This window comes from Mesorhizobium sp. YC-39, assembly GCF_025753795.1.
Lineage (GTDB): Bacteria > Pseudomonadota > Alphaproteobacteria > Rhizobiales > Rhizobiaceae > Mesorhizobium.
The window spans coordinates 788,046-844,199 of record NZ_JAOWPS010000004.1 but is presented as its reverse complement, the minus strand read 5'-3'; the positions used below and the strand labels follow the sequence as shown (position 1 = coordinate 844,199).

Here is a 56,154-nt window from a genome sequence, read left to right as displayed (position 1 = left end):
GAAAGCAGGACAAACGATGCCAGCGCCAATGCGATCGGGCCGGGGCAGATCTGGCGCAGCACCTGGCCGCCATCGAACTTCCACACCGGCACCAGATTGGCGACGTTGAACAGCGCAGCGCAGCCTGCAAGCGTCGCCAGCAGTGCCGCGGCGAGCCGGTGTCCCTCCCCGCTGGCAAGCGCGCTGGCAGCGATCAGCAGCGGCACCAGGAAAGCCGAGAAGCCGGCGCCCATCAGCGCCACGAAAGCCACTTCGAAACGGCTGTCATAGGGCCGCCCACCTATGGCGATGCCGCCGAGCAGCGGGATGAAGATCATCCGCACCTTGCGATGGCCCATCAGCCGGAACGCCACCATATGCCCGAGCTCATGCAAGGCAACCACCGATGTCAGGATTGCGGCCAGCGCTAGGCCGCCAAGGTTCAACCCGAAGAGCGGCCACAGGATGAATGCCGAAAGCACGGCGAAGCCGATCTGGCTGAGCGGATGCTCGAACCAGCCGCCCTTGCGATAGCGTCCGGTCCTCGCCCAGATATCCAGCTTGCCGAGTTCACGGCGCATGGCGAAATAGCGGAAGATCAGGAACGCGACGCCGCGGTAACGGTCGGTCCGGCTCAGCGTCACGCGCGTTGCGCCGCCCTCAGCAACGAGTTCCGTGGTTTCGCGATAATCGGTCCAGAACGATGCATCGAGCGATGTGTCGTCGAGGACGCGCATGGAAAAGCGACTGCCTTCCACGACGTCATTCAGCAGAACCTTGCGCTCGATCGGCTGGCCGTCGCGTCCTTCCCAGGACAGGATGATCCGGGTTTGTCCCCGATCATCGAGCGTCTCTGCGTAAAGTATCTCGCCCGACCAGCCGGCATTGCCGCCAAGCGGCCACAATGCCTGCCAGAGGAGGCGTCGGTCCGCCGCCACCAGCCGGCTGAGCCTGACCGTGCGCAAACCGAGCGGCGCGGTCAGCAGCAGGAAAATCAGCCCGAGATTGCAGGCCACGAGAATGGCCGTCACGACCGGCGACACTTGGCGTTACCCTCTCTTTCCCTCGGGGCACCCTAGCGTCATGGCGGCAAGAAAAGCTTAACGACACAACACCTCCTTGCCCGCCGGAAAACAGATGCGGCAAGCCCGCAGGCTTCACATCGCTCCGATCCAGATCGCCATGGAAATGAGAAATGTGCTCATGCAAACCAGCGAAACGACATCCTGAACAAGATCGGCCATAACTCTCTCCTGTTGTTGGTATGTTCGTATTTTGTTCTAATTTTGTTCGAATGTCAACGACCGCTATCGGGCACACCGCGAAATTCCGGGCGATCAATTCGGCAGGGTTAAGGAAAGGTTGACGCGGCGAATGCCGGTTATCAAGCGTCGGCCAGGGCTCGTCGAGACTCAGGTCAGGCCGAGTCGAGAATGGTGGATTCCGAGAACCAGAGCGGAGCGTACGTTTGGGTACGCGTGAGCACCGGCCTACGCCGACCGTAGCCTTAACTGCTGCGACCGCTCATGAGTGCTACGGCCGGCGAAGGCCGGAAGCGCAGGAAGCCGCCTTTCGCAGGCCGGCCTCACCTTAGTATCGCCGTGCCCTACTAAAGGGGGACGACCTTGCCGTCAGCCAGCGTCACGCGGCGGTCCATCCGCGAGGCCAGCTCATGATTGTGGGTGGCGATCAGCGCCGCCAGGCCCGATTGCTTGACCAGCGCCTGCAACGCTTCGAACACATAGGAAGCGGTGACCGGGTCGAGGTTGCCGGTCGGCTCGTCGGCAAGCAGCACCAGGGGTGCGTTGGCGACGGCGCGCGCAATGGCGACGCGCTGCTGTTCGCCGCCGGAGAGTTCCGACGGCCGATGCTGCGCCCGCTTGCCGATCTGCATATAGTCGAGCAGTTGCGCCGCCCGCTCGGCAGCCTCCTTGGGCGCCAGCCCTTTGATGAGCTGCGGCATCATAATGTTTTCCAGTGCCGAGAATTCCGGCAGCAGATGATGGAACTGATAGACGAAGCCGACATCGTTGCGGCGGATCGCCGTGCGCTCGTCATCGGAGAGCCGCCCGCAGGCGCGGCCGGCCAGGATCACGTCGCCGGCGTCCGGCCGCTCCAGCAGTCCGGCCGTGTGCAGCAGCGTCGATTTACCGGTGCCAGAAGGCGCCACCAGCGCCACGATCTCGCCGCGCCTGAGCGAAAAATCGGCGCCGTTGAGAATGGTCAGCTTGCGCGGCCCCTGGACATAGTGTCGCTCGACGCTCTTCAGCTCAATAATGGCCTCGGCCATCATTCGTACCTCAGCGCTTCGACCGGATCGAGCCTGGCCGCGCGCCATGCCGGAAACAGCGTCGCCAGGAACGACAGCACCAGCGCCATCAGCACCACCGAGATCGTCTCGCTGGCGTCCATGCGGGCTGGCAACTGGCTGAGGAAATAGAGCTCGGGGTTGAACAGCCGCTCATTGGCCAGCCAGGAAAAGAACTGGCGGATACGCTCCACGTTGAGGCAGATGACGACGCCGAGCAGCACGCCGGCTATGGTGCCGACCACGCCGATCGCCGCACCCGTCATCAGGAAGATGCGCAGGATGGCGCCACGCGTGGCGCCCATGGTGCGCAGGATGGCGATGTCGTGGCCCTTGTCCTTCACCAGCATGATCAGGCCCGAGATGATGTTGAGCGCCGCCACCAGCACGATCAGCGTCAGGATCATGAACATGACGTTGCGCTCGACCTGCAGCGCGTCGAAGAAGGTCTTGTTGCGCTCCCGCCAGTCGACGAGATTGACCGGGCGCTGGGCGGCCTCCTCGACCTTTGGTTTCAGCGCGTCGACATTGTCGGGATTGTCGACATAGACCTCGATTGTCTGAGCACGGCCGTCCATGTTGAAATAGAGCTGCGCTTCCGAAAACGGCATGTAGACGATGGAGCTATCATACTCCGACATGCCAACCTCGAAGATCGCCGTGATCGGATAGCCCTTCATCCGCGGCGTCGTGCCGAGTGGCGTGACATCGCCGTCAGGCGAGATCAGCGTGATGGTATCGCCGAGCACGAGGCCGAGATTCTCGGCCATGCGGCTGCCGATGGCGACGCCCTCACCCGTGTCGAAGCCGACGATCGAACCCTGCTTGATGTTGTTGGCGACGATCGAGATCTTGCCCAGATCCTCGCCGCGTATGCCGCGCACCAGCGCGCCAGTGCCGCCGCCAATATTGCCTTGCGCCAGCACCTGCCCGTCGATCAGCGGAATCGCGTATTTGACGCCGGACACGCCGTTGATGCGGCTGGCGACCTGCGCATAGTCCTCCAGCGGCATATCCAGCGGCTGCACGATCAGATGGCCGTTGACACCGAGGATCCGCGTCAGCAACTCGGCGCGGAACCCGTTCATGACGGCCATGACGACGATCAGCGTGGCGACACCCAGCATAATGCCGAGAAAGGAAATCGAGGCGATGACAGAGATCACCGTTTCCTTGCGGCGCGAGCGCAGATAGCGCCACGCCACCATGCGCTCGAAGACGGAGAAGGGTCCGGCGGCCGTAGGTGCCGCTGCTGCCGCCTCAGTCACGCGGCGATACCGAAACGCTTTTTCAAATCCGCGAGCGGCAGCGTCTCGCGCTCGCCGGTCTTGCGGTTCTTGACCTCGACCTCGCCGGCGGCCACGCCGCGCGGCCCGACGATCACCTGCCACGGCAGGCCGATCAGGTCGGCGGTGGCGAACTTGCCGCCTGGCCGCTGGTCGGTGTCGTCGTAGAGCACGTCCTTGCCTGCGGCGGTCAGTGCCGCATAAAGCTCGCCGCTGACGCGGTCGCAGTCGGCATCACCGGCCTTCATGTTGATCAGGCCGACATCGAACGGCGCCACCGCTTCCGGCCAGATGATGCCGTTGTCGTCATGGCTGGCTTCGATGATGGCCGCGACCAGCCGCGAGGGTCCGATGCCGTAGGAGCCTCCGGAGACGAAATGGTCCTTGCCGTCGGGTCCGGTTACCTTGGCGCCCATCGGCTTGGAGTATTTGTCGCCGAAATGGAAGATATGCCCGACCTCGATGCCACGCGCCGAGACGCGGTCGCTTGTCGAGACCTTCTCCCAGGCCGCCTCGTCATGCATTTCGTCGGTGGCGGCGTAGGGCGTCGTCCATGTCTTCACGATACCGCCGATCTCTCCATCGTTGGAAAAATCGGTGTTTTCGTCAGGCACAGCCAGCGAAAGATAGTCGCGATGGCAGAACACCTGGCTCTCGCCGGTGTCAGCCAGGATGATGAATTCGTGGCTGAGATCGCCGCCGATTGGCCCGGTGTCGGCGCGCATCGGAATGGCCTGCAGGCCCATGCGCGTGAAGGTCCTGAGATAGGACACGAACATCCTGTTATAGGCGGCCTTGGCGCCCTCATAGTCGAGATCGAAGGAATAGGCGTCCTTCATCAGGAACTCGCGTGAGCGCATGACGCCGAAGCGCGGCCGCACCTCGTCGCGGAATTTCCATTGGATATGATAGAGGTTGATCGGCAGATCCTTGTAGGATCTGACATAGGAGCGGAAGATCTCGGTGACCACTTCCTCATTGGTCGGACCGTAGAGCATATCGCGATCCTGCCGGTCCTTGATGCGCAGCATCTCCTTGCCATAGTCCTCGTAGCGGCCGCTTTCACGCCACAGCTCGGCCGACTGGATGGTCGGCATCAGGATTTCGAGTGCGCCGGCGCGGTCCTGCTCCTCGCGAATGATCCGGCAGACCTTGTCCAGCACGCGCTTGCCGAGCGGCAGCCAGGAAAAGCTGCCCTGCCCCTGTTGATGGATCATACCGGCGCGCAGCATCAGCCGATGCGAGACGATTTCGGCCTCGCGCGGATTTTCTTTGAGTATAGGCAGGAAATAGCGCGACAAACGCATGGACTGATCCGTGAGAGAGGATTGCCGCACCGGAATCGGCGCGGTGCTGGCTTGCTTGCCCCGGCTTCATAGCCATTTCATGGCGGAATGGAAACCCGGCCCATGGCGTCGAAATGGCGCTGCAACGGGTGCACCAGTGCCGCACAAGGCCTTGCTGGTCGTTTCGCAAGCAACGCCTGCCACACTATTGTGCAGTGCAGCACGAGATTGCCTGTTTCGAGGCAAAATTCTGCGTGACAATTTCATCCGGCTTAGGCTAGTGTGCCCCGATAACCGAGAGGGCGGAGAATAATCTGCTCTCCTACGCGGTCAAAGTCTTGGGAGGATGCGATCTAGGCGCGGTTACTCGCTGCCGCCGGATACCGGAAACAGATCGGACGCGTTTAAATTGCAAGGCCTCGTGCCTTGCATTTTTTTTGTGCAATCATCTGCTTAGCACAGCGTATTGCCAAATTGCTTTATCCCACGCCTGTCGCTCAAAGCCTGCCCATGGGCCTGAGGCGAGATTACCCGCTAACGCGCATAAAACAAGAAATTTACGCGCGTAAGATGAATCCTTGGGGCGTGGCGCGCGCTCACGGCAGCACGATAAATCCGGAAGCCGGCTTTGTTTTTCGGCGCCGATCGGCGCCTGCGTTCAGGACGAGGAAAAGAGCCTTTCGGCGACGCTAATGCTTGGGCATCTGGTTGAAGTCCGGCACGATGTGCGGGATGTCGTCGATGCCGAGTCCGAGCCCCCTGGTGATGCCGTAGAAGATGCCCATGAGGACCAGCGTGGCGACCGTCGTCCTGAGCACGGCGCGCAGCATATGCGGTCCGCGCGGCGCGCTCGGAACCGTGCCCAGCGTCACGTCCTCGTCTTCATCCTGCGTCCGCATGCTGAACGGCAGCACGGCGAACAGCACGACCCACCAGGTGGCGAAGAACAGGGCGATGAACGAAACCCAGCTCATGCTTGCTCCAGTTCGACCAGCGTGCCGAAGAAATCCTTGGGGTGCAGGAACAGCACCGGCTTGCCGTGCGCGCCGGTCTTGGGGCTGCCGTCGCCCAAAACACGCGCGCCGGCTGCCTTGAGTTGGTCCCGCGCGGCCAGGATATCGTCCACTTCATAGCAGACATGATGCATGCCGCCCGAGGGGTTCTTCTCAAGGAACGCCTGGATGGGCGACCCCGCGCCGAGCGGCTCAAGCAACTCGATCTTGGTGTTGCCGACATCGACGAACACCACGGTCACGCCGTGTTCCGGCAGCGCCTGCGGCGCGGTCACCCGAGCGCCGAGCGTATCGCGATAGGCCGCGGTCGCCGCGGCCAGATCCGGCACGGCAAGCGCGACATGGTTCAGGCGTCCGAGCATTGGCAGTATCCTCAGGGGATTAGGCAGTAGGCAGTAGAGAAAAAGTTTGGCCGCCTTCTGCTATTGCCTACTGCCTAATCCCTATTCCCTCACCTTGTGACGAACACCGTCACCAGCGGCTTCTTGCCCCAGGCTTCGTTGGCAGCACCGCGCACGGCACGGCGCACCGCCTCCTGCACGAGGTCCAGGTCTTTTCGGCGCTGACGGGGGATGGAGTCCACGGCGCCGATTGCCGCATCGAGCATCAGGTCTTCCAGGGTCTCGCCGCTGGCATCAGCCTCGGCGACACCGATGGCGACCAGATCGGGATCGCCGGCGAGCTCATATTTGTCATCGAGCACGACATTGACGGCGACATGGCCGGCGAAGGACAGTTTGCGCCGATCGCGAATGCCCATCGCCTGGTCGGTGCCGATCAGGCGACCGTCCTTGTAGATGCGGCCGAACGGCACCTGGTCGATGATCGTGGCGGCACCTGGATAGAGCCTCAGCATATCGCCGTCGCGCACCTGCGCCACCTGGCCGATGCCGGACATCGACATCAGTGACCCCTGGGCCACCAGATGCGCCGCCTCACCATGCACGGGAACGCCGATCAGCGGGCGCACCCACTCATACATCTTGCGCAATTCATTGCGGCGGGGATGGCCGGAAACGTGCACCAGCGCATCGCCGTCCTCGATGATCTTCATGCCGAGATCGATCAGGCGGTTCTTGATCTCCAGAATCGCCTTCTCGTTGCCGGGTATGGTACGCGAGGAAAACACCACCGTGTCGCCTGCCGTCAGCGACACCGATTTCATCTCGTCGCGCGACAGCTTGGCGAGCGCGGCGAGCGGCTCGCCCTGGCTGCCGGTGCAGATGATGACGAGGTTTTCGCGCGGGATGAAACCGTAATCTTCTTCGGCGATAAATTCGGGCAGCCCGTCCATATAGCCGAGTTCGCCCGCCACATCGATGACGCGCTTCAGCGAACGGCCGAGCACCAGGCACTGGCGGCCAGCGTCCCGCGCCGCCTTGGCAATGGAAACGATGCGCCCGACATTGGAGGAGAAAGTGGTGACGGCGACGCGGCCCGCGGCACTCTGGATGACGCCCTTGAGGCCCTCGCCCACCGCCACTTCCGACGGCGACTCCCCTTCCCGCAGCGCGTTGGTGGAATCGCAGATCAGCGCCAGCACGCCCTTGTCGCCATAGGCGCGGAAACGCGCCTCGTCGGTTTTGGGGCCGATGGTCGGCTCCGGATCGATCTTCCAGTCGCCGGTATGGATGATGGTGCCGGCCGGCGTCGTGATCGCCAACGACATCGGTTCCGGAATGGAGTGCGCCACTGGAATGGCCTCGATCTCGAACGGGCCGATGGTGAACTTTTCGCCGGCCCGGTAGATCGTCGTCGGGATCTTCGGCGCGCCCTGCTCGCCCTGCCGCTTGGCCTCCAGCAGGCCGGCGGTGAACGGCGTCATCCACACCGGCGCCTTGAGCTTCGGCCAGATGTCGTGCAGCGCGCCGTAATGGTCCTCATGCGCATGGGTGATGACGATGCCGCGCAGATTGGCGAGGTTCTCCTCGATGAAGCGCGTGTCGGGCAGGATCAGGTCGACGCCCGGATGCGCGGCGTCGGGAAAGGTAACGCCGACATCGACGACGATCCATTCACGCGCATTGGCCGGCCCATAGCCATAGAGGGCGAAGTTCATGCCGATCTCGCCGACGCCGCCGAGCGGCACGAAGACGAGTTCGGCGTTTTCCGCTGTCGCCATGATCTTTCCTTTCCTGGCCGGTCAAAGCCCGCCGATCAAACCCGGGCTGACGCAACCGCGCCGAAATGTACGTCGCCGGCGGCGATCGTCAGAACCGAACCCTCATCGTCGCGGATCACGAAACGGCAGTGCTCGTCAATGGTCTCGAAGGTGCCGCGAACCACATTACCGTCAATTCTGACAGCAACCTGCCCGCCAAGCCCCGCCGCACGCTCCAGCCAGCGCCGTCTGACGGCTGACAGCCCGCGTCCTTCGTTCCACAGCCGCGCATTCTCGCTCCAGGCATCCGACAGCGCCAGAAACAATGTCTCGGCATCGCAGACGGCGCCCAGCGCGTAAAGCGATGTAGCCGGATAAGGTAAATCCTTGGGGTATGCCACCACATTGACGCCGATGCCGACCGCCACCGCGAAGCGGCCGCCTTCTAATATCGCCGATTCCAGCAGGATGCCGGCAAGCTTGGCGCCGGAGGCGAGCACGTCGTTCGGCCATTTCAGCTCGAAACGGTTCTTGCCTTCGCTGGCGCCATCGAGGCCGATCGAGATCCTGCCCTTCGGCACGACGGCGTCGAGCGCATCGGCCAGCGCCAGTCCCGCGACGAAGCCGAGCGTCGCGGCAAGCCGAAGCTCGGCAGTGGTGACGACCAGCAACGTCGCCGCCAGATTGCCCTCGGGCGTCGCCCAGACCCGGCCGCGCCGGCCACGTCCGCTTTCCTGCTTCTTTGAAACGACCCAGAGCTTGCCGGGATCACCCGCGCGCGCATGGTCGAGCGCCAGCGCGTTGGTGGAACCGACTGTCTCATGCGCTTCGAGCCGGAAGCCGTCCGACGCTGCGGTTGGAGCCAGCCGAAATGCCATCCCGTCTAAAAGAAGGTCTTTGCGGCGGCTTCGGCATAGGTGCCGATCGGCCCGCCGATCAGCACGTAAAACAGCACGAAGGCGCCACTGACGCCGAGCACGACACGCAATTCGGTCGCCATCGGCACGAAGCCGCCGACCGGCTCATCGAACCACATGATCTTGATGATGCGCAGATAATAGTAGGCGCCTACCACCGAGGCCAGAACGCCAATGATCGCCAGCGCATAGAGATTGGCGTTGATGGCGGCCAGGAACACGTACCACTTCCCCCAGAAGCCGGCGAGCGGCGGGATGCCGGCCAGCGAGAACATCAGTATGGTCAGGATCGTCGCCATGATCGGATTGGTCGAGGACAGGCCGGCAAGATCGCTAATTTGTTCGACATTGCCTTCCTTGCGCCGCATGGCGAGGATGAAGGCGAAGGTGCCGAGCGTCATCACCAGATAGATCAGCATGTAGATGGCGACGCCGCGCACGCCGGCCTGGCTGTTGGCGGCAAGGCCGACCAGCGCGTAGCCCATATGGCCGATCGAGGAGTAGGCCATCAGCCGCTTGATGTTGGTCTGGCCGATGGCCGCGAAGGCGCCGAGCGCCATCGAGGCGATCGAGATGAAGACGATGATCTGCTGCCAGTCGGAGGCGATCGGCTTGAACGCGCCCATGGTGACGCGCACGATCAGCGCCATTGCCGCCATCTTGGGTGCTGCCGCCAGGAAGGCCGTCACCGGCGTCGGCGCGCCTTCATAGACGTCAGGCGTCCACATATGGAACGGCACCGCCGATATCTTGAAGGCGAGGCCGGCCAGCACGAAGACCAGGCCGAAGACGAGGCCAAGCTGGCGCTCGCCACTGCCGAGCGCCGTGGCGATCTCCTGGAAGCCGGTATTGCCGGTGTAGCCGTAGACGAGGCTGATGCCGTAGAGCAGCATGCCCGACGACAGCGCGCCAAGCACGAAATACTTCAGGCCCGCCTCGGTCGAGCGCAGATTGTCGCGATTGATCGCCGCCAGCACGTAGATCGCCAGCGATTGCAGTTCGAGGCCGAGATAGAGCCCGATCATGCCATTGGCCGAGATCATCAGCATCATGCCGAGCGTGCAGAGCAGGATCAGCACCGGATATTCGAACTTGTCGAAATGCTCCGCCTTGGCGAAGCGCATCGACATCACCAGCGTCACCGCCGAGCCGATCAGCGCCAGCACCTTCATGAAGCGAGAGAAGGGATCCTGGACGAAGGCTTCGCCGTAAGCATTGCCCTGCCCGGTGGAAAAGATCAGCCAGATGCCGGCGAGTACCAGGACGGCGACGGCAAGACCGGTCACCGTGCTGGTGGTGTTGGAGCGCGAATAGGCGCCCACCATCAGCAGCGCCAGGGCGCCGATGGCGAGGATCAGCTCTGGTGTCGAGAGCGACAGGCTGGAGAGAAGGTCCGGCGTCATGGTTCGCAAAACCCTTAGGTTAGTTCGCCGCCGCGGTCTGCGCGGTGCCGATGGATGCGGTGACATTGGTGACGAGCGCCTTGACCGATTCGGCCGTGGCGTCGAAGACCGGCGCCGGGTAGACGCCGAAGAAGATGACCAGCACGACCAGCGGGTAGATGATCACCTTCTCGCGCGCCGACAGGTCGAGCAGGCCCTTCAGGCTATCCTTGGTCAGCGCCCCGAAGATCACCCGGCGGTAGAGCCAGAGCGCATAGGCTGCCGACAGGACGACGCCGGTGGCGGCGAAGAACGCTACCCAGGTGTTGACCCGGAACACGCCGAGCATGGTCAGGAACTCGCCGACGAAGCCGCTGGTACCGGGCAGTCCGACATTGGCCATGGTGAAGATCATGAACACCGTGGCGTATTTCGGCATGTTGTTGACCAGCCCGCCATAGGCGTCGATGTCGCGTGTGTGCATGCGGTCGTAGATGACGCCGACGCACAGGAACAGCGCGCCGGAGACGAGGCCGTGCGACAGCATCTGGAAGATGGCACCCTGCACGCCTTCCTGGTTCATCGCGAAGATACCCATGGTAACGAAACCCATATGGGCGACCGACGAATAGGCGATCAGCTTCTTCATGTCCTCCTGCATCAGCGCCACTAGCGAGGTGTAGATGATGGCGACAACCGACAGGGTGAAAACCAGCGGCGCGAACATTTCGGACGCCAGCGGAAACATCGGCAGCGAGAAGCGCAGGAAGCCGTACCCGCCCATCTTCAAGAGGATGGCGGCCAGGATCACCGAACCGGCCGTCGGCGCCTCGACGTGCGCATCAGGCAGCCAGGTGTGCACCGGCCACATCGGCATCTTCACCGCGAAGGATGCGAAGAAGGCGAGCCACAGCCATGTCTGCATGTTGGCCGGGAAATTATGCGTCAGCAGCGTCGGAATGTCGGTGGTGCCGGACTGGAAGAACATCGCCATGATGGCGAGCAGCATCAGCACCGAGCCGGCCAACGTATAGAGGAAGAACTTGAACGAGGCATAGACGCGCCGCTTGCCGCCCCACACGCCGATGATGATGAACATCGGAATCAGGCCGGCTTCGAAAAAGACGTAGAACAAGACGATGTCGAGCGCGCAGAACACACCGATCATCAGCGTTTCCAGCAAAAGGAACGCGATCATATAGGCCTTGACGCGCTTCTCGATCGATTCCCACGAAGCAAGGATGCAAAGCGGCATCAGGAACGTGGTCAGGATGACGAACAGCATCGAGATGCCGTCGACGCCCATATGATAGGAAATGCCGGAGTCCAGCCAGGCGAACTTTTCCACGAACTGGAAGCCGGGCTGCGAATTGTCGAAGCCGGTCCAGATGAACAGCGAAATGATGAAGGTGATGCTCGTCGTCCACAGCGCGATGGCGCGGATGTTGCGGCGTGCGTTCTCGCTGTCATCCCTGATGAACAGGATCAACAGTACACCCACCAGCGGCAGGAAGGTGACCAGCGATAGGATCGGCCAGGCGGTCATCAGAGCATCATCCAGGTGACGAGTGCGGCAACGCCGATCAGCATGGCGAAGGCATAGTGATAGAGGTAGCCGGTCTGCAGCTTGACGACACGGTTGGTGACGTCGACGACGCGCGCCGAAATGCCGTCAGGCCCAAGCCCGTCGATGATGGTGCCGTCGCCGGTCTTCCACAGGAAGCGGCCGAGCCGTTTTGCCGGCCGCACGAACAGGAAGTCGTAGAGCTCGTCGAAGTACCATTTGTTGAGCAGGAAGGCGTAAAGCAGGCGGTGGTTGGCGGCGACACTGCGCGGCAGTTCCGGCGAGCGGATGTAGAACTGCCAGGCGATCAAGAAGCCGATCACCATGGCGATGAAAGGTGACAGTTCCACCCACAGCGGCAGTTCGTGGATGTCGTGCAGGATGTGGTTTTCCGGCAGCGTGAACAGTGACGCCTTCCAGAATTCGGCATAGCCTTCGCCGATGAAGGCGCCATGGAAGATGATGCCGGCAAACAGAGCGCCCGCCGCCAGGATGAACAGTGGCACCAGCATCACCGGCGGCGATTCGTGGACATGATGCATGACCTCGTGGCTCGCCCGCGGCTCGCCGTGAAAGGTCATGAAGATCAGCCGCCAGGAGTAGAAGGAGGTGAAGCAGGCGGCGACAACCAGCAGCACGAAGGCAAAGCCGGCGAACATATTATGGCCGGCAAAGGCGCTTTCGATAATCGCGTCCTTGGAGAAAAAGCCGGCGGTGCCGATGACCGTCACCGGAATGCCGACGCCGGTCAGCGCCAGCGTGCCGATCACCATCATCCAGTAGGTCTTCGGGATGAGTGTCCTCAGGCCACCCATCTTGCGCATATCCTGCTCGTCCGAGACGGCGTGGATGACCGAACCCGAGCCGAGGAACAGCAGCGCCTTGAAGAAGGCATGCGTGAACAGGTGGAAGATCGCCGCTCCATAGGCGCCGACGCCGAGCGCCACGAACATGTAGCCGAGCTGCGAGCAGGTCGAATAGGCGATGACGCGTTTGATGTCGTTTTGGACGAGGCCGACGGTGGCCGCGAAGAAGGCGGTGAAGGCGCCGATGAAGGTGACCACAGTCAGCGCCGAATGCGACAGCTCGAACAGCGGCGACAGCCTGGCCAGCATGAACACGCCAGCCGTCACCATGGTGGCGGCGTGGATGAGTGCGGAGACCGGCGTCGGGCCTTCCATGGCGTCGGGCAGCCAGGTGTGCAGCGGCACCTGCGCCGACTTGCCCATCGCGCCCATGAACAGCAAGAGGCAGACCACGGTCATCGCCGACTGCTTATCCAACGCATAGCCAAGGAAGGTCAGCACGGCAGCACCGTGCGGTGCGCCTTCGGCCGGGATGAACGTCGCCGCATTGGCGAAGATGGTGCCGAGATTGACCGAGCCGAACAGCACGAACACGCCGAAGATGCCGAGCGCGAAGCCGAAATCGCCGACGCGGTTGACGACGAAGGCCTTGATCGCCGCGGCGTTGGCCGACGGTTTCTTGTACCAGAAGCCGATCAGCAGATAGGAGGCGAGGCCGACGCCTTCCCAGCCGAAGAACATCTGCACCAGATTGTCGGCCGTCACCAGCATCAGCATGGCGAAGGTGAACAGCGACAGATAGGCGAAGAAACGCGGCCGGTCCGGATCGTGATGCATGTAGCCGATCGAATAGATATGGACCAGCGCCGACACCGTGTTGACGACGACAAGCATCACCACCGTCAGCGTGTCGATCCTCAGCGCCCATGCGGCCTCCAAGCCGCCCGACTGGATCCAGCGCAGCACCGGCACGGTGAAGACCTCGCCATGGCCGAAGCCGACGGAGAAGAAGGCGACCCAAGACAGCACCGCCGCAATCACCAGGAAGCCGGAAGTAATGTATTCGGATGCCTTGGCGCCGAGCGAATTGCCGAACAGGCCGACGATCAGGAAGCCGAGCAGCGGAAGGAAGACGATGGCCTGGTACATTGTGGTTCCGTCAACCCTTCATCATGTTCACGTCTTCGACCGCGATCGAACCGCGGTTGCGGAAGAAGACGACAAGGATGGCAAGACCGATGGCGGCCTCGGCCGCCGCGACCGTCAGCACGAACAGCGCGAACACCTGGCCGACGAGGTCGCCGAGCGCCGCCGAGAAGGCGACGAAATTGATGTTGACCGCGAGCAGGATCAGCTCGATCGACATCAGGATGACGATGATGTTCCGGCGGTTGAGGAAGATGCCGAACACGCCGAGCGTGAACAGGATCGCCGATACGGTGAGATAATGCGCTATGCCGACGGTCATCTCAGATCCCCTCGCCTGTCTTGACCTTGCGGATTTCCATGCCCGTCGCCGGCGTGCGGCCGACCTGGGCTGCGATCGACTGCCGCTTGACGCCCGGCTTGTGGCGCAGCGTCAGCACGATGGCGCCGATCATGGCGACCAGCAATATGAGGCCCGCAATTTGGAAGTAATAGAGGTAGTCGGTATAGAGGATGTCGCCGAGTGCTGCGGTGTTCGAGCGCGCGGCAAGGTCCGGAATGGGTTTTGACACCGTCGAGGCCAGTTGCGGCGCGAAGGTGTAGCCGCCGAGCACGACGATCAGCTCTGCCGCCAGGATCAGCCCGACCAGCGCGCCGATCGGCGCATATTGCAGGGCGCCTTCCTTCATCTCGGCGAAGTCGACGTCGAGCATCATGACGACGAACAGGAACAGCACCATGACCGCGCCGACATAGACGACGAGCAGGATCATCGCCAGGAATTCGGCACCGGTCAGCATGAACAGGCCGGCGGCGTTGAAGAAGGTCAGGATCAGGAACAGCACCGAATGCACGGGATTGCGCGACGAAATGACCATGAACGCCGACGCCACCGCGACAAAGGCGAAGAGGTAGAAAAAGGCCGCCTCTAGTCCACTCAGCATGGGTTCCCCCGGGTTTCCTGTCCGAACAGGACGTTCGTCCTATTCGATTGTTGCCACCGCCTCCGGTCGGCAAGTTGCGTGTTCCTTAAACGAGGCCCCTCGCCGCGTCCATGCGTCAAATGTCAGCGATACGGCGCATCCAGCGAGATGTTGCGCGCCAGTTCGCGCTCCCAGCGGTCGCCATTGGCCAGCAGCTTGTCCTTGTCGTAATAAAGTTCCTCGCGCGTCTCCGTCGCGAATTCGAAATTCGGCCCCTCGACGATGGCGTCGACCGGGCAGGCTTCCTGGCAGAAGCCGCAATAGATGCACTTCACCATGTCGATGTCGTAGCGCACGGTGCGGCGCGTGCCGTCGTTGCGGCGCGGGCCGGCCTCGATGGTGATCGCTTGCGCCGGACAGATCGCCTCGCACAATTTGCAGGCGATGCAGCGTTCCTCGCCATTGGGATAGCGGCGCAGCGCATGCTCGCCGCGGAAGCGCGGGCTCACCGGCCCCTTCTCATGCGGATAGTTGATCGTCTCCTTCGGCGCGAAGAACTGGCGCATCGACAGGAAGAAGGCGCTGACGAAGTCCTGCAGCAGCAGCGACTTGGCGGCTTGGGCTAGCGCTGACATCATCATTCTCCAGCAAACAGCGGGGCCACGAACCAGCCCACGATCGGCAGCAGCACGAATTGGCTGAGGCCGGTTATGTTCAAAACACGTTTCGTCTCGTCGAGATCAACGCGCGAGGCAAGCAGTCTGAGCAGCGCGAAATCTGCCGCCGCCACCACCACGCCCACCAAAGCGCCGATCAAGCTCGCATTCATCACGCCATCCCCGTCAGCTTGAGGAAGGCAGCCACGATCACCACCATCGCCAGCGAGATCGGCAGGAAGACCTTCCAGCCGAGCCGCATCAACTGGTCATAGCGGTAGCGCGGCACGAACGCCTTCACCATGGAGAACATGAAGAACATCAGGCAGACCTTGAGCACGAACCAGATCAGCCCCGGCACCCAGGTGAAGGGCGCGAAGTCGAAAGGTGGCAGCCAGCCTCCGAGGAACAGGATGGTGGCCAGGGCGCACATCAGCACGACGGCGACATATTCGCCGAGGAAAAACAGCAGGAACGGCGTCGACGAATATTCGACCATATGGCCGGCGACCAGTTCCGATTCGGCTTCCACAAGGTCGAAGGGCGGCCGGTTCGTCTCGGCCAGCGCCGAGATGAAGAAGATGACGAACATCGGAAACAGCGACAGCCAGTGCCAGTCGAGGAAGGTGTTGGGCAGGCCAAGCTTGGTGCCCAGCCCGTCCTGCTGCGACAGCACGATGTCGGACAGGTTGAGCGAGCCGACGCACAGCAGCACGGTGACGATGACGAAACCGATCGAGACCTCGTAGGACACCATCTGCGCGGCCGAACGCAGCGCGCCGAGGAACGGATATTTCGAGTTCGACGCCCAGCCGCCCATGATCACGCCATAGACTTCGAGCGAGGAGATGGCGAAGACATAGAGGATGCCGACATTGACGTTGGCGATCGCCCAGCCCTGATTGACCGGGATGACTGCCCAGGCGGAGATCGCCAGCACCGCCGACACCAGCGGTGCCAGCAGAAACACGCCCTTGTTGGCGCCGGACGGTATCACCGGCTCCTTGAAAACGAACTTCAAAAGGTCGGCGAAAGCCTGCAGCGTGCCCCATGGGCCGACGACATTCGGGCCACGGCGCAATTGCACTGCCGCCCAGATCTTGCGGTCGGCATAAAGCAGATAGGCGACCGCGATCAAAAGAACGACGATCAGCACGACCGACTTCAAGAGGATGATCAGCGCCGGCAGCACGTAGAAGGAGAAGAAGGTGTCCATGCTTATTCCGCCGCCTGCCTGAAGCCGTTTTTCGCCAGCGCCGAGCATTCCGCCATCACGGCCGACGCCCGCGCGATCGGATTGGTCAGGTAGAAGTCCTTGACCGGCGAGGTGAAGGTGCCCTTGTTCAGCCGCCCGCCGAGCTTCGCCACCTTGGCGATATCATCGGCATTGCCTGGCTCGACATGATCGATGCGGGCGAGATGCGGATAGTCCGCATAGAGTTTTGCGCGAAGCTGCGGCAGCGAATCAAACGGCAGCTTCTTGCCGAGCACATCCGACAGCGCACGCAAGATTGCCCAGTCCTCGCGCGCATCGCCCGGCGCAAAGCCGGCGCGGTTGGTCTGCTGCACGCGGCCTTCGGTGTTGACATAGGTGCCTGACTTTTCGGTGTAGGCGGCGCCTGGCAGGATGACATTGGCGCGGTGCGCGCCCTGGTCGCCATGCGTGCCGACATAGATGACGAAGGCGCCGCCGGTGTTGGCCATGTCGATCTCGTCGGCGCCGAGCAGGAACAGCACTTCCATCTCGCCCAGCATGCCGGCGACGTTCCTGCCGCCCTCGCCCGGCACGAAGCCGAGATCGAGGCCGCCAACGCGTCCCGCCGCATTGTGCAGCACGGCAAAACCGTTCCAGTCCGCCCGGGCGGCGTTGACGGCCATGCTAAGCTTCGCCGCCTGGCCGAGCACGGCCGCACCGTCGGCGCGCGCCAGCGCGCCCTGGCCGACGATGATAAGCGGATGCGTCGCCTTCTTCAGCACCTGGAAGAACTTGCCATTGCCGTCCGCCAGATCCTTCAGCGAGTCGGGTCCGGCGCCGAGCTGCTCATACTCGTAGCGCGTATCGCCGACATCGCCGATGACGCCGACCGGCAGATTGCCGACGCGCCAGCGCTTGCGGATGCGGGCGTTGAGCATCGAGGCCTCGAAGCGCGGATTGGCGCCGATGATCAGCACCGCGTCGGCCTGTTCGATGCCCTCGATGGTCGGATTGAAGATATAGCTCGCCCGGCCGAGCGACGGATCGAGTGCGGCGCCATCCTGGCGGCAGTCGGTATTCTTCGAACCAAGCGCGGCCATCAAAAGCTTCAGCGCATAGATTTCCTCGACCGCGGCGAGATCGCCGGCAATAGCGCCGATCTTTTCCGGTGCCGTCTTCGACACCGCGTCCTTGATCGCCGAAAAAGCTTCGGCCCAGCTCGCCGGAACGAGCTTGCCGTCCTTGCGCACATAGGGGCGATCGAGGCGTTGCGTGCGCAAGCCGTCCCAGATGAAGCGGGTCTTGTCCGAAATCCACTCCTCATTCACCGCCTCGTTGACGCGCGGCAGGATGCGCATCACTTCGCGTCCCCGGCTATCGACGCGGATCGCCGAGCCGACGGCATCCATCACGTCGATGGATTCGGTCTTGGTCAGCTCCCACGGCCGCGCCTGGAAGGCGAAGGGCTTCGAGGTCAGGGCTCCGACCGGGCAAAGGTCGATGACGTTGCCCTGCAGCTCCGAAGTCATCGCGCTTTCGAGATAGGTGGTGATCTCGGCATCCTCGCCACGGCCGATCAGGCCGAGTTCGGAAATGCCGGCAACCTCGGTCGTGAAGCGGACGCACCGCGTGCAATGGATGCAGCGGTTCATCACCGTCTTGACCAGCGGCCCGATATATTTGTCTTCGACCGCCCGCTTGTTCTCGTGATAGCGCGAGGAATCGACGCCGAAGGCCATCGCCTGGTCCTGCAGGTCGCACTCGCCGCCCTGGTCGCAGATCGGGCAGTCGAGCGGATGGTTGATCAGCAGGAACTCCATCACGCCTTCCCTGGCCTTCTTGACCATCGGCGTGTTGGTGAAGATTTCCGGCGGCTCGCCATTGGGACCAGGGCGCAGGTCGCGCACGCCCATGGCGCAGGATGCCTGCGGCTTGGGCGGCCCGCCCTTTACCTCGATCAGGCACATGCGGCAATTGCCGGCGATCGACAGCCGCTCATGGAAGCAGAAACGCGGCACTTCCGCGCCCGCGTCCTCGGCCGCCTGCAGCAGCGTGTAATGGTCGGGTACAGTGATTTCTTTCCCGTCGACCTTGAGCTTTGCCATCAATTGCCCCCGGCGTTCTTCGCCGTCTCATATGCCTGGAACAGATCGCCAAGGCTGATGCAATTGATCATCATGCCGGCGACCTCGGCGTTTTCTATCTTCACATTGCTCATGTTCACGTTGGTGAAATACGCGTTGGAAAGGTTTGCGTCCTCCACCTTGGTGTTGCTCAGATTGGTGCGCTGGATCTTGGCCGCAGACAAATTCACGTTGTGGAACTGGGTGTTCGACATGTTCACGTCATCGAAGCTCGAATTGCTGACGATGGCGTTGCGCACATCCAGAACATCGCGTTTGTCGTGGACCTCCATCCTGCTCCCCTACCTCTTGGCCTTGGCGGCCAGTGCCGCCGCTTGGGCGGTCCAGTCGTCGCGATCGATGCGGCCCTTGAACGACAGATAGTCGTCGACCCAGGCGATCTCTTCCGGCGTCCATGCGGCGATCTGCGCATAGGTCCAGATGCCCAGGCCGTTCAGCACCTTTTCCAGCTTCGGCCCGATGCCCGATATCGCCTTGAGGTCGGCTGGCTTCGCCGGCCGGTCCATGGTCTTGGGCTGCTTGAAATCCTCGGGCATCAGGCCCGCCGGCGCGCCGCCGGCCGTGGAGCTTGTATCCACCGCGTTTGCCGCACCGCCTTTGGTGCTCACCGCAATGTCGTTCACGTCCCTGGCGAAGGACTGCGCCTCGGCGATCAAGGTTTTCGTCGCGGCGCGAGCCTTGGTCGAGGAGCTTGTCTGTGTCTCCGCAACAGCCTCAGCCCTCGCACCGAAATCGTCGATGATCGGCTGGAACAGGCGCTGCGAGGCCTCGGCGGCGCCCGAGAGCGCCCCCATCCACACGCCAAACGCGTGGTTGGCCAGTCCAATGCCGAGCGCCGACATCGCCGCAGCACCCGCGACAGGGTGCGCCAGGAGATTGACGGCGCTCGCCATCTCCTTCGGCATCATCATCCTGGTCAGATCCTGGTTCATCTTCTCGAACGGGTCCAAATCGGGCGTCAAATCCTCGGGTCTCGAATACAGCGACATAGGTGGTCTCCTGGTCGTTTCTTCCGTTGCCCCGAGCCTGTTTCCTCAAATCGGGCTTTTGCCCGTATTTCAAATCGGGCACTTGCCCATATTTCTATTCCGCCGCCACCATCACCGGTTCGGCCCGGTGGGCGTTGCGCGAAAACTCGTCGATGCGCCGTTCGACCTCGCCGCGGAAATGCCGCATCAGGCCCTGGATCGGCCACGCCGCCGCATCGCCCAGCGCACAGATCGTGTGACCCTCGACCTGCTTGGTGACGTCGAGCAGCATGTCGATTTCGCGTTTCTGCGCCTCGCCGCGCACCAGCCGTTCCATCACCCGCCACATCCAGCCGGTGCCCTCGCGGCACGGCGTGCACTGGCCGCAGCTCTCATGCTTGTAGAAATAGGAGAGCCGGGCGATCGCCTTCACGATATCGGTGGATTTGTCCATGACGATGACAGCCGCCGTGCCGAGACCCGATTTCAGGTCGCGCAGCGCGTCGAAATCCATCGGCGTGTCGATGATCTGCTCGGCCGGCACCAGCGGCACCGAGGCGCCACCTGGAATGACGGCCAGCAGATTGTCCCAGCCGCCGCGGATGCCGCCGCAATGCGTCTCGATCAGCTCGCGGAACGGGATCGACATCGCCTCTTCGACGGTGCACGGATTGTTGACGTGGCCGGAGATGCAAAACAGCTTGGTGCCGACATTGTTCGGTCGGCCGAAGGATGAGAACCAGGCCGCGCCCCGGCGCAGGATGGTCGGTGCCACCGCGATGGACTCGACATTGTTGACCGTCGTCGGGCAGCCATAGAGGCCGACATTGGCCGGGAATGGCGGCTTCAGCCGCGGCTGGCCCTTCTTGCCTTCGAGGCTTTCGAGCAGCGCCGTCTCCTCGCCGCAAATATAGGCGCCGGCGCCGTGATGCATGTAGATGTCGAAATCGTAGCCGGACGTGTTGTTCTTGCCGATCAGTTTGGCCTCATAGGCCTCGTCGATGGCGCGCTGCAGCGCCTCGCGCTCGCGGATGAACTCGCCGCGCACATAGATGTAGGCGGCGACCGCGCCCATGGCGAAGCCGGCGATCAGGCAGCCTTCGACCAGCGTATGCGGGTCATGGCGCAATATGTCGCGATCCTTGCAGGTGCCGGGCTCGGATTCATCGGCATTGACGACGAGATAGCTCGGCCGGCCGTCGCTCTGCTTGGGCATGAACGACCATTTGAGCCCGGTCGGGAAACCGGCGCCGCCGCGCCCGCGCAGGCCCGAGGCTTTCATCTCGTTGACGATCCACTCACGCCCCTTGGCGATGATGCCGGGCGTGCCGTCCCAGGCGCCACGCGCCATGGCGCCGGCCAGCGACTTGTCGAAGAGGCCGTAAATGTTGTTGAAGATGCGGTCTTTGTCCTGAAGCATTGTTCGTCCCTCAGACCGGCTTCTTGCCGAAGACGCGGATATATTCGGCGATCCCACCCTTGGCGAGCGCCTTGGCCTGCTTGACCCAGTCTTCGCGCTCGATGCGGCCGTGGAAGCTGAGATAGCCATCGACCCAGTCGCGCTCGGCCTTCTTCCAGGACGCGACCTGCGCGAAGGTGAAGATGCCGAGCGAATGCAGGATGCCTTCGCTCGTCGGGCCAACGCCCGAGATCAGCTTGAGATCGTCGACCAGTGCTGGCTTCTCGATGCCGGCCGGACGGTTCTTGTCCTCCAGCGAAGGCTTTCCCGGCTTGGCGGCCTTGGCTGCCGGCACCTTGGCCTCCGGCGCCTTGAATGCAGCCGCCGGCTCGGCCTTGCTCTTCGGGCCGTTGCGCTGCTTGGAAACCTTTTCGACCTCCGGTGCCGCCTTGTTGGCATTGGCGGCCGAGTGCATAGGGGCTGCGACGCTCGCCGCCTTTTCCGCAGCTGGCGCGACCTTTGTCGCTGAAGGCGACTTCAGCGCCGGGCTGGTCTCGGGCGCATCGGTCTTCGGCTTGCTGGCATTCGACGGCGCGACGGCCGGTGCCGGAGCAGAGGTGGGAGCCGGCGTCGCAGCGGCGGCAGCTGGCGCTGACGGAGCCGGAACGGCAATGGCATCCGGCGCCTCCTTGGCTGCCTTGGCCGCTTCCTTGGCTTCCCTGTCGCGGGTCGCCTTGAGGATCGCCTTTTCGCTCTTCAGCGTCGTCAGGCCGGTGATCGGCTCGGAGGTGATGCGGCCATTCTGCGGTCCGGGCTTGACCTCGGCCCCCTTGCCGGCGCCATAGAGGTCGATGATCTCGGCCAGCCGCTCCGGCGTCAGATCCTCGAACGTATCCTTGAAAATCATCACCATCGGTGCGTTGACGCAGGCGCCGAGGCACTCGACCTCTTCCCACGACAGCGTGCCCTTGTCGTTGGTATGGAATTGGTCGTGATGGATTTTCGAGCGGCAGACATCCATCAGCGCTTCCGAGCCGCGCAGCATGCAGGGCGTGGTGCCGCAGACCTGGATATGCGCGCGGGTACCGACTGGATTGAGCTGGTACTGCGTATAGAAGGTCGCGACTTCGAGCCCGCGGATACGAGGCATGCCGAGCATGTCGGAGATCGTCTCGATCGCCGCCTTGGTCACCCAGCCCTCCTGCTCCTGCGCCAGCATCAGCAACGGGATGATCGCGGACTGCTCGCGACCCTTCGGATACTTTTTGATCCATTGCTTGGCCGCCGCCGCATTCGCCCGATTGAAGGCGAAGGAGGCTGGCTGGACGCTGGCTTCTGCGAGACGGCGGACTGACATTTAGCGATCGACCTCACCAAACACGATGTCGAGGGAGCCGAGAACGGCGGTGACGTCGGCCAGCATGTGGCCGCGGCACAGGAAATCCATGGCCTGGAGATGGGCGAAGCCCGGTGCGCGCAGCTTGCAGCGGTAGGGCTTGTTGGTGCCGTCGGAGACCAGATAGACGCCGAATTCGCCCTTCGGCGCCTCGACGGCGGCATAGACCTCGCCGGCCGGCACGCGGTAGCCTTCGGTGTAGAGCTTGAAATGATGGATCAGCGCCTCCATCGAGCGCTTCATCGCCGGGCGCTTCGGCGGCACCACCTTGCCGTCCAGGTTCGACACCGGCCCGCTGCTCTCCTTGCCGAGCAGAAGGTCGACGCACTGGCGCATGATCTTGGCCGACTGGCGCATTTCTTCCATGCGCACGAGGTAGCGGTCGAAGCAGTCGCCATTCTTGCCGATCGGGATGTCGAAATCCATCTCGGCATAGCATTCATAGGGCTGCGATTTGCGCAGGTCCCAGGCTGCGCCCGAGCCGCGCACCATCACGCCCGAAAAGCCCCAGGCCCAGGCATCGGCCAGCGATACCGTGCCGATGTCGACATTGCGCTGCTTGAAGATGCGGTTGCCGGTGAGCAGCGCATCGAGATCGTCGAGCGACTTCAGGAACGGGTCGATCCACTTGCCGATATCCTCGACCAGCTTCTTCGGCAGGTCCTGGTGCACGCCGCCCGGCCGGAAATAGGCGGCATGCATGCGCGAGCCCGAGGCGCGTTCGTAGAACACCATCAGCTTTTCGCGCTCGACGAAGCCCCATAGCGGCGGCGTCAGCGCGCCGACATCCAGCGCCTGCGTCGTCACATTGAGGATATGCGACATGATGCGGCCGATCTCGCAATAGAGCACGCGGATCAGCTGGCCGCGCTTCGGCACCTCGATGCCGAGCAACCGCTCGGCGGCAAGCGCGAAGGCATGCTCCTGGTTCATCGGCGCGCAATAATCGAGCCGGTCGAGATAGGGCACGGCCTGCAGGTAGGTCTTGTGCTCGATCAGCTTTTCCGTGCCGCGATGCAAGAGCCCAATATGCGGATCGACGCGATCGACGACTTCGCCGTCGAGCTCCAGCACCAGGCGCAAAACGCCATGTGCCGCCGGATGTTGCGGACCGAAATTGATGTTGAAGTTGCGGACGGAGGTTTCAGCCATTTACTGCTTTGCCTTCTCATCCCCAGGCAGCACGTAATCGGTGCCTTCCCAAGGGGACAGAAAATCGAAATTGCGGAATTCCTGCTTGAGCTCGACCGGCTCATAGATGACACGCTTGGCCTCGTCGTCGTAGCGCACTTCGACAAAGCCGGTCAGCGGGAAATCCTTGCGCAACGGATGGCCTTCGAATCCATAGTCGGTCAGGATCCGACGCAAATCTGGGTGGCCCGAAAACAGCACGCCATAGAGGTCGTAGGTCTCGCGCTCGAACCAGTCGGCGCCGGGATAAACGCCGGTGAGCGACGGCACCATGGTTTCCTCATTGGCCTGGACCTTGAGACGGATACGCACATTCTGCTTCGGCGACAGCAAGTGATAGACGACATCGAAGCGCTTGGTCCGCGACGGATAGTCGGCGCCGCAGACGTCGATGATCGAAATGAACTGACATTTTGGATCGTCGCGCAGGAAGGTCGCCACCTCGATCAGGTCCCGCGGTTCGACCAAAACAGTGAGCTCGCCATAGGCAAGAACAGGGTCGTTGACCCGGCCAATCAGCTTCTCGCCGAGATAAGTCGACAGCTCGCTTAAGGATGCGCTCATGGATTTACCGCTCGATCGTGCCGGTGCGGCGGATCTTCTTCTGCAGCAGAAGAATGCCGTAGAGCAGCGCTTCGGCGCTCGGCGGGCAGCCGGGCACATAGATGTCGACCGGCACGATGCGGTCGCAGCCGCGCACCACCGAATAGGAATAGTGGTAATAGCCGCCGCCATTGGCGCAGGAGCCCATCGAGATGACGTAGCGCGGCTCCGGCATCTGGTCGTAGACCTTGCGCAGCGCCGGCGCCATCTTGTTGGTCAGCGTACCGGCAACGATCATGATGTCGGACTGGCGCGGAGACGCGCGCGGCGCAACACCGAACCGCTCCGAGTCGTAGCGCGGCATCGAGGTGTGGATCATCTCGACCGCGCAGCACGCCAGACCAAACGTCATGAACATCAGCGAGCCGCTGCGGGCCCAGGTGATCAGCGCCTCGGTCGAGGTGACGAGGAAACCCTTGTCGGCCAGCTCGTTGTTGATCTCCAGGAAGAACGGATCATCCTCCCCCACCGGCCGGCCGGTGTTGGGATCAATGAGGCCTTTGGGCTTCGGCGCGACCAGGGTGCCTGAACTGTCGTTCAATCCCATTCCAGCGCTCCTTTTTTCCATTCATAGGCAAAGCCGATGGTCAGCACTGCCAGAAACACCATCATCGACCAGAAACCGAGCATGCCGATCTTGGAGAACGACACCGCCCACGGGAACAGGAAGGCCACTTCCAGGTCGAAGATGATGAACAGGATCGACACCAGATAGAAGCGGATGTCGAACTTCATGCGGGCGTCGTCGAACGAGTTGAAACCGCATTCATAGGCGGAAAGCTTTTCCGGATCGGGATTGCGGTAGGCCACCAGGAACGGCGCCACGATCAGCGCCAGGCCGACGACCAGTGCCACGCCGATGAACAGGACGATGGGCAGGTACGAACTCAGGAGTGCGTTCATGCTGCGGCTTTCCGTTGCCAATCCACTTTGATTACAGCAACGGACCTTAATGCGGAAGCGTGACAGATTAACCGCTGAACCGTTTGAAGGGCCTATGCTGCAACGCGGCGAGGGTTAGCGCAGCGCTTTCGGCGAAGCAAGTCAAACCTTGTTCAAAACACGGTGCTGGACGGCACATCCGGAAAAACTGGTCCGATCCGCTCCTGTTTGATTTCCTTCACTTTTTACTCCACTTTTCTCTCCTGACATATATCCCGCCAAATCCCTGCTAGCATGGTCAGGAATCATCCTGGGAATCTCGGTCAAACGCCCATCGGAGTCCTGTCCGCATGAAGGAAAAGATCTCGGCTAGCATGGCCCGGCGCGTAGCCCTTGCCGCCCAGGGCTTTGCCGACGCCAGACCGACCGCCACACCCGACCGCCGGCACCTCGCACGCGTACTGGCCCGTACCGGCCTGCTGCAAATCGATTCCGTCAGCGCGGTGGTACGCGCTCACTATATGCCGCTCTATTCGCGCCTTGGCCCCTACCCGCTTGCCCTGCTCGACAACGCCGCCGTGACGCGCAAGCGCATGGTGTTCGAATACTGGGCGCATGAAGCTTCCTTCCTGCCGGTCGAGACCTGGCCGCTGATGCGCTGGCGCATGCAGCGGGCCGAGCGTGGCGATGAGATGTATCTGGGCCTGGCTAAATGGGGCCGCGAACGCGCCGCCTATATCGAGGATATTTATCGCGAGGTCGTCGAACGCGGCCCGATCGCCGCCTCTGCTCTTGACGGCCAGAAGGGATCCGGTGGCTGGTGGGGCTGGAGTGACGCCAAGCACGCTTTCGAATGGCTGTTCTGGGCCGGCCGCATCACCACGGCATCGCGCCGTGGCTTCGAGCGACTCTATGATCTGCCCGAACGCGTGCTGCCGCCCGCCGTGCTTGCCCTGCCGGTGCCGGCCGCCGAGGACGCGCATCGCGAATTGCTGCGCATTTCCGCCCGCGCCCATGGCGTGGCGACGGCCAGCGACCTGCGCGACTATTTCCGCCTCTCGCCGGCCGACATTAAGGGGCGGATCGAGGAACTGGTCGAAACGGGCGAGCTTTTGCCGGTGCGTGTCGAAGGCTGGGGCAAGCCGGCTTACCTGCATAAGGACGCCCGTTTGCCACGCAAGATCGAGGCGCGCGCCTTGCTTGCTCCATTCGATCCGGTCGTCTTCGAGCGGTCGCGCACGGAAAGGCTGTTCGACTTTCGCTACCGCATCGAGATCTATACGCCGGCTGAAAAACGCCAATACGGCTATTATGTCCTGCCGTTCCTGCTGGGCGACAGGATCGTGGCGCGCGTCGACCTCAAGGCCGATCGCCCGGCCGGCGTGCTGCGCGTCCACGCCGCCTATGCCGAACCCGCCGCGCCGCCTGAGACTGCGACCGCGCTGGTCGACGAACTGAAGCAGATGCAGGGCTGGCTTGGCCTGGAACGGATTGAAGTCACGCCTGCCGGGGATCTGGGTCCGGCGCTTGTCGACATCGCAGTGTCGTAAGCTCACGTTGACACCGCTGCCCGCAAAAGCCTAAATCCGGTTCAGACGGTCTCCTCTCGGCAAAGGGAGGAGCCAAGAGGGAATGCGGTGCGAAATCTCGGTTTCAAATCCGCGGCTGTCCCCGCAACTGTAAGCGACGAGCCAAGGCCGAAAACCACTGGGAATGTTCCCGGGAAGGCGGCACCCAGGCGATGACCCGCGAGCCAGGAGACCTGCCGTCTGGGACTAAAGAATCCGATCGCCTGGCGGGTTTTCCGGGCAAGGAGCCTGATTTGGAACGCGACAGCAGTTTTTCAGCTGAGACAGCGGACATATTGTCCGGCGAGGACGATTCGCTGGCCGGCGTCACCGTCATCGTCTGCTCCTCCTGCCGCGACGAAACCGGCTCCGATGCCCATCCCCGCGCCGGCGCGCTGCTCGCCGATGACACGCGCCGCGCCGCCTCTGGCGAAAAAATCCGCATCCGCAGCGTCGAATGTCTCGGCAATTGCAAGCGCCGCCTCAGCGCCGCGATCCTGCGCGACGGCTGCTGGAGCTATGTCTTCGGCGACTTGACCATGACCAGCGGCGCCGACCTCGTTACCGGCGCAAAGCTCTTCGCCACATCGACTGACGGTCTCATCCCCTGGCGCGGCCGCCCCGATAGCCTGAAGCGCGGCCTCGTGGCCCGCATCCCTCCCCTCGACCTGTTGAAGGACTGACCATGACTGCTTCCGTTTCGCGCGTTCCCTGCACCGTCGTCACCGGCTTCCTCGGCGCCGGCAAAACGACGCTGATCCGCCATCTGCTGGAAAACGCCAAAGGCAAGCGGATCGCCATCATCGTCAACGAGTTCGGCGACATCGGCATCGACGGCGAGATCCTTAAGGGATGCGGCATCGATACCTGCCCCGAGGAGAACATCGTCGAACTGGCCAATGGCTGCATCTGCTGCACCGTCGCTGACGATTTCGTCCCGGCGCTCGACCAGATCCTGTCGCTGACGCCGAAAGTCGACCATATCCTGATCGAAACCTCCGGCCTCGCGCTCCCAAAGCCGCTCGTCCAGGCATTCCAGTGGCCGTCGGTGAAAAGCCGGGTGACGGTCGACGGCGTCATCGCCGTGGTCGACGGCCCGGCGCTGGCCGAAGGCCGCGTCGCCAACGACATGGACGCCCTGCAGGCGCAGCGCGCGCAGGACACCACACTCGATCATGACGATCCGGTCGAGGAAGTGTTCGAGGATCAGATCGCCTGTGCCGACCTGATTATATTGTCGAAGAGCGATTTGATGGATGCCGCCGGCTCGGCCCGCGCCAATGCCGCGATCGGCGAGCATGTCGCCCGCGCGGTCAAGATCGTGCCGACCTCGCAAGGCAAGGTCGATCCCTCCGTATTGCTCGGCCTCGGCCTTGCCGTCGAGGACGACATCGAGAACCGCAAGACCCACCACGACGACGAGCTCGACCACGAGCATGACGATTTTGACTCCTTCGTCATCGACATCGCCTCCGTCTCCAACCCGGACGAGCTGGCAAAGCGCGTCGCCACCGCGGCCGAGGAAGAAAACGTGCTGCGCGTGAAAGGATTTGTCGAGGTCGGCGGCAAGCCGATGCGACTCTTGCTGCAGGCCGTCGGTCCCCGCGTCAATCATTACTACGACCGGGCCTGGACCGCTGAAGACGACCGCCGCTCGCGCCTCGTCGTCATCGGCCTGAAGGGGCTGAACCGCCCGGCCATAGAGCGCATCCTCGCCGGCTGAGGCAAGCAAGAACCGCGATGCACATCCTCACCACAACATCCGCCTCGCTCGACGATCTGGCCGAGCCGGTCGATCTCAGGCAGACGCCGGCGGATGTCGTGGCCTTGTCCTTCACCGACAGCGACCTGGCCGGGCTGGCGACGGCATGGAAAGCCGATGCGGCACGCCTGCCCTCGATGCGCCTGGCAGCACTTCGCGATTTGCGTCACCCAATGTCGGTCGATTTGTGGATCGACAGCGTTGCCCGCCACGCCAAGGTGATCCTCGTCCGTATCCTCGGCGGCTACGACTGGTGGCGCTATGGCTGCGACCAGCTTGCCGCGGTTGCCCGCGAGCGCGGCATAAAACTGGCGCTGCTGCCCGGCGAGAGCCACGACGAAGATCTGCGGCTGATCGAAGGTTCAACGCTGCCGCGCGAGGAGTTGGATGGCTTGCTCGGCTATTTCCGCGAGGGCGGCCCGGAGAATATGACGGCGCTGGTGCGGAGGCTGGCAAGGCTTGCCGGGGCGGATGCGGCGGTCGCCGAGCCGGTCAGCGTGCCGAAAGCGGGCTACTATCAACCGGGACTGGGCGTCGTAAAGCGCGACGTCCCCCTCCCCCTTGAGGGGAGGGTCCGGCCGCAGGCCGGGGGTGGGGTCCTCTCCGAAGCGCGCCGACAGAAAACGTCGAGCACTGCCGCAACGACCCCACCCGGCCCTGCGGGCCACCCTCCCCTCGAGGGGGAGGGGAACGCCGCGCCCGTCATCCCGATCCTGTTCTATCGCTCGATGCTGCTGGCCGCCGATGTTGCTCCGATCGATGCCCTTTTTGAAGCTCTGCGGCAGCGTGGCCTGGCCCCGGTCCCTATCTTCGTCTCCAGCCTAAAAGAATCGGCATCGCTGGCATTCGTCGAAACCGCACTTGCCGCGCTGAACCCGGCGGCCATCATCACCGCGACGGCCTTCGCCTCCGGCGCCGAACCCGGCATCGAAACCCTGTTCGACCGTGCCGGCGTGCCCGTCTTTCAGGTCATCGTCGCCACCACCCGCCGCGACATCTGGCAAAACAACCAGCGTGGCCTGGCTCCCGCCGACCTCGCCATGCATGTCGTGCTGCCCGAGCTCGACGGCCGCATGCTCGCTGGCGCGATCTCCTTCAAGGGCGAGGTCGAAACCGATCCGGCGCTGGCCTTCCGCGCCTTCGCCAACCGGCCGGAGGCTGATCGCGTGGCGCAGGTGGCGAACCGCATCGAAGCTTTCATTCGACTGCAACGTACGTTACGCGCCGACCGCAAGCTCGCCATCCTCATCCCGGACTATCCGAGCGCCCCCGGCCGCACCGGCTACGCCGTCGGCCTCGACGTGCCGTCCAGCGTGCTCACCATGATGCGCGACCTGAGAGAACAGGGCTACGCCGTTGAAGGGATTCCGCAATCGCCAAGGGAGTTGTTGGATGAGTTGGAAAAGGGCGAGCAGGGATTGAGCCTACGGAACTATCTCGACTTCTCCACGGAATTGCCGACGGCGGCACTCGCAGCCGTGGAGGCGGCATGGGGTAAGGCGGAAGATGAGACGGGTTTGTGCGAGGCGCCTACCGCCGCAAAATTCCGCTTCCGCGCCGCGACCTTCGGCAACATCACCATGGCACTCGCCCCCGATCGCGGGCGCTCGGCCGACCGTCGCGCCGACTACCACGACCCCACGCTCCCTCCGCGCCATGCCCTCATCGCCTTCGGCCTGTGGCTCCGCAAATCGCTCGGCGTCCATGCGCTCATCCATGTCGGCGCCCACGGCACGCTGGAATGGCTGCCCGGCAAGACGGTTGCGCTCAGCGAAAACTGCTTCCCTGAGATCGTCACCGGCGCATTACCCGTCATTTATCCCTTCATCGTCTCCAATCCGGGTGAGGCCGCGCAGGCCAAGCGGCGCATAGCCGCCGTCACCCTCGGCCATTTGCCGCCGCCGCTGACTGGGGCTGGGCTCGATGGGAACCAGCAGCAATTGGAGCGGCTGGTTGACGAATATGCCCAGGCCGACGGGCTCGACCGCCGCCGCCGCGACCGCCTGGCGAAACTGATCGTCGAGACCGCGCAGAAGACCGGTCTTGCCAATGAAGCCGGCGTGGCCGGCACCGATGCCCCCGACGAAGCTTTGCGTCGGATCGACGCCTGGCTCTGCGATCTCAAGGATTTCGCCATCAAGGACGGGCTGCATATCTATGGCCGCACACCCGAGGGCGAGACCGATCCCTTGCGCAGGCTCAGTGCCGCGGTCGAGAAGGAGACCTTGCTCGCCGCGCTCGACGGCCGCCATATCAAGGCCGGACCAGCCGGCGCACCGGCGCGCGGCCGCTCCGACGTGCTCCCCACCGGCCGCAATCTGTTCACATCCGATCCGCGCACCATGCCGACGCCGACCGCCTATGATCTGGGCAAGGCAGCGGCCGAAGAAGTCGTGCGCGGCTATATGCAAACGCATGGCGACTGGCCGCGTTCGCTGGTCATCGACCTCTGGGGCTCGGCCTCGTTGCGCACCGGCGGCGAAGAGATCGCGCAAGGCCTAGCGCTGATGGGCTGCCGGCCGCAATGGGATGCCGCCACCGGCCGCATTGCCGGCATCGAGGTGATGCCCCCGGCAGCGCTTGGCCGCCCACGCGTCGATGTCACCTGGCGCATTTCGGGCCTGTTCCGCGACATGTTCCCGACCCAGATCGCGCTGATCGATGCCGCCGCCAACGCCGTTGCCGCCCGCGTCGAGGACGCTTCAGAAAATCCATTGGCGGCCAGGGCGCGCGCGGACGGCAAGATCAGCCCGCGCATTTTCGGCACCTCGCCCGGCACCTATGGCGCCGGCGTCGAGGAGCTTTTGGCAAGCGGTGACTGGTCAGCGCGCGAAGAGATCGGCCGCGCCTATCTCGACGCCACCTCGCATGCCTATGGCGGCTCCGAAGGCGAAGGTATTTCCGCGCCAGGCGCCTTCGAGGGCCGTATCGCCGAGGCCGACCTGCTGGTCCATACCGGCGACGATCCCGGCCGTGACATCCTCGAAGGCTCCGCCGACGTCGCCTTCATCGGCGGTTTTTCAGCAGCATTGGCAACGCTCGGCAGGAACGCCGACGTCATCGTGCTCGACACCACCGATCCGCAAAAGCCGAAGCCGCGCTCGGTCGGCGAGGCGGTGTCGCGGGTCGTACGCGCCCGCGCGGTCAATCCGCGCTTCATCGCCGGGCAAATGCGCCACGGCCCGCGCGGCGCGTCGGAATTCGCCGAGACGGTCGACCGCTTGGTCGGCTTCGCCGAAACCACGAATGCCATACCGGGTACGCTGATCGAGGCGGTCCACGACGCCTATCTCGGTGATCCCGAGGTGCGCGCCTTCATCCTGCGCGAGAATCCTTCCGCCGCGAAAGTCATCGCCGAGCGCTTCCTCTCGGCCCGGCGGCGCGGTCTGTGGCATCCGCTGCGCAATTCCATCGACGACGATCTGGCGGCATTGATCACTGAGGCCCAGGGGGTCGCGGCATGAACGCCTTCTCGCGCCGTGGCGCTTGCCCCGCTCTGTCGGCCCCGATGCAGACCGGTGATGGGCTGCTGGTGCGGCTCAATCCGGTCACTGGGGGACTAGCGCCGAAATCCTTGATCGGACTTTGCGAATCCGCCTTGCGGCATGGCAACGGCATTTTGGAAGTGACCGCACGCGGCAGCCTGCAGATCCGCGGCCTGACATTGGAAAGCGCGCGGCTGCTGGCCGTGGAGGTAGATGCGCTCGGCATCGAAGTACGAACCGGTGTGCCGATCGAGACCGGTCCGCTGGCGGGGCTCGATCTGCAGGAGATCGCTGACCCGCGCCCGCTCGCGGAGCACATTCGGTTGGCAATCGATGAGGCAGGGCTGACGCAGCGCCTTGGCCCGAAGGTTTCGGTGATCGTCGACGGCGGCGGGCAATTGGCCATGGATGCGGTGACGGCCGATGTCAGGCTGACTGCGATCAGAACCGACGAGGGCGTCCGTTGGCTGGTAGCCGTTGCTGGTGACAGGCAGAATGCGACGCCGCTCGTCATGGTCGAGGAAGATGCTGCCCGTGATATCGCCGTCGCGGTGCTCAGGATGGTCGCCGAAAAAGGCCGAGAAGCCCACGCGAGGGATTTGACTGAGAGACAGCTGACATCTCTCGCAAGCTGGCACTCCGTCCCACCCCCCTCTGTCCTGCCGGACATCTCCCCCGCAAGGGGGGAGATCGGCAGTTCCGACGCCGTCGCTTGTCCTGCGACGCTCGTAGTTGGCGAAAGCCGTGACGAGAGCTCAATCTCCCCCCTTGCGGGGGAGATGTCCGGCAGGACAGAGGGGGGTGCGCAGGATCGCCTGCCTCTCAAACTGTCCGAACCAATACCTTCGCCGATCGGCCCCTTTCCTCTCGCCAGCGATATAACCGCCCTCGGCATCGGCCTGCCCTTCGGCAGCATGCCGGCGCAAGGCCTTATCGACCTTGCCAAGCAAGCCTCGGAACTCGGCTCTACGGAAATCCGCTTGGCACCCGGTCGTGCCTTGCTCTTCCTTGGCCTCTCCCCATCCGATTGTTCCTCGCTGCAAAACACCGCCGCCGCCCTCGGCTTCGTCACCTCCCCCGCCGACCCACGCACGCGCATTGCCGCCTGCCCCGGTGCGCCGGCCTGCGCATCCGGCCGCATCGCAACACGCGACATCGCCGAGACCATCGCTGCGGAAAACAGCGACATCCTCGATGCCTCCCTCACATTGCACATTTCCGGTTGTGCCAAGGGCTGCGCGCATCCCGGGTCGGCAGCCATCACCCTGGTCGGCGGCGAAAACGGAGCCGGACTTGTCGTCAACGGGACGGCGAAGGCCCTTCCCGCCGGATACAGGCCGGGCTATGACGCCGCGCGCGGCGTCAGTCGCGTCGCGGCAGCACTCCGCAGCGCGCGACATTCAGGAGAGACCGCCGCCGCCTGCCTGGCAAGGCTTGGCGCGGCCGGTGTCACCGAGGCTTACCGACAGGAATGAGCATGGCCGCCTACGACTATATCCACGACGGCACGGCGATCTACGAGCGCTCCTTCGCCATCATTCGCGCCGAGGCCGACCTGTCGCGCTTTTCCGAGGCTGAGGCCGATGTCGCCATCCGCATGATCCATGCCTGCGGCCAGGTCGAGGCCGCCACTCACTTTGTCTTTTCAGGCGATTTCGTCGCCGCCGCGCGCGCCGCTCTCGCGGCCGGCGCGCCGATCTTCTGCGACGCGGAGATGGTCTCGCATGGCGTCACCCGTGCCCGGCTGCCGGCCGGCAACGAGGTGATCTGCACGCTGCGCGACCCGCGCACCGCCGAGATCGCGAAGGCGATCGGCAACACCCGCTCGGCCGCGGCAATCGACCTCTGGGGCGAGCGCATGGCCGGATCGGTCGTCGCCATCGGCAATGCGCCGACCGCCCTCTTCTATCTCCTGGAAAAGCTGCGCGACGGCGCGCCGAAGCCGGCGGCCATCATCGGCATGCCTGTCGGCTTCGTCGGTGCTGCTGAATCCAAGGATGCACTGGCCGAGAATTCCTATGGCGTGCCCTACGCCATCGTGCGCGGCAGGCTGGGCGGCAGCGCCATGACCGCCGCCGCGCTCAACGCATTGGCGAGGCCGGGCCTGTGAGCGTGATCGCAAAAGGCCGGCTGGTTGGCGTCGGCACCGGTCCCGGCGATCCCGAACTTCTGACGCTGAAGGCCGCGCGGGTACTGGCTGAAGCCGACGTCGTGGCGTATTTCGCCAAGCGCGGCAACAACAGCAATGCGCGCGCGATCGTCGAAGCGCGCTTCCGGCCTGACATGCTGGAACTGCCGCTGCTCTATCCCGTGACGACCGAGATCGACAAGGACCACGACGACTACCGCTCACAGATAGCCGATTTCTACGAGGAATCGGCCGAAAAGGTGGCCGAACATCTTGGCGCCGGCAGAATGGTCGCCGTGCTTTCGGAGGGCGATCCCCTCTTCTATGGCTCCTACATGCATCTGCATGTCCGCCTGGCGCATCGCTTTCCGACAGAGGTCATCCCCGGCGTCACCGCCATGTCCGGCTGCTGGTCGGCGACCGGGTTGCCGATCGTCCAGGGCGACGATGTGCTGAGCGTACTGCCGGGCACGATGAGCGAGTTCGAATTGACCCGCCGCCTCGCCGACACCGATGCTGCCGTCATCATGAAGGTCGGCCGAAACCTGCCCAAGATCAGGCGGGCGCTGGAGGCGACCGGCAAGCTGACGCGCGCCGTCTACATCGAGCGCGGCACCATGCCGGGCAGCGTCTCGATGCGGCTGGCCGACAAGCAGGACGACAAGGCGCCCTATTTCGCCATCGTGCTGGTGGCCGGCTGGTCGGGCCGGCCCGGTGCGTCGGGAGTCAAGCCATGAGCGGGCGCCTCACCGTTATCGGCCTGGGACCCGGCAATGCCGACCAGGTCACGCCCGAAGCAAGCCGCGCTGTCGCGCAAGCCAAATTTTTCTATGGCTATAAGCCCTATCTCGACCGGCTCGAGCTGCGCCCGGACCAGACCCGCGTTGCCTCGGACAATCGCGAGGAACTCGCGCGCTCCAAGGACGCACTGGTAAAGGCCGCAGAGGGCCATGAGGTAGCCGTGGTCTCGGGCGGCGATCCCGGCGTCTTCGCCATGGCGGCGGCCGTCTGCGAGGCGATCGAGGCCGGACCCGCGGAATGGCGCGCTGTCGATGTCGCTGTGGTGCCCGGCATCACTGCCATGCTTGCCGTCGCCGCCCGCATCGGCGCGCCGCTCGGCCATGATTTCTGCGCCATCTCGCTATCCGACAATCTCAAACCATGGGATCTGATTGAACTGCGCCTGCTGGCGGCAGCCGGCGCCGGCTTCGTCATCGCGCTCTACAATCCGATCAGCAAGGCGCGTCCGTGGCAGCTTGGCCGCGCCTTTGAATGCCTGACCGCCATATTGCCCGGCACCACGCCTGTCATCTTTGGCCGCGCCGCAGGCCGTTCGGATGAGCGCATCGAGGTCTATCTCCTGGCGGATGTCGACGCTGAAAAGGCCGACATGGCGACCTGCATCATCATCGGCTCACCCGAAACCAGGATCATCAAACGTGGCGACCGGCCAGCGCTCGTCTATACGCCGCGCTCGGCAGCGGGTTCGAAAAGATGATCGACCATCGCGGCCAGCGCTTCGACGGTTTCGGCCGATGCGACGTCCGGCAGCGCCGGCCTGCGGATCATGACCACCTCGATGCCAAGCGCCCGCGCCGCCGCGATCTTGCCATAGGTCGCCTCGCCGCCGCTGTTCTTGGACACGACGGTGTCAATGCGATGGCTTTCGAGCAGCGCGCGCTCGTCCGCCTCGCGGAACGGCCCCCGCGCCAGCAGATAGGTCGCGTCAGGCACCGCCAGCCTCGGCTCGACCGGATCGACGCTGCGGATGAGATAGTGATGCTGGGATGCAGCCTCGAAGGCCGCAACTTCTTGCCGACCGAGCGCCAGGAAGACCCGGCGCGGTGTCAAACCCAATGCAGTCACCGCACCGGCAACGGTGTCGACCTGCGTCCAGCGGTCACCCGCGACACGTTCCCAACCGGGACGCCTGAGCGCCATGATCGGCACGCCCGCCTGCCGCGCCGCTTCCGCTGCATTGGCGGAGATGCGCGCCGCATAGGGATGCGTGGCGTCGACCAGCAAATCCGTGCCGGCTTCCCTGAGGTACGCTGCCAGCCCACGCGCGCCACCAAACCCGCCGGAACGGACCGGCACGCCCTGCGCCACCGGGCTTTCGGTGCGGCCAGCCAGCGACAGCGTAATCGAAACATCGGCGCGCGCGGCAAGCTTGCCGGCCAGTTGCCGTGCTTCGGTGGTTCCGCCGAGGATCAGAATACGGTGGGTCATCATGCCTGCTGAGGGTCCGCGCGGCGCCGAGCTCAACTCAAGATGGCTCACAGTCGTCGGCATCGGCGAGGACGGTGTAGCGGGTCTCAGTGACGAGGCCAAGCGGCGGATCGCCGAGGCTGAATTCGTCTTCGGCGGCAAGCGTCACCTTGCCCTCATCGGCTCACTGGCCAAGGGCGAAGCACGCGCCTGGCCGACCCCTTTCGATGCCGACATGCGCGACGTGCTGGCGCTTGCCGGCAGGAAGGTCTGCGTGCTGGCCTCCGGCGATCCGTTCTTCCACGGCGTTGGCGTCACCCTTGCCCGCAAGGTTCCTTCCCAGGAGATGCGCGTGATCCCCGCGCCTTCGGCGATTTCGTTGGCAGCGTCCCGCCTCGGCTGGGCGCTGCAGGATATCGAGACCATCTCGCTGCATGGCCACCCGATCGACCTGATCCGGCCGCTGCTGCATCCCTGCATTCGCATCCTTGCCCTGACCTCGGACGGTGACGCACCAGCGGCGATCGCCCGGCTGCTGACCGAACTCGACTTCGGCGCCTCAAGGCTCACGGTCCTGGAGGCGCTGGGCGGCCCGAACGAGAAGCTGCGGAGCGCCCAGGCCGATGCCTTCGACCTCGCAGACTTCAATCCCCTCAATGTGCTGGCGCTCGAGATTGACTCAAATCCGCAGGCACGCATCCTGCCGCTGACATCGGGCCTTGCCGATCATTTGTTTGAGCATGACGGCCAGATTACCAAGCGCGAGGTGCGCGCTGTCACGCTGTCCGCCCTGGCCCCCCGGCGCGGCGAACTGCTGTGGGACATCGGTGCCGGATCGGGCTCGGTCGGCATCGAATGGATGCTGGCCCATCCCTCGATGCGCGCCATCGCCATTGAGGCTGATCCGGTCCGCGCCGCCCGCATCGGCCGCAACGCTTCACACTGTGGCGTGCCAGGCCTGGTCGTGGTCGAAGGCTCGGCACCAAAGGCGCTTACGAGGCTGGATACGCCCGATGCGATCTTCATCGGCGGTGGCGGCAGCGATGCCGGCGTGCTGGGCGCAGCCATCAAGGCCTTGCGCAGCGGTGGCCGGCTGGTCGCCAATGCGGTGACGCTGGAAATGGAAACGCTGCTTCTTTCCCGTCATGCCTCGCTCGGCGGCGATCTCACCCGCATCGCGTTGTCGCGCGTGACACCTGTCGGCTCGATGCAGGCATGGCGACCGGCTATGCCGGTCACCCAATGGAGCTGGGTGAAACCATGATGGTGGCGGGCATCGGCAGCCGAAAGGGCGTCAGCGCAAGCGAGGTGCTTGCGGCAATAGAGACCGCGATGGAAGAGCATGGCCTGGCGACGGCGGCGCTTTCGGCGCTCGCCACCAATTCTCTTAAGCAGGACGAGGAAGCAATCTTCTCCGCCGGACGCGAACTCGCCCTCCCCGTTGTCGTTGTCGAGGACGACGCGCTCAAGGCCGCGTCATCTCGCACGATCAGCCGCTCCGACTTGTCACAAACACTCGCCGGTACACCTTCGGTGTCCGAAGCCTCCGCACTCGCCGCAGCCGGCGCCGGCGCAAAACTGCTCGGACCGCGCACTGTGTTAGGCCCGGTCACTTGCGCCATCGCCATCAGTGGAGATGCGGCATGACCGTCCATTTTATCGGCGCCGGCCCCGGCGCCGCCGACCTCATCACCCTACGCGGCGGCCGGCTGCTGGCAAGCTGCCCGGTCTGCCTCTATGCCGGCTCGATCGTCGCGCCCGAGCTTCTGCAGCATTGTGCGCCCGGTACCAAACTGATCGACACTGCGCCGATGTCGCTCGACGAGATCGAGGCCGAATATCTGGCCGCCCACAGGGATGGCCATGATGTCGCCCGCTTGCACTCCGGCGACCTCTCTGTGTGGAGCGCCGTTGCCGAGCAGATCCGCCGGCTGGAAAAGCATGGCATTCCCTACACACTGACGCCGGGCGTACCCTCCTTCGCCGCCGCCGCGGCAGCGCTGCGCCGCGAGCTGACCATTCCCGAAGTCGCGCAGAGCCTGGTGCTGACCCGCGTCTCCGGCCGCGCGTCAAAGATGCCGCCCGGCGAGACGCTGGCCGGCTTCGGCCGTACCGGCGCCACGCTGGCCATCCATCTCGCCATCCATGCCATCGACCGTGTCGTCGCCGAGCTGACGCCGCTCTATGGCGCCGACTGCCCGGTTGCGGTCGTCTTCCGCGCCTCCTGGCCGGACGAGCGCGTGCTGACCGGCACGCTGGCGACCATCGAGGCGCAGCTGGCTGCCGATCCGATGGAGCGCACGGCGATCATCTTCGTCGGAGCTTCGCTGGCGGCAGAAGGGTTCGGCGAGAGTTCACTTTACGACGCCCACTACCAGCGGCGTTTTCGCGGACGGGACGGATTGTGAGCGGCGGGATCAAAGAAAAAGGCGAAAGGCTCGAACAGGCGCTTGCCCGGCTGAACTTCAAGCCGCGTGAGCTGGAATCCGGTCACGTCTGGCTGGCCGGCGCCGGCCCCGGCGATCCCGGCTGCCTGACGCTGGAGGTGCTCGCGGCACTTGGACAGTGCGATGCGCTTGTCTATGACGCGCTTGTCTCGCCCGATGTCGTCGCCGTCGCCGCGGGCGCCGAGCTGTTTTATGCCGGCAAACGTGGCGGCCAGCCATCGATGAAGCAGGACGACATTACGGCCCTGCTGGTGCGACTGGCGCGCGAGGACCGCCGTGTCGTCCGGCTGAAGGGTGGCGATCCCTATATATTCGGCCGTGGCGGCGAAGAAGCACTGGCGCTCGCGCGGGAAGCTATTCCCTTCCGCGTCCTGCCCGGGCTCACTTCGGGCCTCAGCGCGCTTGCCGATGCTGGCATCCCGGCCACCATGCGCGGCATCAACAAGGCGGTGATCCTGGCGACCGGCCATGCCGCCGGCACCGATGACGATCTCGACTGGACAGCGATCGCCCGCACCGGCCAGCCCATCGTGATCTACATGGGCATGGCCAATCTGCGGGTCATCGCAGCCTCCCTGCTCGAGGGTGGCCTGGCGTCTTCCACGCCTGCCGCTGTCATCGTCGCCGCGACCACGCCGCAGGAGCGTATCGTCGTGGCCACGCTCGCCACCATCGCCGAGCAGGCAGCCGCAGCCGGCTTGACCTCACCGGCGCTGATCGTCGTCGGCGGCATCATTGCCATGCGTGCGGCACTGGCGGGCGAGGCATGACGGCGCGGGCGATCATCATCGGTGCGCCGCGCTCTGGCTCGGGCAAGACCAGCGTCACCATCGGCATTCTGCGCGCTCTGGCCCGGCGCGGCCTGAAGGTGCGCGGCGCCAAATCCGGCCCCGACTATATCGATCCTGGCTTCCACACCGCCGCCACGGGCTTGTCAGGCGTCAATCTGGATAGCTGGGCGATGTCACCTGCCTTGCTCAACGGCCTGGCAGGCGCGGCAACCGAGGAAGCCGATTTCATCTTCCTCGAAAGCGCCATGGGCCTGTTCGACGGCATCCCCGCGCCGGCAGGACGCTCCGGCTCCGCCGCCGATCTCGCCCGGCTCTACGGCCTGCCGGTGCTGCTGGTGCTCGATGTCTCCGGCCAATCGACCACGGCAGCGGCTGTCGCCAAGGGTTTTGCCACCTACGACCCCGACGTGCGCATGGCCGGCGTCGTGCTCAACCGGCTGGGCAGCGAGCGCCACCGCCGACTCTGCGGCGAAGCCATCGAAGCGATTGGCCTGCCGGTGGTCGGCGCCATCCTGCGCGACCCGACGCTCAACCTGCCTGAAAGGCATCTCGGCCTCGTCCAGGCCGGCGAGTATGAGAATCTGATGGCGCATCTCGACCGCCTGGCCGACATGGTCGAACAATCGCTCGACCTCGATGCCATCATGGCGCTGGCAGCGCCATTCACGCCGGCATCAGGTGATTTCAGCGATGCATTGCCACCGCCAGGCCAGCGCATCGCATTGGCGCAGGATGCCGCCTTTACGTTTCTCTACCCGCATGTCGCCGCGCATTGGCGCAAGGCCGGCGCGGAGATCGTCCCCTTCTCGCCGCTCGCCGACCAGGCGCCGGCAGAAGATTGCGACGTCTGCTGGCTGCCGGGCGGCTATCCCGAACTTCATGCCGGGCGGCTCGCCGCCGCCGCGAATTTCAGGGCAGGCATGAGGGCGTTTTCGACAACGAAGCCGATCCATGGCGAGTGCGGCGGCTTCATGGTGCTGGGCGAAGAGCTGGAAGATGCCGAAGGCGAGACACACAAAATGCTCGGCCTGCTCGGCCACTCGACCAGCTTCGCCAGACGCAAGATGAATCTCGGCTATCGCGAGGCGCGACTGCGCGCCGATTGCCCGCTGGGAGCCGAGGGCACGCTGATCCGCGGCCATGAATTCCACTATGCGCAGATGATTGAGACCGGCAATGATGAGCCGTTGGCCGATCTCGCCGACGGACAAGGCAATCCGCTCGGCGCCTCGGGTTACCGCCGCGGCACTGTCAGCGGCACCTTCTTCCATGCCATTGCGAGGGGTGGATGACCGCAATCCCCTCACCCCGGCAAGCGCTCGACGACATCGCGCTCTGCCTCGTCTTCTTCACCCGGCTGCCGCTGCCGATTTTCGACTTTCGCGGACGTACCCTTGCCGCAGCGATCTGGGCGGCCCCGGTGGCCGGTCTCGCCGTCGCCCTGATTAGCGCCGTGGTCTACGCCGTCGGAACAAGGCTCGGCCTTGCCGCTGGCCCCGCCGCAGCGCTCGCTCTTGCCTCAACCCTGCTCGCCACGGGCTGCTTGCATGAGGACGGACTTTCCGATGTCGCCGACGGCTTTGGCGGCGGCAAGACGCGTGAGAAAAAGCTGGAGATCATGCGCGACAGCCGCATCGGCGCCTATGGTGCCTGCGCGCTCGGCCTGTCGCTGCTGGTCCGCTGGAGCGTACTCTCCGAATTCGCCACGTCGGCGCAAATCCTCTTCGCTCTCGTCGCGGCCCATGCCGGCTCGCGTGGCCTGCTCGGCGCCTTTATGCATCTCTTGCCGCCAGCTCGCGACGACGGCCTTTCTGCCAGCGCGGGCGCCGTTTCAGCCGAGACCGCTACTCTCGGCGCAGTGCTCGGCGCGCTCGCGCTGCTGGCGCTTGGGATCGGTGGTGCGGTGGTCGCGCTGATCCTGCTTGGGCTCCTGTTCACTGCCTTTCGTGCGCTGTGCCTCAACCAGATCGGCGGCCAGACCGGCGATACCGTTGGCGCGCTACAGCAGTTCGCCGAGATCGCCATCCTGCTCGTCGCTTCCGTTTCCCTATCCTGACTCTCTTTCGGAGATTTTGCCCTCATGTCTTTCAAATCGCTTGATGAACTGCGCGCGGCCTGCCTCGACCTGCCTGCCGGCAGCGACACCGCGGCGGCGGCCGTCGCCCGCCGCCAGGACACGCTGACCAAGCCGCAGGGCAGCCTCGGCCGGCTGGAGACCATAGCCGCCTGGCTGGCCCGCTGGCAGGGCCGCGACATGCCGAAGCTCGATCGCGTGAAGGTCTTCGTCTTTGCCGGCAACCATGGCGTCACCGCGCAGGGCGTGTCGGCCTTCCCATCGGAGGTTACCGTGCAGATGGTGGCGAATTTCGCCGGCGGCGGTGCCGCCATCAACCAGCTCGCCCGCATCGCCGGCGCCGATCTCGACGTCATCCCGCTCGACCTCGACCACCCGACCGGCGACTTCACGCAAGTGCCCGCGATGGACGAAAAAGCCTTCCTCGCCGCGGTTTCGGCCGGCTACGGCGCAGTGACCGGAGATATCGACCTCGTCTGCTTCGGTGAGATGGGCATCGGCAACACCACGCCGGCCGCGGCCATTTCAGCCGGTCTTTTCGGCGGCGGCGCGGAAAAATGGACCGGGCGCGGTACCGGCGTCGACGATGCCGGCCTGAAGCGCAAGGTGACTGCCATAGAAGCCGGCCTAAAGCGCCATGCCGAGACCCTCGCCGACCCGCTCAAGATCGCAGCCACGCTTGGCGGGCGCGAACTCGCCGCCATCTTCGGCGCGACGCTGGCCGCGCGCCACAACAACGTGCCGGTGCTACTCGACGGCTTCGTCTGCACCGCTGCCGCCGCTCCCCTGGCAAGGCTGCACCCCACCGGCCTCGCCCACACTATCGCCGCCCACGTCTCCGCTGAATCCGGCCACCGCCGGCTGCTGGAAGCGCTCGGCCTGCCGCCGCTGCTCGATCTCGGCATGCGGCTCGGCGAAGGCTCCGGCGCTTGCCTCGCCGTCAACATCGTCCGCTCGGCGCTCGAATGCCACGCCCGCATGGCGAGTTTTGCGGAGGCTGGGGTTTCGGAGGGGTAGTCCGCAAGGCTAAATGTGGGACGGTCAAAGCCGTCTCACATCCTCGCCCTGTTCCAGGGTCTTTTCCACCAAGTCTTTGAAATCTTTGGTGGGTGCGCACAGGATTGAACTGTGGACCCGCTGATTAAGAGTCAGCTGCTCTACCAACTGAGCTACGCACCCACTCGACCGGTAAAACCGGCGTCGGCGGGCATATAGCCGCCGATACCAGTCATGTCCAGCCCTGCCGGAATCATTTCCCGACAAATCGCTCTGGGGTCTCGTCATCCCTGGGCGGAGCGAACGCGAAGCGGAGCGCAGACCCTGGGATCCATGCCGTGACATTGGCCGAAGAATTCAGCGGTGCAGAATAAAAGCGCGCTGCAGTGATCCGTCCTGGCCTCTGTCCTGCGAGGCATTCCAAGGCCCGCAGCGACGCTCAGCCGTCACGGCATGGATCCTAGGGTCTTCGCGACGTCGCTTCGCTCCTGCTTCGCCCTAGGATGACGAAGCGAGGGCGCAATCAGACGAACAGCCTGCCTTCCGCCACCTTGACCGCATGGCCGCCGATGCGCGCGGCCGCCAGTTTGCCGCCTTCGACATTGAGTTCGAGGCGGATGCGCGACGGCCGGCCCATCTCCAGTCCCTGTTCGATCCACAGCTGCGACACGCCGTCCGTCGGGCGGTCGAAATGCATGATCGCGCCGGCGAAAGCAGCCGCCGCCGAGCCGGTCGCCGGGTCTTCGTAGGAGGGATTGCCGGGCACGATCATGCGCACATGGAAGGCGCTTTCGTGGTTCACTGTCTCGCGGCAATAGACGTAGGGGCTGGCGAAAGCCCATTCGCTCTTGCGCGGCGCCAGTTCCGACCACGCCTGGTTGTCCAGCCGGATACGTGCCGCCGCCTCCAGGTCGGCGACGGGAATGGTCACATAGGGCACGCCAGCCGACCAGAATGAGACGCGGTGATTCTCGAAACCGATCTCGTGTGGTCCCAACCCAAGCGCTGCCCCGATCGCCTCCGGATCGGCGGCGAGCTTCAGCGGTTCCGGCAGTTTGGCCAGGTCGAACTCGGCGAAGGTGGCGCCATTGCGCTTGCTGACGGCGCAGCGCACCGGACCGATGTTTTCCTCCAGCACGAAGATGCCGGCCCCACCCTCGCCCGCTTGCTCGACGAGCGCGATCGCGGAACCTACCGTCGGGTGGCCAGCGAAAGGCATTTCATAGTCGGGCGTGAAAATGCGGATACGATTGCGGTGTTTGGGATTGTCGGGAGGCAGCACGAAAACGGTTTCGGAGAGATTGAACTCACGCGCAATCGCCTGCATCGCCGCCGTGTCCAGCCCCTTGCTGTCGAGCACGACAGCCAGCGGATTGCCGGCGAGTCGATCGGTCGTAAACACATCATAAAGCAAGTAATTGCGCGGCTGCATGTACAAAAGTCCTCCGCCTCAATCCAAACATGAGCGAAATTTAATTTGAAATTTGAACCATCAGGCCTGATCTGTGCACTGATGGGGACATCTCAGGCTTATAGGGGTCCGGCGTGGACCAGATTGTCAATCTGCCAAATGTGGAATCCACTTCCGCCATCGAGACGGCACTAGGACTTGACCAGAACGGTTTGAAGAAGAAACGCCGGCGCTTCTGGCTCTATGGCCTGATTGCTCTGATCGTCGTCGCAGCCGGCTTCGTCGGCTACCAATGGTATGCTGGCTCTCCCGCCAAGGTCGACTACACCACGGTGCCCGCCGCTGTCGCCGATCTCACCGTCGCCGTCTCGGCCACCGGCACGCTGCAGCCCCTCACCCAGGTCGACATTTCCAGCCAGCTTTCCGGCATCGTCCGGTCGGTCTCGGTCCAGGAGAACCAGCAGGTGAAGAAGGGCGACGTGCTGGCCGCGCTCGACACCGCCAAGCTGGAGGTGCAGATCGAGCGCGCCGAGGCTTCCGCCAAGGCGGCGGCCGCCAATGTCGAGGACGCCTCCGTCACCCTCAACGAAAACGAAAAGGCGCTTGTGCGCGCGGCCGCCCTCACCAGGCGCGGCATGGCGACCGACCAGTCGCTTGAGGCCGCGACCGCGACCCGCGACCGCTCCAAGGCTGCGCTCGACAGCGCCAAAGCCAATCTCGCCATCGCCAATGCCGACCTGAAATCACAGCAGACGGACCTCGCCAACAGCACCATCTATGCCCCGATCGACGGCATCGTGTTGACGCGTTCGGTCGATCCCGGCCAGACGGTTGCATCCTCGCTGCAGGCGCCGGTGCTGTTCGTCATCGCCGCCGATTTGAGGAACATGGAATTGGTTGCCGCGGTCGACGAGGCCGACATCGGCGCGATCAAATCCGGCCAGCATGCCCGTTTCACCGTCGATGCCTTCCCGGAGCGGCCGTTCGACGCCGAGATCCGCGACATCTCCTACGCATCGGTCACCACCGACGGCGTCGTTACCTATAATGCGCGGCTTGAGGTCGACAACAATGAGCTGCTGTTGCGGCCCGGCATGACCGCCACCGTTTCGGTGGTCACCAGGCAGGCCAAGGGCGTGCTCACCGTGCCGGCCACCGCCTTCCGCTACCGGCCGCCAGCGGCATCCACCGCCCGCGCGTGGAGCCTGAGGGACCTGTTCACCGGCCGCATGGGGCGTCCTGGCGGCAACCGCCAGCGCCAGGCGACGACAACGCCGACGGACGGCTCGCGCACGCTCTACGTCCTGGAGAACGGGCGGCCGCATCCGGTCAACGTCAAGACCGGCTCGACCGACGGCGAACTGACCGAGATCACGTCGGGCCTGGATGAAGGCGCGCTGGTCATCACCGCCTCGCAGCAGCGGAGCTGAGACCGTGGCGTCGGGCGCGACCCTCATCAGCTTCGACAAGGTCTGGAAGAGTTATGGCCAGGGCGAAGCCAAGGTCCATGCGCTGGCCGGTGTCGATCTTGCCATCCGTCGTGGCGAGTTCGTCGCCATCATGGGGCCGTCCGGCTCGGGCAAGTCGACGGCGATGAACATCATCGGCTGCCTCGATACGCCGACGGCCGGAACCTACAATTTCATGGGCATCGACGCCGGCCGCCTCGACCGCAATCGCCGCGCCATACTGCGCAACCTCTATGTCGGCTTCGTCTTCCAGGGCTACAACCTGCTGCCGCGCACCACGGCGGTGGAGAATGTCGAACTGCCGCTGATCTATCGCGGCGTCGGCGCCCGTGACCGCCACGACCTTGCGATGAAGGCGCTGGCCGAAGTCGGCCTTGTCGGTCGCGAGCATCACACGCCGGCCGAACTCTCCGGCGGCCAGCAGCAGCGTGTGGCGATCGCGCGCGCCATCGTCACCCGGCCGACCCTGCTTGTCGCCGACGAGCCGACCGGCAATCTCGACACCGCTCGTACCCATGAAATCATGGAATTGCTGACACGACTGAACACCGAGCTTGGCCTCACCATCGCCATGGTCACCCACGAGGCTGACGTCGCCGGTTACGCCGAGCGCACGATCCGCTTCCTCGACGGCCACGTCGCCTCCGATGGCATGAACTTCGAGGTGGCCTGACTTGCTCTGGGAAACCGTCCGCCTCTCGCTGCTTTCCGTACGCCGCAACGTGCTGCGCTCGTTCCTGACCCTGCTCGGCATCGTCATCGGCGTCGCCGCCGTCATCGCCATGCTCACCATCGGCTCCGGCACCACCGAGAAGGTCAAGTCCGACATCGCCAAGCTCGGCAGCAATCTGCTCGTCATCCGTTCCGGCCGCCCGGCCGGCCCCGGCGGACCGGGAGGGCTCGACCAGGTGGTCCGTCCGCTTGCCGAAAAGGACGTTGCGGCACTCGTCGCCCACCTGACCGGCGCCCGCGCCATTTCGCCGGCCTCGCAAAAACAGGTGCGCGTCATCTTCGGCACCGAGAGCCTGACGTCCGGCATCACCGGCACCGACAGCGCCTATCTCGATGCGCGTGACTGGAAGCTGGTTTCCGGCCGCCCATTCAGCGATTCCGAAACCCGCTCGGGCACCGGTGTCTGCCTGATCGGCGAAACGGTGCGCCAGCAGTTCTTCGGCGCCGGCGACCCCGAGGGCGAGATCATCCGCGTCAACCGCACCTCCTGCAAGATCATCGGCCTGCTCGAACCCAAGGGTTATACCGGCTTCGGCCAGGACCAGGACAACGTCGTGCTGATGCCTCTGCATGCATACCAGCGCCGCATCGCCGGCAATCGCGATGTCGACAATATCTATGTCGCAGCCGACGACAGGACGCCGACCACCGAATTGCTGCCGCGCGTCGAGGACATATTGCGCGACACACGCCGCATCACGCCCGATCGCGAGGACGATTTCTCGATCCGCGACATGACCCAGATCGCCGACGCCATGGCCAGCGCCACCACCACCATGACCGGCATGCTTGGCGCCGTCGCCGGCGTCAGCCTGCTGGTCGGCGGCATCGGCATCATGAACATCATGCTTGTCTCGGTCACCGAACGCACCCGCGAGATCGGCATCAGGCTGGCCATCGGCGCGCATGAAAAGCACATCCTGATCCAGTTCCTGGTCGAGGCGACGGTGCTTTCGCTGCTCGGCGGCATCATCGGCATCCTGATCGGCCTGGCGCTCGCTGGCCTCGCCTCCGTGACACTGACCATTCCGTTCGCACCAAGCCCGGCGATCATTCTGCTTGCCGTCGGTTTCTCGGCACTGATCGGCATGGTGTTCGGTTTCTTCCCGGCGCTACGCGGCGCAAGGCTCGATCCCATCGACGCGCTGAGGCATGAATAAAGGGCGTCACGCGACGTTTCAGCTATTTAAACTTTTTTTGGGGGTTCTTTCGCCTCTTCCCTGTCGCCATACAATCCGTGGTGCTAGTATAACAGTCAGGGCTAATATGACCCTCAGGGGGGTGGGGAAGTATGAGCAAGAAAGAGCGCCTGATTCTGGCGGTGGTGATCGTTGAGGCCGCTTTGGCAGGTCTCTGGTGGTATTTGGCCAGCTATGGCATGGACAATCCCGATCGCGTCACCGCCGATTTCCAGCAGGTCATCGGGCAGACGATGGGAACGGCGATGGGGGCCTTTCTGGGTCTCGGCGTCATTCTGTTTTTCGTCGCCGCCCGTAGCGATCGCAAAGCTGAAGCGAGCAAAACGCGTCGTTAATCCTCGCCGGCAAAATGCCACTCAATCAGCGGCTTCATGTGCGGCATCAGGCCGTCCGGCAGATCGGCAGCGTGGCGAATGATGACAGGTCCCTCGATTTCAGGGTCCGCCTCTGTCGCGACGAAGGCACTGATGCGCTGCGCAATCTCGTCGGCGGATGCCGTCTCGCGATAGCGCCGAAATATCACCGTGCCGCTTGACATGGACAGGGCATGGTAGCGCCTGTCGCGTTCAGCGGCTGTGAGGTCGAGGCCGGTTTCTTCCCGCACCTCGCGGATCATGTTGAAGTCGACATCGACAAGGCCATCGCGAAAATCGGCCGGCTCAAACGAGCCGGCAGCGAAATAGACCCGGCCGGCATTGACCGTGTGCGGCGCCATGCGGATCGCAACCAGCGCGTTGTCGCCGGCGACCAGCACGGCATGGGCATAGGCGTGCTCGGCCCCGGCCACCTGCCGGTTGCCGCGCCAAAGCATGAAGGTCGAGTAGCGCACCGCGTGGCAGCGGCCGACCAGACGATTGCCGCGATAGCTGAGTGCTGAAAGCAGCACCACGGTGCCGTCGAACAGTGCCGGATTGGCCGCGATTTCCTTGCCCCAATTCTCGGCGATTGCCAGCGCGTTGTCGCGCTCGAACGGATGCGGGCCGGGATCGAGCCTGACCTCGACAAAGTCGACCGGCAGGACGGCGTTGCGCGGCAGGTCGAAGCTCACAGTCAGGCCATGTCCAGGGCGATCGCGACGGGACAATGGTCTGACGCTTTCGGCCGGTCCCAGCCGGCGCGTGGAAAACGGTCCACCTCCTGGCCGGCTGGAAATATCGTGCGCCAGGGCTGGCCGTTGCGGATGATGTCGGGAACGGCTGTCGCGTTCCTGGCTGCCAGCGCCTTCGATAGCAAGATGTAGTCGAGCTGGCAGAGATGCCGCTCTTCCGGTCCGCGCGTGTGGTAGAAGGTCCAGCGATCCATTTCGGGGCGCCGCTCGACCGCGTTTTCACAAAAGCCGCCGGCAGTGAGCGTGTTGAGACAGGACTGGCTCTCGTTGATCACCTCGAAGCGGTAGCCGTCGACGGCATCGCCGGTGATCTTCACACGTTGCCGGTAATCGTTCATGTCACCGCAAATCGCCCAGCGTTTGTCGGCGGCATGCTCCTTGCCGAAACGCTCCTCGATGATCCGCCGCACCGCCTGCGCCTCGGCGATGCGCAGCGGCATCGTCGCCTCACGGCCGTCGAGGCCGTTACGGGGCGAACCCATCGACTTGAAATGCACGAGATAGAGCGTCAGCGGCACGCCGCCCACCTTCAGGTCGATTTCCAGGCAGTCGCGCCGGAAGATGCGCTCGTTGGCCTGGTTCCCCAGGGCGGCCAGTTCCGGCGTGAAGAGGCCGAATTGCTCGAACGTGACATAGGCATGGCTGGTCATGCGCACGAACTCGATCGGCTGACCTTGCGCCGTCTCGTTGCGCATCATCACGGCAACGTCGATGCCGCGCGAATCATTGCCGGCCGTGGTGTATTTCTGCCGGTAGCCCTGCCCCACCATCTTGAACAGATAGCCATATTCGAAGGCCTTCAGCGCCTCGATATTGTCGACCTCCTGCATGCAGATGATGTCGGCGCGAGTTGCGGCTATCGCCAGCGCCGTCAACTGCCGCGTATCGTCGGATTGCGCGATGGCGCGGGCCTGCTCCAGCATCTTGTATTCGGCCTCGCTCTGGATGTCGAAAAGCGCCAGCGTGCGATCTTCGTTGAGCTGGTTGCGGTATCCGGAAAAATCGAACCTGTTCATCAGGTTCTCGACATTGAATGTGGCCAGGCGCAGCGTCATGGCCGTGACCTTTGCCTGCAAGCGAGAGAGAAAACAAGATCGCAGAACCACCAGCGAAGATCGATTGGTCCTGATGGCAATCCCGCTATGGTTGACGGAACCTTTTCCGTTCATCCTCCGTTCAGACGGAAAGTTCCATCAATCAGGTTCTTCCCCGGGGTATTCTGGGCGTGGGGCCTGAAATCTCTTGGAGAGTGCAATGAACTCGCTCTTTTCTTCCACAGTCAAATCCGGGCTGTTGGCCTTGGGCCTCATCTCCGGCATCACCGCACCGTCCTCCGCCGGCCCGATCATGCAGCCGGATCTCTCTATTCCCGCCAGCACCGCTGCGCCGACGATCATGCCTGTCCGCGATGGCTGGGCGGGCGGCAACAACCCGCGTTTCAACGAGTGGCAATGGCGTCGCAATGACGGGCGCCGTTTCTCAAGGTCGGGCAATTGGGACCGCGGTGACTGGAACCGCCGAAACTGGCACCGTAGACACTGGAATGGCGGGGATGACTGGCGTTGGCGCCATCATCGCCGCTATTACCGCGGCGGCTACTACGATGATGGTGCGGGCGCCGCGATTCTTGGCCTCGGCCTCGGGCTCGGCCTTGGCAGCATGTACAACAACTACAACTACTACGATGCGCCGGCACCGCGGCGCTATTATCGTGCAGGGTCCAGCGCTCACGTCCGGTGGTGCTACAATCGTTACCGCTCGTATCGCGCCTGGGACAACACGTTCCAACCCTATGGCGGTCCCCGTCAGCAGTGCTGGTCGCCATATAGCTGAGTCGAGCGACAGGTGAATTCCAGAACGGTGCCGCAGCCTGCGGCGCCGTTCTTCGTTTGAGATCCATCAGAAATCGCGCCGCCGCCAATGATAACGCGATCTTTATCAGATGGGCCTAGTTATCGTGCCGATCGCACCGCTTGATATGCGACGATCACCCAGGGAACGATCGCCGGAATTGCGCGATGGCCGAAGACGAACACAGGGACAAACGCAGGCAGCGCGTGCTGAAGGGCGCGACGATCCTGACCGGTGTGACCAATTCCGAGGTCACCTGCACGGTGCGCAACATGCATGCCGGCGGCGCGGAACTGAAAGTCTCGATCGACGCACGCGTGCCCGACGAATTCCTGCTCTATGTGCCGGTCGATGGCATCGCCTACAGGGCAGTGGTCCGCTGGCGCCGCGAGGACCGCATCGGCGTGATGTTCGCCGGCACCGAACCGAAGCCGCACTGGCACTACGGCTGAACAAGCAAGATTTCGCCGGTCTGGCCATGCTGGCCAGCTGCAAGAAAAAGCCGGCGGATCGCTCCGCCGGCTTGCGTTTTTTTTGGAAGACTGGGATCGCGGGATCAGTTCTTCGCCTTATCAACCAGCTTGTTCTTCGAAATCTCCCGCGCGACCGCAGGGCGAAGCCCGAGGACGCGCAAGAAGACAACCCGTGGATTTCGATCAGTTCTTGGCCTTGTCAACCAACTTGTTCTTGGAAATCCACGGCATCATCGCGCGCAGCTTGGCGCCGACTTCCTCGATCTGGTGGTTGTCATTGTTGCGGCGGATGCCCTTGAAGCGCGACAGGCCGGCGCGGTATTCCTGCATCCATTCCGAGGTGAACTTGCCGGTCTGGATATCCTTCAGCACGCGCTTCATCTCGGCCTTGGTGTCGGCGGTGATGATGCGCGGACCCGAAACATATTCGCCCCATTCGGCGGTGTTCGAGATCGAGTAGTTCATGTTGGCGATACCGCCCTCATAGATCAAATCGACGATCAGCTTGACCTCGTGCAGACACTCGAAATAGGCCATCTCGGGCGCATAGCCGGCTTCCACCAGCGTCTCGAAGCCGGCGCGGATCAGCTCGACCAGACCACCGCATAGCACCACCTGCTCGCCGAACAGGTCGGTCTCGCATTCCTCGCGGAAATTGGTCTCGATGATGCCGGAACGGCCGCCACCAACGCCGCAGGCATAGGACAGAGCCAGATCGAGCGCATTGCCCGAAGCGTCCTGATTGACCGCGACCAGGCACGGCACGCCGCCACCCTTCTGGTATTCGCCGCGCACGGTGTGGCCGGGACCTTTCGGCGCGATCATGACGACGTCGACCGAGGCCTTCGGCTCGATCAGGCCAAAATGCACGTTGAGGCCGTGGGCAAAGGCGATCGCCGCGCCATCGCGGATGTTCGGCGCGATCTCGTTTTTGTAGATGTCGGCCTGCAATTCGTCCGGCGTCGCCATCATCATCAGGTCGGCCCATTTGGCGGCGTCCGCCACGCTCATCACCTTGAGCCCGTCGGCCTCGACCTTCTTGGCGGTCGCCGAGCCGGCCTTGAGGCCGATGGCGATGTCCTTGGCGCCGGAATCCTTCAGGTTGAGCGCATGCGCCCTGCCCTGGCTGCCATAGCCGATGATGGCGACCTTCTTGCCCTTGATCAGATTGAGATCGGCATCGCGATCGTAATAGACACGCATTGTTCTTCCTTCCCGTTGAATTCAGAGCACGATGCCGAAAAGTGTGAAGCGGTTTTCGGACGACATCGTGCTCTATCTCTTTGATTTAGAGCCGGATTCAGATTTCAGGTCGACTTGACCTGAAATCATCCGGCTCTAGGGGCCCTGCGGCCCGGTTTTTGCTCCGTAAAGAGCGAGAAACTGCTGCGTCGCGCGGACGGCATCGCCGCCGATCGCCGCATCAGTCAATTCCAGCCGGTCGCCGAGCAGCAGGCGTATCTGCACATCGCGAGCGACCAGCCCGAAAAAGGTCCGGAACGCCGTTTCGGCGTCCGAAAAGTCGAGAAACCCGGCTTGCCGGCCTGCTTCCAGCACCGGCTTCAGCCGCTTCGCCAGCGCGAAGCGGCCATTCTCCAGCACGATGGCGCCGAGATCGTCCTTACCGGAACCGGCGTGCCCGACCGCCACCCTGTTGAGCGCGATCGACGTATCGCTCGAAATCACCTTGAGCCAGTCGGAGGCGAAACGCTCCAGGCTCACCGTCAGCGAGGCGAGGTCGAGCCCCTTGCCATCGACTGGCACCACCCGCACCTTGGAGGCCTGCCACTGCACCGTTGCGGTCAACAGCCCATCGCGGTCGCCGAACCATTTGTAGAGCGTTTCCTTGGAACAGCTCGCCCGCCGCGCCACGGCGGTCATGGTCAGGTTATCGCCCTCCTCGACCAGCAGACGAAGGGCAGCGTCCAGCACGGCCTGCTGCCGCTCCGTCAGCGCTTCGCTGGTGTCGATTTCGGTGCCTGCTTGCAACAAGTTCTTCCTGCCTTGCGGAGTCCGCGTACCGTACGTTACGGTTCTGTACCTCTATGGCGTATTGCCCCAATCGGTGCAAGTCCTATTTCTGTCTTGGTCCGCCATGCCCAAACGGTTTATCGTGGAAAGATGGCGGTTTATCGCGGAGATCAGGATGCTCGCTGGTTTGCTCGCCTTGACCGTCGCCGCAGCCTTCGCGGGCGCCGCCATCTATGTCAGTGTCGCCGAACAACCCGCGCGCCTTCGGCTCGATGACCGGGCGCTGCTGCAGGAATGGCAACCCTCCTACAAACGTGGCGCGGCCATGCAGGCGTCGATTGCCGTTATCGCCTGTATTCTTGGCGTTATTGCCTGGTGGCAGACCGGCATTCTCGCCTATCTGATCGGCGCGGTGCTGATCATTCTGCCCTGGCCATGGACGCTGATCGTGATGATGCCGACAAACCGGTTGCTGGAAGCGATGGATGCGGCCGTCGCCAATCCGGAAGCCCGGAACCTGATCGTCAAATGGGGCGATTTCCATCTGGTTCGCGCCACGCTTGGCGTGCTGGCGGCATTGGCATTCCTTGCAGGCTACCCGATTTAACACGAATCGCCGTCCGTTTTGCGGCTGCAGTCACTCCATGGCCGGTGGGTGGCGCAGCCTCCCTAGCAAGGCCGCCAACATTTCGAGTTCTTCAGCCGGAAGCCTGGCACCGACCAACTCCGCGATTGACCTGCCATAAACGGTCCACATGCGGCGGCGCGTCTCGCGCCCCTTGCCGGTGATGCGAATAGTCTGGCCGCGGCCGTCATCCGCTACCGGAATCTTCTCTATCAAGCTCTCGCTTTCGAGCCGCGCCAGCAGCCGTGAGACATTATATTGCGCGAACAGCGTCCGCTCGATGAGTTGGAACGGCCTCAGCCCGCCCTCGCCCGCTTCGGCAAGTTCATGCAGCACGTCGTACCAGGCGAGCGGCGGCAAGCCGCCATCCTTCAGCGCATCCTCCACTTTTTCCACGAGCTGGCGTGAAACGCGCATCAGGCGGGCCCAGGCCTTGATGGCAGCCGGCGAAGGAGAGGCTTTCTCGATCATTCCCGAAGCATAAGCAATAGATGCAATTGCATCAAGATTGACGATCGATGCATTCGCATCTATATAGATGCAATTGCATCTATCTGAAGGCAACTCCGATGAAACATGAAATCTGCAAGGTCGCCGAAATACCGGAAAAGGGCAGCCTGATCGCTCCGTTCTTCGGCCGCGAGGTGCATGTCTGGCGCAGCGGCGAGCGCATCCGCGCTGCCGCCAATGTCTGCCTGCATTTCGGCGGGCCGCTCGACTGCAAGGACGGCAAGCTCGTGTGCCAGTGGCATGGCGCCGCCTTCGACATGGCGAGCGGCGACCGTCTGGAGGGTCCGGCGCCGAAAAGCTCGCGCCTGATGTTCCTGTCCACCCGCGTTGAGGATGGCGTCCTGAACTATGTCTGGGGAGAGTGAAATGGCCCAGCTCACGCTCGTCAGCCACCGTCTCTGCCCCTATGTGCAGCGCGCGGCGATATCGCTCATGGAGAAGGGGCTGCCATTCGAGCGCGTCACCATCGATCTCGCCGACAAGCCGGCCTGGTTCAAGGCGATATCGCCGCTCGGCAAGGTGCCGCTGCTGCGCGTGAATGGGGACAGCAACGAAACGGTGATCTTCGAATCGGCCGTCATCCTCGAATTCTTGGAAGAAACCGAAGCCGGTCCACTCCATCCTGCCGACCCGCTGACCCGCGCCCGGCACCGCGCCTGGATCGAATTCGGCTCGGCCATCCTGAATGCCATCGGCCGCTTCTATTCCGCCGCTGGCGAAGCAGCCTTCCGGGCCGAAGGCGAAGCCCTGTCGGCGATGTTTGACCGGATCGAGATGGAATTGGCTGATCGCACCGGCCCGGGACCATGGTTCGCCGGCGCGCGTTTTTCACTCGTTGATGCGGTGTACGGGCCAATCTTCCGTTATTTCGACACCTTCGACCGGATCGGCGATTTTGGCATCCTCGACGACAAGCCGCTTGTCCGGGCATGGCGCATGGCATTGAGCGAACGCCGATCGGTGAAGGAGGCCGTCGATCCGGACTATCCGCAACGCCTTCACACATTCCTGCGAGCGAAGGCTTCCCATCTTTCGGAGATCATCCGGCAGGGTGATCAGGCCACATTGCTTCCGCAAGTCCGATCCGCCTGAATGGATCGATTACGGTTCCAGCCACCATCGAGGCAAGAATCCTCGGCGTCGGCGGGATTCTTGCGACCGTCGCCACCAGCCTGTCGCGGACAAACGGCATCACCATCGAATCCGACTGGTAGAACGGCGTCAGCGCCAGTGACAGCGCCTGGAAGACCCGGACATGCCACCGCCGCGCCTGGACATAGGCACCCAGCGCGGCATCGATGTCCTGGGCCCGCAGCAGCGCATAGTTCAGCGCCGCCGCGTCGAGCAGCGCCATGTTCGCGCCTTGCCCGAGTTGCGGGCTGGTCGAATGCGCGGCGTCGCCGATCACAGCCAGTCGCCGACCGGCAGGCAGCTTGAGCGTGTGATGGCCGTAGCGCGCCAGCGAAAGCTGGTCGAAACTGTCGATCTGGCTGGTGAACGCTTCGCATTCCGGCCACAGCCGAACCACCCTCGCCTTCCACGTTTCAAGGCCTACGGCCCGCACGCTTTCGACGTCAGCCGGCTTGAGGCTCCAGAAGAACGCCGCCATCTTCTCGGCGCCCGGCTCCGGCCGGCCGATCGGCAGCACGCCGATCATCACGCTCGCTCTGTCATAGCGCTGCAGCAGCGCTTGCTCGTCGAAACCGTCGTTGCACCAGCCGAGCGAGGCCCAGAACGCTCCATAGGCGAGTGGTCGCGGCTCACCCGGATCTTTCAGGCACTGTCGCAGTTTGGAGCGCGAGCCGCTGGCATCGACGACAAGGTCGAACGGCCCAGCCCTTCGTCCATTGCCGCAAATCAGCACCGCCCGTTCGCCGGCCTCCAGCGTCTCGATCTCGACGCCGGTCTCGATGGCGATCGCTTCACGCTGAACGGCACGGAAAAGCACGCCAAACAAGGCCGCGCGATGCACCGCCACGCCGAAACGGCCGCGGCGCTGCGCATCATAGCGCACAGCGAGCACGGTGCGGCCGGTCCTGGCGTCGGCGCCGTGCAGGCGATCGATGCGGCTGCCAAGCGCCAATATGTCGTCGAGCAGGCCAAGATCGGCGAGAACCGTCAGCCCGGTCGGCTGCAGGATCAGTCCGGAACCGACCGGCTTTGGCTCGTCAAACCGCTCGAAGACCGTGACCCGATGCCCG

The 56,154-nt window shown here is 63.9% G+C and carries 57 protein-coding genes, 1 tRNA gene and 1 riboswitch (2 of these 59 running past the window's edge); of the genes, 24 read left to right on the top strand and 34 right to left on the bottom strand.

The features are described 5' to 3' along the window. The 25 genes from OHD62_RS25525 to OHD62_RS25405 all read right to left on the bottom strand — a co-directional run. Positions 1-1,022, bottom strand: partial view of a site-2 protease family protein gene (locus OHD62_RS25525; protein WP_263788417.1) — the 5' portion only. It extends 244 nt beyond the left edge of the window; only the first 1,022 of its 1,266 coding nucleotides appear in the window; its start codon is at positions 1,020-1,022; the stop codon falls past the left edge of the window. Positions 1,023-1,588: 566 nt separating this feature from the next. Beyond that, a complete protein-coding gene (locus tag OHD62_RS25520; protein WP_198292790.1) occupies positions 1,589-2,272 on the bottom strand; it encodes an ABC transporter ATP-binding protein in 684 nt (227 codons plus the stop codon). After that, on the bottom strand, positions 2,269-3,495 hold the full coding sequence (locus OHD62_RS25515) for a lipoprotein-releasing ABC transporter permease subunit (RefSeq protein WP_263788571.1): 1,227 nt from the start codon (positions 3,493-3,495) through the stop codon (positions 2,269-2,271). The genes OHD62_RS25520 and OHD62_RS25515 overlap by 4 nt, the downstream gene beginning before the upstream one ends. 56 nt (positions 3,496-3,551) lie before the next feature. Next, positions 3,552-4,880 (bottom strand): proline--tRNA ligase, encoded by a 1,329-nt coding sequence (proS, locus tag OHD62_RS25510; RefSeq protein ID WP_263788414.1) that lies wholly within the window; start codon positions 4,878-4,880, stop codon positions 3,552-3,554. 668 nt (positions 4,881-5,548) lie between these two features. Then, on the bottom strand, positions 5,549-5,833 hold the full coding sequence (locus OHD62_RS25505; RefSeq protein ID WP_263788412.1) for a DUF1467 family protein: 285 nt from the start codon (positions 5,831-5,833) through the stop codon (positions 5,549-5,551). Further along, positions 5,830-6,234 carry a methylmalonyl-CoA epimerase gene (mce, locus tag OHD62_RS25500; protein ID WP_263788410.1) on the bottom strand — a complete coding sequence of 135 codons (405 nt, stop codon included), beginning with the start codon at positions 6,232-6,234 and terminating at the stop codon, positions 5,830-5,832. The genes OHD62_RS25505 and mce overlap by 4 nt, the downstream gene beginning before the upstream one ends. Positions 6,235-6,323: 89 nt before the next feature. Then, positions 6,324-7,994, bottom strand: coding sequence for a ribonuclease J (locus OHD62_RS25495; RefSeq protein ID WP_263788408.1), 1,671 nt, complete (start codon positions 7,992-7,994; stop codon positions 6,324-6,326). 35 nt (positions 7,995-8,029) lie between these two features. Next, positions 8,030-8,851, bottom strand: coding sequence for a biotin--[acetyl-CoA-carboxylase] ligase (locus tag OHD62_RS25490; protein WP_263788407.1), 822 nt, complete (start codon positions 8,849-8,851; stop codon positions 8,030-8,032). A 5-nt stretch (positions 8,852-8,856) separates the two neighbouring features. Further along, the gene (nuoN, locus tag OHD62_RS25485; RefSeq protein WP_263788405.1) at positions 8,857-10,293 is read right to left on the bottom strand and encodes an NADH-quinone oxidoreductase subunit NuoN; all 1,437 of its coding nucleotides are present in this window, start codon (positions 10,291-10,293) and stop codon (positions 8,857-8,859) included. A gap of 19 nt (positions 10,294-10,312) precedes the next feature. Beyond that, the gene (locus tag OHD62_RS25480; RefSeq protein WP_263788403.1) at positions 10,313-11,818 is read right to left on the bottom strand and encodes an NADH-quinone oxidoreductase subunit M; all 1,506 of its coding nucleotides are present in this window, start codon (positions 11,816-11,818) and stop codon (positions 10,313-10,315) included. Beyond that, positions 11,818-13,791 (bottom strand): NADH-quinone oxidoreductase subunit L, encoded by a 1,974-nt coding sequence (nuoL, locus tag OHD62_RS25475; RefSeq protein ID WP_263788401.1) that lies wholly within the window; start codon positions 13,789-13,791, stop codon positions 11,818-11,820. The genes OHD62_RS25480 and nuoL overlap by 1 nt, the downstream gene beginning before the upstream one ends. 10 nt (positions 13,792-13,801) lie before the next feature. Next, positions 13,802-14,110, bottom strand: coding sequence for an NADH-quinone oxidoreductase subunit NuoK (nuoK, locus tag OHD62_RS25470; protein WP_006335669.1), 309 nt, complete (start codon positions 14,108-14,110; stop codon positions 13,802-13,804). 1 nt (position 14,111) lies between these two features. Continuing rightward, positions 14,112-14,732 (bottom strand): NADH-quinone oxidoreductase subunit J, encoded by a 621-nt coding sequence (locus OHD62_RS25465; RefSeq protein ID WP_263788386.1) that lies wholly within the window; start codon positions 14,730-14,732, stop codon positions 14,112-14,114. A 122-nt stretch (positions 14,733-14,854) separates the two neighbouring features. Continuing rightward, positions 14,855-15,346, bottom strand: coding sequence for an NADH-quinone oxidoreductase subunit NuoI (nuoI, locus tag OHD62_RS25460; RefSeq protein WP_036241856.1), 492 nt, complete (start codon positions 15,344-15,346; stop codon positions 14,855-14,857). A gap of 2 nt (positions 15,347-15,348) precedes the next feature. After that, positions 15,349-15,540 carry a hypothetical protein gene (locus OHD62_RS25455; protein WP_263788381.1) on the bottom strand — a complete coding sequence of 64 codons (192 nt, stop codon included), beginning with the start codon at positions 15,538-15,540 and terminating at the stop codon, positions 15,349-15,351. Then, a complete protein-coding gene (gene nuoH, locus OHD62_RS25450) occupies positions 15,540-16,583 on the bottom strand; it encodes an NADH-quinone oxidoreductase subunit NuoH (protein WP_263788379.1) in 1,044 nt (347 codons plus the stop codon). The genes OHD62_RS25455 and nuoH overlap by 1 nt, the downstream gene beginning before the upstream one ends. Positions 16,584-16,585: 2 nt before the next feature. After that, complete coding sequence (gene nuoG, locus OHD62_RS25445; protein ID WP_263788378.1) at positions 16,586-18,667, bottom strand: NADH-quinone oxidoreductase subunit NuoG; 2,082 nt, start codon at positions 18,665-18,667, stop codon at positions 16,586-16,588. Next, positions 18,667-18,978, bottom strand: a complete 312-nt coding sequence (locus OHD62_RS25440; protein ID WP_263788376.1) for a pentapeptide repeat-containing protein — start codon at positions 18,976-18,978, stop codon at positions 18,667-18,669. The genes nuoG and OHD62_RS25440 overlap by 1 nt, the downstream gene beginning before the upstream one ends. 9 nt (positions 18,979-18,987) lie before the next feature. Further along, positions 18,988-19,695, bottom strand: coding sequence for an NADH-ubiquinone dehydrogenase (locus tag OHD62_RS25435; protein ID WP_263788374.1), 708 nt, complete (start codon positions 19,693-19,695; stop codon positions 18,988-18,990). 94 nt (positions 19,696-19,789) lie between these two features. Beyond that, positions 19,790-21,094, bottom strand: a complete 1,305-nt coding sequence (gene nuoF / locus OHD62_RS25430; RefSeq protein WP_263788373.1) for an NADH-quinone oxidoreductase subunit NuoF — start codon at positions 21,092-21,094, stop codon at positions 19,790-19,792. A gap of 10 nt (positions 21,095-21,104) precedes the next feature. Further along, the gene (locus OHD62_RS25425; protein WP_263788371.1) at positions 21,105-22,430 is read right to left on the bottom strand and encodes an NADH-quinone oxidoreductase subunit E; all 1,326 of its coding nucleotides are present in this window, start codon (positions 22,428-22,430) and stop codon (positions 21,105-21,107) included. Continuing rightward, entirely contained in the window at positions 22,431-23,621 is a 1,191-nt protein-coding gene (locus OHD62_RS25420; RefSeq protein WP_263788369.1) for an NADH-quinone oxidoreductase subunit D, read from the bottom strand. Next, complete coding sequence (locus tag OHD62_RS25415; RefSeq protein ID WP_263788367.1) at positions 23,622-24,224, bottom strand: NADH-quinone oxidoreductase subunit C; 603 nt, start codon at positions 24,222-24,224, stop codon at positions 23,622-23,624. A gap of 4 nt (positions 24,225-24,228) precedes the next feature. Continuing rightward, positions 24,229-24,810 carry a NuoB/complex I 20 kDa subunit family protein gene (locus tag OHD62_RS25410; protein WP_023720749.1) on the bottom strand — a complete coding sequence of 194 codons (582 nt, stop codon included), beginning with the start codon at positions 24,808-24,810 and terminating at the stop codon, positions 24,229-24,231. Further along, positions 24,801-25,166, bottom strand: coding sequence for an NADH-quinone oxidoreductase subunit A (locus OHD62_RS25405; protein WP_097574873.1), 366 nt, complete (start codon positions 25,164-25,166; stop codon positions 24,801-24,803). Before OHD62_RS25405 ends, OHD62_RS25410 begins: the two co-directional genes overlap by 10 nt. A gap of 329 nt (positions 25,167-25,495) precedes the next feature. Between OHD62_RS25405 and OHD62_RS25400 the strand changes: the two genes are divergently transcribed. From OHD62_RS25400 to OHD62_RS25365, 8 genes are all read left to right on the top strand, one after another. After that, the gene (locus OHD62_RS25400; RefSeq protein ID WP_263788359.1) at positions 25,496-26,695 is read left to right on the top strand and encodes a winged helix-turn-helix domain-containing protein; all 1,200 of its coding nucleotides are present in this window, start codon (positions 25,496-25,498) and stop codon (positions 26,693-26,695) included. 29 nt (positions 26,696-26,724) lie between these two features. Beyond that, positions 26,725-26,930: riboswitch (cobalamin riboswitch) on the top strand. A 37-nt stretch (positions 26,931-26,967) separates the two neighbouring features. Next, a complete protein-coding gene (locus OHD62_RS25395; RefSeq protein WP_263788358.1) occupies positions 26,968-27,396 on the top strand; it encodes a DUF1636 family protein in 429 nt (142 codons plus the stop codon). A 2-nt stretch (positions 27,397-27,398) separates the two neighbouring features. Then, positions 27,399-28,436, top strand: a complete 1,038-nt coding sequence (cobW, locus tag OHD62_RS25390; RefSeq protein WP_263788355.1) for a cobalamin biosynthesis protein CobW — start codon at positions 27,399-27,401, stop codon at positions 28,434-28,436. 17 nt (positions 28,437-28,453) lie between these two features. Further along, a complete protein-coding gene (gene cobN / locus OHD62_RS25385; protein WP_263788353.1) occupies positions 28,454-31,939 on the top strand; it encodes a cobaltochelatase subunit CobN in 3,486 nt (1,161 codons plus the stop codon). Beyond that, positions 31,936-33,435: a precorrin-3B synthase gene (gene cobG / locus OHD62_RS25380; RefSeq protein ID WP_412177416.1), complete on the top strand. Its 1,500-nt coding sequence runs from the start codon at positions 31,936-31,938 to the stop codon at positions 33,433-33,435. Before cobN ends, cobG begins: the two co-directional genes overlap by 4 nt. A 2-nt stretch (positions 33,436-33,437) precedes the next feature. Continuing rightward, positions 33,438-34,070 (top strand): precorrin-8X methylmutase, encoded by a 633-nt coding sequence (locus OHD62_RS25375; RefSeq protein ID WP_263788351.1) that lies wholly within the window; start codon positions 33,438-33,440, stop codon positions 34,068-34,070. Beyond that, positions 34,067-34,825: a precorrin-2 C(20)-methyltransferase gene (locus OHD62_RS25370; RefSeq protein ID WP_263788349.1), complete on the top strand. Its 759-nt coding sequence runs from the start codon at positions 34,067-34,069 to the stop codon at positions 34,823-34,825. Before OHD62_RS25375 ends, OHD62_RS25370 begins: the two co-directional genes overlap by 4 nt. Then, on the top strand, positions 34,822-35,586 hold the full coding sequence (locus tag OHD62_RS25365) for a precorrin-3B C(17)-methyltransferase (RefSeq protein WP_263788347.1): 765 nt from the start codon (positions 34,822-34,824) through the stop codon (positions 35,584-35,586). Before OHD62_RS25370 ends, OHD62_RS25365 begins: the two co-directional genes overlap by 4 nt. Here OHD62_RS25365 and OHD62_RS25360 read toward each other — a convergent pair. Further along, the gene (locus tag OHD62_RS25360) at positions 35,550-36,317 is read right to left on the bottom strand and encodes a cobalt-precorrin-6A reductase (protein WP_263788345.1); all 768 of its coding nucleotides are present in this window, start codon (positions 36,315-36,317) and stop codon (positions 35,550-35,552) included. The genes OHD62_RS25365 and OHD62_RS25360 overlap by 37 nt on opposite strands. 1 nt (position 36,318) lies before the next feature. On the opposite strand from OHD62_RS25360, the gene cbiE reads away from it, so the two are divergent. Genes cbiE through cobT form a run of 7 tightly spaced genes read left to right on the top strand, consistent with a single transcriptional unit; the run spans position 36,319 to position 42,625 of the window. Then, positions 36,319-37,560 carry a precorrin-6y C5,15-methyltransferase (decarboxylating) subunit CbiE gene (cbiE, locus tag OHD62_RS25355; RefSeq protein WP_263788343.1) on the top strand — a complete coding sequence of 414 codons (1,242 nt, stop codon included), beginning with the start codon at positions 36,319-36,321 and terminating at the stop codon, positions 37,558-37,560. Beyond that, complete coding sequence (locus OHD62_RS25350) at positions 37,557-37,943, top strand: cobalamin biosynthesis protein (protein ID WP_263788569.1); 387 nt, start codon at positions 37,557-37,559, stop codon at positions 37,941-37,943. The genes cbiE and OHD62_RS25350 overlap by 4 nt, the downstream gene beginning before the upstream one ends. After that, positions 37,940-38,704: a precorrin-4 C(11)-methyltransferase gene (cobM, locus tag OHD62_RS25345; RefSeq protein WP_263788341.1), complete on the top strand. Its 765-nt coding sequence runs from the start codon at positions 37,940-37,942 to the stop codon at positions 38,702-38,704. Before OHD62_RS25350 ends, cobM begins: the two co-directional genes overlap by 4 nt. Then, positions 38,701-39,513 (top strand): uroporphyrinogen-III C-methyltransferase, encoded by an 813-nt coding sequence (gene cobA, locus OHD62_RS25340; RefSeq protein WP_263788338.1) that lies wholly within the window; start codon positions 38,701-38,703, stop codon positions 39,511-39,513. Before cobM ends, cobA begins: the two co-directional genes overlap by 4 nt. Beyond that, positions 39,510-40,826 (top strand): cobyrinate a,c-diamide synthase, encoded by a 1,317-nt coding sequence (locus OHD62_RS25335; RefSeq protein ID WP_263788336.1) that lies wholly within the window; start codon positions 39,510-39,512, stop codon positions 40,824-40,826. Before cobA ends, OHD62_RS25335 begins: the two co-directional genes overlap by 4 nt. Next, positions 40,823-41,590, top strand: coding sequence for an adenosylcobinamide-GDP ribazoletransferase (locus OHD62_RS25330; protein ID WP_263788333.1), 768 nt, complete (start codon positions 40,823-40,825; stop codon positions 41,588-41,590). Before OHD62_RS25335 ends, OHD62_RS25330 begins: the two co-directional genes overlap by 4 nt. Before the next feature lie 24 nt (positions 41,591-41,614). Beyond that, positions 41,615-42,625 carry a nicotinate-nucleotide--dimethylbenzimidazole phosphoribosyltransferase gene (cobT, locus tag OHD62_RS25325; protein WP_263788332.1) on the top strand — a complete coding sequence of 337 codons (1,011 nt, stop codon included), beginning with the start codon at positions 41,615-41,617 and terminating at the stop codon, positions 42,623-42,625. A gap of 86 nt (positions 42,626-42,711) precedes the next feature. Here cobT and OHD62_RS25320 read toward each other — a convergent pair. Together OHD62_RS25320 and OHD62_RS25315 are read right to left on the bottom strand one after the other, a co-directional pair. Then, positions 42,712-42,787 (bottom strand) — tRNA-Lys (locus OHD62_RS25320). 340 nt (positions 42,788-43,127) lie between these two features. Next, positions 43,128-44,036 (bottom strand): PhzF family phenazine biosynthesis protein, encoded by a 909-nt coding sequence (locus tag OHD62_RS25315; RefSeq protein WP_263788330.1) that lies wholly within the window; start codon positions 44,034-44,036, stop codon positions 43,128-43,130. 113 nt (positions 44,037-44,149) lie between these two features. Between OHD62_RS25315 and OHD62_RS25310 the strand changes: the two genes are divergently transcribed. The 4 genes from OHD62_RS25310 (at position 44,150) to OHD62_RS25295 (ending at position 47,750) form a co-directional block, all read left to right on the top strand. Further along, positions 44,150-45,445, top strand: a complete 1,296-nt coding sequence (locus OHD62_RS25310) for an efflux RND transporter periplasmic adaptor subunit (RefSeq protein WP_263788328.1) — start codon at positions 44,150-44,152, stop codon at positions 45,443-45,445. 4 nt (positions 45,446-45,449) lie between these two features. Beyond that, complete coding sequence (locus tag OHD62_RS25305; protein WP_263788327.1) at positions 45,450-46,157, top strand: ABC transporter ATP-binding protein; 708 nt, start codon at positions 45,450-45,452, stop codon at positions 46,155-46,157. A gap of 1 nt (position 46,158) precedes the next feature. Beyond that, a complete protein-coding gene (locus tag OHD62_RS25300) occupies positions 46,159-47,376 on the top strand; it encodes an ABC transporter permease (protein WP_263788325.1) in 1,218 nt (405 codons plus the stop codon). A gap of 131 nt (positions 47,377-47,507) precedes the next feature. Next, positions 47,508-47,750 (top strand): hypothetical protein, encoded by a 243-nt coding sequence (locus OHD62_RS25295; RefSeq protein ID WP_263788323.1) that lies wholly within the window; start codon positions 47,508-47,510, stop codon positions 47,748-47,750. Here OHD62_RS25295 and OHD62_RS25290 read toward each other — a convergent pair. Continuing rightward, positions 47,747-48,463, bottom strand: a complete 717-nt coding sequence (locus OHD62_RS25290) for a hypothetical protein (RefSeq protein WP_263788321.1) — start codon at positions 48,461-48,463, stop codon at positions 47,747-47,749. The genes OHD62_RS25295 and OHD62_RS25290 overlap by 4 nt on opposite strands. A 2-nt stretch (positions 48,464-48,465) precedes the next feature. Next, positions 48,466-49,578, bottom strand: coding sequence for an endonuclease/exonuclease/phosphatase family protein (locus OHD62_RS25285; RefSeq protein WP_263788319.1), 1,113 nt, complete (start codon positions 49,576-49,578; stop codon positions 48,466-48,468). A 199-nt stretch (positions 49,579-49,777) separates the two neighbouring features. On the opposite strand from OHD62_RS25285, the gene OHD62_RS25280 reads away from it, so the two are divergent. Both OHD62_RS25280 and OHD62_RS25275 read left to right on the top strand, forming a co-directional pair. After that, the gene (locus tag OHD62_RS25280; protein WP_263788317.1) at positions 49,778-50,356 is read left to right on the top strand and encodes a BA14K family protein; all 579 of its coding nucleotides are present in this window, start codon (positions 49,778-49,780) and stop codon (positions 50,354-50,356) included. A 185-nt stretch (positions 50,357-50,541) separates the two neighbouring features. Continuing rightward, positions 50,542-50,826 carry a PilZ domain-containing protein gene (locus tag OHD62_RS25275; RefSeq protein ID WP_263788314.1) on the top strand — a complete coding sequence of 95 codons (285 nt, stop codon included), beginning with the start codon at positions 50,542-50,544 and terminating at the stop codon, positions 50,824-50,826. Between the two features lie 204 nt (positions 50,827-51,030). On the opposite strand, the gene ilvC is transcribed toward OHD62_RS25275, so the two are convergent. Then, positions 51,031-52,050, bottom strand: a complete 1,020-nt coding sequence (gene ilvC / locus OHD62_RS25270) for a ketol-acid reductoisomerase (protein WP_263788313.1) — start codon at positions 52,048-52,050, stop codon at positions 51,031-51,033. A 135-nt stretch (positions 52,051-52,185) separates the two neighbouring features. Beyond that, positions 52,186-52,839 (bottom strand): TetR/AcrR family transcriptional regulator, encoded by a 654-nt coding sequence (locus OHD62_RS25265; RefSeq protein ID WP_263788311.1) that lies wholly within the window; start codon positions 52,837-52,839, stop codon positions 52,186-52,188. 154 nt (positions 52,840-52,993) lie between these two features. Between OHD62_RS25265 and OHD62_RS25260 the strand changes: the two genes are divergently transcribed. Then, entirely contained in the window at positions 52,994-53,425 is a 432-nt protein-coding gene (locus tag OHD62_RS25260) for a DUF1772 domain-containing protein (protein ID WP_263788309.1), read from the top strand. Between the two features lie 30 nt (positions 53,426-53,455). Here the strand turns inward: OHD62_RS25260 and OHD62_RS25255 are convergent, their stop codons facing one another. Beyond that, positions 53,456-53,914 (bottom strand): MarR family winged helix-turn-helix transcriptional regulator, encoded by a 459-nt coding sequence (locus OHD62_RS25255; RefSeq protein ID WP_263788308.1) that lies wholly within the window; start codon positions 53,912-53,914, stop codon positions 53,456-53,458. 98 nt (positions 53,915-54,012) lie between these two features. Between OHD62_RS25255 and OHD62_RS25250 the strand changes: the two genes are divergently transcribed. Continuing rightward, positions 54,013-54,318 (top strand): Rieske (2Fe-2S) protein, encoded by a 306-nt coding sequence (locus OHD62_RS25250; RefSeq protein WP_263788305.1) that lies wholly within the window; start codon positions 54,013-54,015, stop codon positions 54,316-54,318. A 1-nt stretch (position 54,319) separates the two neighbouring features. Next, the gene (locus tag OHD62_RS25245; RefSeq protein WP_263788304.1) at positions 54,320-55,045 is read left to right on the top strand and encodes a glutathione S-transferase family protein; all 726 of its coding nucleotides are present in this window, start codon (positions 54,320-54,322) and stop codon (positions 55,043-55,045) included. On the opposite strand, the gene OHD62_RS25240 is transcribed toward OHD62_RS25245, so the two are convergent. Then, positions 54,993-56,154 carry the 3' portion of an FAD-dependent oxidoreductase gene (locus OHD62_RS25240; protein ID WP_263788302.1) on the bottom strand. The gene runs 77 nt beyond the window's last position, so 1,162 of the gene's 1,239 nt are visible here — the last part of the coding sequence; its start codon lies off the right edge, out of view; its stop codon occupies positions 54,993-54,995. The genes OHD62_RS25245 and OHD62_RS25240 overlap by 53 nt on opposite strands.

Coding starts and splice junctions, on each gene's coding strand:
- cobN (WP_263788353.1), top strand. CDS start 28,454: ATGCACATCCTCACCACAACATCCGCCTCGCTCGACGATCTGGCCGAG.
- OHD62_RS25360 (WP_263788345.1), bottom strand. CDS start 36,317: ATGACCCACCGTATTCTGATCCTCGGCGGAACCACCGAAGCACGGCAA.
- OHD62_RS25295 (WP_263788323.1), top strand. CDS start 47,508: ATGAGCAAGAAAGAGCGCCTGATTCTGGCGGTGGTGATCGTTGAGGCC.
- OHD62_RS25245 (WP_263788304.1), top strand. CDS start 54,320: ATGGCCCAGCTCACGCTCGTCAGCCACCGTCTCTGCCCCTATGTGCAG.
- nuoI (WP_036241856.1), bottom strand. CDS start 15,346: ATGTCAGCGCTAGCCCAAGCCGCCAAGTCGCTGCTGCTGCAGGACTTC.
- OHD62_RS25350 (WP_263788569.1), top strand. CDS start 37,557: ATGATGGTGGCGGGCATCGGCAGCCGAAAGGGCGTCAGCGCAAGCGAG.
- nuoH (WP_263788379.1), bottom strand. CDS start 16,583: ATGGACACCTTCTTCTCCTTCTACGTGCTGCCGGCGCTGATCATCCTC.
- OHD62_RS25490 (WP_263788407.1), bottom strand. CDS start 8,851: ATGGCATTTCGGCTGGCTCCAACCGCAGCGTCGGACGGCTTCCGGCTC.
- OHD62_RS25250 (WP_263788305.1), top strand. CDS start 54,013: ATGAAACATGAAATCTGCAAGGTCGCCGAAATACCGGAAAAGGGCAGC.
- OHD62_RS25415 (WP_263788367.1), bottom strand. CDS start 24,224: ATGAGCGCATCCTTAAGCGAGCTGTCGACTTATCTCGGCGAGAAGCTG.
- nuoG (WP_263788378.1), bottom strand. CDS start 18,667: ATGGCAAAGCTCAAGGTCGACGGGAAAGAAATCACTGTACCCGACCAT.
- OHD62_RS25410 (WP_023720749.1), bottom strand. CDS start 24,810: ATGGGATTGAACGACAGTTCAGGCACCCTGGTCGCGCCGAAGCCCAAA.
- OHD62_RS25255 (WP_263788308.1), bottom strand. CDS start 53,914: ATGATCGAGAAAGCCTCTCCTTCGCCGGCTGCCATCAAGGCCTGGGCC.
- ilvC (WP_263788313.1), bottom strand. CDS start 52,050: ATGCGTGTCTATTACGATCGCGATGCCGATCTCAATCTGATCAAGGGC.
- OHD62_RS25505 (WP_263788412.1), bottom strand. CDS start 5,833: ATGAGCTGGGTTTCGTTCATCGCCCTGTTCTTCGCCACCTGGTGGGTC.
- OHD62_RS25425 (WP_263788371.1), bottom strand. CDS start 22,430: ATGTCAGTCCGCCGTCTCGCAGAAGCCAGCGTCCAGCCAGCCTCCTTC.
- OHD62_RS25440 (WP_263788376.1), bottom strand. CDS start 18,978: ATGGAGGTCCACGACAAACGCGATGTTCTGGATGTGCGCAACGCCATC.
- OHD62_RS25465 (WP_263788386.1), bottom strand. CDS start 14,732: ATGCTGAGTGGACTAGAGGCGGCCTTTTTCTACCTCTTCGCCTTTGTC.
- OHD62_RS25420 (WP_263788369.1), bottom strand. CDS start 23,621: ATGGCTGAAACCTCCGTCCGCAACTTCAACATCAATTTCGGTCCGCAA.
- OHD62_RS25330 (WP_263788333.1), top strand. CDS start 40,823: ATGACCGCAATCCCCTCACCCCGGCAAGCGCTCGACGACATCGCGCTC.
- mce (WP_263788410.1), bottom strand. CDS start 6,234: ATGCTCGGACGCCTGAACCATGTCGCGCTTGCCGTGCCGGATCTGGCC.
- nuoF (WP_263788373.1), bottom strand. CDS start 21,094: ATGCTTCAGGACAAAGACCGCATCTTCAACAACATTTACGGCCTCTTC.
- cobT (WP_263788332.1), top strand. CDS start 41,615: ATGTCTTTCAAATCGCTTGATGAACTGCGCGCGGCCTGCCTCGACCTG.
- OHD62_RS25280 (WP_263788317.1), top strand. CDS start 49,778: ATGAACTCGCTCTTTTCTTCCACAGTCAAATCCGGGCTGTTGGCCTTG.
- OHD62_RS25480 (WP_263788403.1), bottom strand. CDS start 11,818: ATGACCGCCTGGCCGATCCTATCGCTGGTCACCTTCCTGCCGCTGGTG.
- cobG (WP_412177416.1), top strand. CDS start 31,936: ATGAACGCCTTCTCGCGCCGTGGCGCTTGCCCCGCTCTGTCGGCCCCG.
- nuoN (WP_263788405.1), bottom strand. CDS start 10,293: ATGACGCCGGACCTTCTCTCCAGCCTGTCGCTCTCGACACCAGAGCTG.
- cbiE (WP_263788343.1), top strand. CDS start 36,319: ATGCCTGCTGAGGGTCCGCGCGGCGCCGAGCTCAACTCAAGATGGCTC.
- OHD62_RS25515 (WP_263788571.1), bottom strand. CDS start 3,495: ATGGTGGCGTGGCGCTATCTGCGCTCGCGCCGCAAGGAAACGGTGATC.
- OHD62_RS25455 (WP_263788381.1), bottom strand. CDS start 15,540: ATGAATGCGAGCTTGATCGGCGCTTTGGTGGGCGTGGTGGTGGCGGCG.
- OHD62_RS25260 (WP_263788309.1), top strand. CDS start 52,994: ATGCTCGCTGGTTTGCTCGCCTTGACCGTCGCCGCAGCCTTCGCGGGC.
- cobW (WP_263788355.1), top strand. CDS start 27,399: ATGACTGCTTCCGTTTCGCGCGTTCCCTGCACCGTCGTCACCGGCTTC.
- OHD62_RS25520 (WP_198292790.1), bottom strand. CDS start 2,272: ATGATGGCCGAGGCCATTATTGAGCTGAAGAGCGTCGAGCGACACTAT.
- OHD62_RS25365 (WP_263788347.1), top strand. CDS start 34,822: ATGAGCGGGCGCCTCACCGTTATCGGCCTGGGACCCGGCAATGCCGAC.
- nuoL (WP_263788401.1), bottom strand. CDS start 13,791: ATGTACCAGGCCATCGTCTTCCTTCCGCTGCTCGGCTTCCTGATCGTC.
- OHD62_RS25435 (WP_263788374.1), bottom strand. CDS start 19,695: ATGTCGCTGTATTCGAGACCCGAGGATTTGACGCCCGATTTGGACCCG.
- OHD62_RS25405 (WP_097574873.1), bottom strand. CDS start 25,166: ATGAACGCACTCCTGAGTTCGTACCTGCCCATCGTCCTGTTCATCGGC.
- OHD62_RS25285 (WP_263788319.1), bottom strand. CDS start 49,578: ATGACGCTGCGCCTGGCCACATTCAATGTCGAGAACCTGATGAACAGG.
- OHD62_RS25400 (WP_263788359.1), top strand. CDS start 25,496: ATGAAGGAAAAGATCTCGGCTAGCATGGCCCGGCGCGTAGCCCTTGCC.
- nuoK (WP_006335669.1), bottom strand. CDS start 14,110: ATGACCGTCGGCATAGCGCATTATCTCACCGTATCGGCGATCCTGTTC.
- proS (WP_263788414.1), bottom strand. CDS start 4,880: ATGCGTTTGTCGCGCTATTTCCTGCCTATACTCAAAGAAAATCCGCGC.
- OHD62_RS25335 (WP_263788336.1), top strand. CDS start 39,510: ATGACGGCGCGGGCGATCATCATCGGTGCGCCGCGCTCTGGCTCGGGC.
- cobM (WP_263788341.1), top strand. CDS start 37,940: ATGACCGTCCATTTTATCGGCGCCGGCCCCGGCGCCGCCGACCTCATC.
- OHD62_RS25375 (WP_263788351.1), top strand. CDS start 33,438: ATGGCCGCCTACGACTATATCCACGACGGCACGGCGATCTACGAGCGC.
- OHD62_RS25495 (WP_263788408.1), bottom strand. CDS start 7,994: ATGGCGACAGCGGAAAACGCCGAACTCGTCTTCGTGCCGCTCGGCGGC.
- OHD62_RS25275 (WP_263788314.1), top strand. CDS start 50,542: ATGGCCGAAGACGAACACAGGGACAAACGCAGGCAGCGCGTGCTGAAG.
- OHD62_RS25315 (WP_263788330.1), bottom strand. CDS start 44,036: ATGCAGCCGCGCAATTACTTGCTTTATGATGTGTTTACGACCGATCGA.